This window comes from Vibrio mimicus CAIM 602 (assembly GCF_000338875.1).
Lineage (GTDB): Bacteria > Pseudomonadota > Gammaproteobacteria > Enterobacterales > Vibrionaceae > Vibrio > Vibrio mimicus.
The window spans coordinates 1-57,671 of the sequence record NZ_AOMO01000035.1 but is presented as its reverse complement, the minus strand read 5'-3'; the positions used below and the strand labels follow the sequence as shown (position 1 = coordinate 57,671).

At 45.8% G+C, this 57,671-nt stretch carries 43 protein-coding genes, 2 pseudogenes and 1 riboswitch (1 of these 46 running past the window's edge); of the genes and pseudogenes, 24 read left to right on the top strand and 21 right to left on the bottom strand.

Annotation, left to right across the window (positions count from 1 at the left end):
- From D908_RS07645 to D908_RS07670, 6 genes are all read right to left on the bottom strand, one after another.
- Window positions 1-1,072 carry the start of a pyridoxal phosphate-dependent class III aminotransferase gene (locus D908_RS07645; protein WP_005525127.1) on the bottom strand. The gene continues 1,814 nt to the left of window position 1, outside the view, so only the first 1,072 of its 2,886 coding nucleotides appear in the window; it begins with the start codon at window positions 1,070-1,072; the stop codon falls past the left edge of the window.
- 616 nt (window positions 1,073-1,688) lie between these two features.
- Window positions 1,689-2,840, bottom strand: a complete 1,152-nt coding sequence (gene nhaA, locus D908_RS07650) for a Na+/H+ antiporter NhaA (RefSeq protein WP_005525125.1) — start codon at window positions 2,838-2,840, stop codon at window positions 1,689-1,691.
- A 279-nt stretch (window positions 2,841-3,119) separates the two neighbouring features.
- Entirely contained in the window at window positions 3,120-4,235 is a 1,116-nt protein-coding gene (locus D908_RS07655; RefSeq protein ID WP_005525123.1) for a lipocalin-like domain-containing protein, read from the bottom strand.
- The gene (locus tag D908_RS07660) at window positions 4,235-6,688 is read right to left on the bottom strand and encodes an ABC transporter permease (protein ID WP_005525122.1); all 2,454 of its coding nucleotides are present in this window, start codon (window positions 6,686-6,688) and stop codon (window positions 4,235-4,237) included. The genes D908_RS07655 and D908_RS07660 overlap by 1 nt, the downstream gene beginning before the upstream one ends.
- Window positions 6,669-7,340: an ABC transporter ATP-binding protein gene (locus D908_RS07665; RefSeq protein ID WP_000939699.1), complete on the bottom strand. Its 672-nt coding sequence runs from the start codon at window positions 7,338-7,340 to the stop codon at window positions 6,669-6,671. Before D908_RS07665 ends, D908_RS07660 begins: the two co-directional genes overlap by 20 nt.
- A gap of 125 nt (window positions 7,341-7,465) precedes the next feature.
- On the bottom strand, window positions 7,466-8,842 hold the full coding sequence (locus tag D908_RS07670) for an MATE family efflux transporter (protein ID WP_005525120.1): 1,377 nt from the start codon (window positions 8,840-8,842) through the stop codon (window positions 7,466-7,468).
- A gap of 141 nt (window positions 8,843-8,983) precedes the next feature.
- On the opposite strand from D908_RS07670, the gene D908_RS07675 reads away from it, so the two are divergent.
- Window positions 8,984-10,420 (top strand): DUF2867 domain-containing protein, encoded by a 1,437-nt coding sequence (locus D908_RS07675; protein ID WP_005525118.1) that lies wholly within the window; start codon window positions 8,984-8,986, stop codon window positions 10,418-10,420.
- 34 nt (window positions 10,421-10,454) lie between these two features.
- Here the strand turns inward: D908_RS07675 and D908_RS07680 are convergent, their stop codons facing one another.
- The 3 genes from D908_RS07680 to rsuA all read right to left on the bottom strand — a co-directional run bounded on the left by D908_RS07680 (window position 10,455) and on the right by rsuA (window position 13,203).
- A complete protein-coding gene (locus D908_RS07680; protein WP_005525116.1) occupies window positions 10,455-11,111 on the bottom strand; it encodes a DUF2913 family protein in 657 nt (218 codons plus the stop codon).
- Entirely contained in the window at window positions 11,111-12,316 is a 1,206-nt protein-coding gene (locus D908_RS07685; protein WP_005525114.1) for a Bcr/CflA family multidrug efflux MFS transporter, read from the bottom strand. Before D908_RS07685 ends, D908_RS07680 begins: the two co-directional genes overlap by 1 nt.
- A gap of 191 nt (window positions 12,317-12,507) precedes the next feature.
- Window positions 12,508-13,203 carry a 16S rRNA pseudouridine(516) synthase RsuA gene (gene rsuA, locus D908_RS07690; RefSeq protein WP_005525112.1) on the bottom strand — a complete coding sequence of 232 codons (696 nt, stop codon included), beginning with the start codon at window positions 13,201-13,203 and terminating at the stop codon, window positions 12,508-12,510.
- A gap of 133 nt (window positions 13,204-13,336) precedes the next feature.
- On the opposite strand from rsuA, the pseudogene radD reads away from it, so the two are divergent.
- The 5 genes and pseudogenes from radD (at window position 13,337) to rplY (ending at window position 18,083) form a co-directional block, all read left to right on the top strand.
- Window positions 13,337-15,102 (top strand): annotated as a pseudogene (radD, locus tag D908_RS22955) (DNA repair helicase RadD).
- Between the two features lie 108 nt (window positions 15,103-15,210).
- Window positions 15,211-15,612, top strand: coding sequence for a PepSY domain-containing protein (locus D908_RS07695; protein ID WP_000547806.1), 402 nt, complete (start codon window positions 15,211-15,213; stop codon window positions 15,610-15,612).
- A gap of 11 nt (window positions 15,613-15,623) precedes the next feature.
- Window positions 15,624-16,283 (top strand): response regulator transcription factor, encoded by a 660-nt coding sequence (locus tag D908_RS07700; RefSeq protein ID WP_005525110.1) that lies wholly within the window; start codon window positions 15,624-15,626, stop codon window positions 16,281-16,283.
- Window positions 16,273-17,646: an ATP-binding protein gene (locus tag D908_RS07705; protein WP_005525108.1), complete on the top strand. Its 1,374-nt coding sequence runs from the start codon at window positions 16,273-16,275 to the stop codon at window positions 17,644-17,646. Before D908_RS07700 ends, D908_RS07705 begins: the two co-directional genes overlap by 11 nt.
- Before the next feature lie 158 nt (window positions 17,647-17,804).
- Window positions 17,805-18,083, top strand: coding sequence for a 50S ribosomal protein L25 (rplY, locus tag D908_RS07710; protein WP_000667185.1), 279 nt, complete (start codon window positions 17,805-17,807; stop codon window positions 18,081-18,083).
- Between the two features lie 180 nt (window positions 18,084-18,263).
- On the opposite strand, the gene D908_RS07715 is transcribed toward rplY, so the two are convergent.
- Together D908_RS07715 and D908_RS22950 are read right to left on the bottom strand one after the other, a co-directional pair.
- Window positions 18,264-20,216, bottom strand: coding sequence for a hypothetical protein (locus D908_RS07715; RefSeq protein WP_005525106.1), 1,953 nt, complete (start codon window positions 20,214-20,216; stop codon window positions 18,264-18,266).
- 467 nt (window positions 20,217-20,683) lie between these two features.
- On the bottom strand, window positions 20,684-20,809 hold the full coding sequence (locus D908_RS22950; RefSeq protein WP_265181575.1) for a hypothetical protein: 126 nt from the start codon (window positions 20,807-20,809) through the stop codon (window positions 20,684-20,686).
- 443 nt (window positions 20,810-21,252) lie between these two features.
- Here D908_RS22950 and D908_RS07720 point away from each other — a divergent pair, with 443 nt between their 5' ends.
- Together D908_RS07720 and D908_RS07725 are read left to right on the top strand one after the other, a co-directional pair.
- Window positions 21,253-22,329: an efflux RND transporter periplasmic adaptor subunit gene (locus tag D908_RS07720; protein ID WP_005525104.1), complete on the top strand. Its 1,077-nt coding sequence runs from the start codon at window positions 21,253-21,255 to the stop codon at window positions 22,327-22,329.
- Window positions 22,330-22,379: 50 nt separating this feature from the next.
- Window positions 22,380-25,454 carry an efflux RND transporter permease subunit gene (locus tag D908_RS07725; protein WP_005525102.1) on the top strand — a complete coding sequence of 1,025 codons (3,075 nt, stop codon included), beginning with the start codon at window positions 22,380-22,382 and terminating at the stop codon, window positions 25,452-25,454.
- Between the two features lie 77 nt (window positions 25,455-25,531).
- Here D908_RS07725 and D908_RS07730 read toward each other — a convergent pair whose 3' ends face one another.
- Both D908_RS07730 and D908_RS07735 read right to left on the bottom strand, forming a co-directional pair.
- The gene (locus tag D908_RS07730; RefSeq protein ID WP_005525100.1) at window positions 25,532-25,933 is read right to left on the bottom strand and encodes a ribosome recycling factor family protein; all 402 of its coding nucleotides are present in this window, start codon (window positions 25,931-25,933) and stop codon (window positions 25,532-25,534) included.
- A 74-nt stretch (window positions 25,934-26,007) separates the two neighbouring features.
- Entirely contained in the window at window positions 26,008-26,361 is a 354-nt protein-coding gene (locus tag D908_RS07735) for a YbbD-related protein (protein ID WP_005525098.1), read from the bottom strand.
- 304 nt (window positions 26,362-26,665) lie between these two features.
- Between D908_RS07735 and D908_RS07740 the strand changes: the two genes are divergently transcribed.
- On the top strand, window positions 26,666-28,369 hold the full coding sequence (locus D908_RS07740) for a methyl-accepting chemotaxis protein (protein ID WP_005525096.1): 1,704 nt from the start codon (window positions 26,666-26,668) through the stop codon (window positions 28,367-28,369).
- A 259-nt stretch (window positions 28,370-28,628) separates the two neighbouring features.
- Window positions 28,629-29,816: a DUF3103 domain-containing protein gene (locus D908_RS07745; protein WP_005525094.1), complete on the top strand. Its 1,188-nt coding sequence runs from the start codon at window positions 28,629-28,631 to the stop codon at window positions 29,814-29,816.
- Window positions 29,817-29,910: 94 nt separating this feature from the next.
- Here the strand turns inward: D908_RS07745 and D908_RS07750 are convergent, their stop codons facing one another.
- The gene (locus D908_RS07750) at window positions 29,911-30,519 is read right to left on the bottom strand and encodes an HAD family hydrolase (RefSeq protein ID WP_005525092.1); all 609 of its coding nucleotides are present in this window, start codon (window positions 30,517-30,519) and stop codon (window positions 29,911-29,913) included.
- A gap of 213 nt (window positions 30,520-30,732) precedes the next feature.
- The gene (locus D908_RS07755) at window positions 30,733-30,921 is read right to left on the bottom strand and encodes a hypothetical protein (protein ID WP_005525090.1); all 189 of its coding nucleotides are present in this window, start codon (window positions 30,919-30,921) and stop codon (window positions 30,733-30,735) included.
- A gap of 231 nt (window positions 30,922-31,152) precedes the next feature.
- On the opposite strand from D908_RS07755, the pseudogene D908_RS0119545 reads away from it, so the two are divergent.
- From D908_RS0119545 to D908_RS07765, 3 genes and pseudogenes are all read left to right on the top strand, one after another.
- Window positions 31,153-32,918 (top strand): annotated as a pseudogene (locus D908_RS0119545) (SgrR family transcriptional regulator).
- Window positions 32,919-33,041: 123 nt separating this feature from the next.
- Window positions 33,042-33,785 carry a MipA/OmpV family protein gene (locus D908_RS07760; protein WP_000671517.1) on the top strand — a complete coding sequence of 248 codons (744 nt, stop codon included), beginning with the start codon at window positions 33,042-33,044 and terminating at the stop codon, window positions 33,783-33,785.
- Window positions 33,786-34,009: 224 nt separating this feature from the next.
- The gene (locus tag D908_RS07765; RefSeq protein ID WP_005525088.1) at window positions 34,010-36,430 is read left to right on the top strand and encodes a M9 family metallopeptidase; all 2,421 of its coding nucleotides are present in this window, start codon (window positions 34,010-34,012) and stop codon (window positions 36,428-36,430) included.
- Between the two features lie 32 nt (window positions 36,431-36,462).
- On the opposite strand, the gene D908_RS07770 is transcribed toward D908_RS07765, so the two are convergent.
- The 3 genes from D908_RS07770 to D908_RS07780 are packed head-to-tail and all read right to left on the bottom strand — an operon-like array spanning window position 36,463 to window position 43,485.
- Window positions 36,463-38,124: a response regulator gene (locus tag D908_RS07770; RefSeq protein WP_005525086.1), complete on the bottom strand. Its 1,662-nt coding sequence runs from the start codon at window positions 38,122-38,124 to the stop codon at window positions 36,463-36,465.
- Between the two features lie 11 nt (window positions 38,125-38,135).
- Window positions 38,136-39,887 (bottom strand): EAL domain-containing protein, encoded by a 1,752-nt coding sequence (locus tag D908_RS07775; protein ID WP_032467630.1) that lies wholly within the window; start codon window positions 39,885-39,887, stop codon window positions 38,136-38,138.
- A 13-nt stretch (window positions 39,888-39,900) separates the two neighbouring features.
- Window positions 39,901-43,485, bottom strand: a complete 3,585-nt coding sequence (locus D908_RS07780) for an ATP-binding protein (RefSeq protein ID WP_005525082.1) — start codon at window positions 43,483-43,485, stop codon at window positions 39,901-39,903.
- A 317-nt stretch (window positions 43,486-43,802) separates the two neighbouring features.
- Window positions 43,803-43,971: riboswitch (M-box (ykoK) riboswitch) on the top strand.
- 101 nt (window positions 43,972-44,072) lie between these two features.
- On the opposite strand from D908_RS07780, the gene mgtE reads away from it, so the two are divergent.
- The gene (gene mgtE / locus D908_RS07785) at window positions 44,073-45,425 is read left to right on the top strand and encodes a magnesium transporter (protein ID WP_005525081.1); all 1,353 of its coding nucleotides are present in this window, start codon (window positions 44,073-44,075) and stop codon (window positions 45,423-45,425) included.
- A gap of 87 nt (window positions 45,426-45,512) precedes the next feature.
- On the opposite strand, the gene D908_RS07790 is transcribed toward mgtE, so the two are convergent.
- Window positions 45,513-46,379 carry a DMT family transporter gene (locus D908_RS07790; protein WP_001259711.1) on the bottom strand — a complete coding sequence of 289 codons (867 nt, stop codon included), beginning with the start codon at window positions 46,377-46,379 and terminating at the stop codon, window positions 45,513-45,515.
- A 337-nt stretch (window positions 46,380-46,716) separates the two neighbouring features.
- Between D908_RS07790 and D908_RS07795 the strand changes: the two genes are divergently transcribed.
- The 5 genes from D908_RS07795 (at window position 46,717) to D908_RS07815 (ending at window position 51,506) form a co-directional block, all read left to right on the top strand.
- A complete protein-coding gene (locus D908_RS07795; protein ID WP_000655338.1) occupies window positions 46,717-47,970 on the top strand; it encodes an aromatic amino acid transport family protein in 1,254 nt (417 codons plus the stop codon).
- 178 nt (window positions 47,971-48,148) lie between these two features.
- On the top strand, window positions 48,149-49,096 hold the full coding sequence (locus tag D908_RS07800; RefSeq protein ID WP_032467628.1) for an HlyD family secretion protein: 948 nt from the start codon (window positions 48,149-48,151) through the stop codon (window positions 49,094-49,096).
- A gap of 9 nt (window positions 49,097-49,105) precedes the next feature.
- A complete protein-coding gene (locus D908_RS07805) occupies window positions 49,106-50,032 on the top strand; it encodes an ABC transporter ATP-binding protein (protein WP_005525077.1) in 927 nt (308 codons plus the stop codon).
- Window positions 50,029-51,126, top strand: coding sequence for an ABC transporter permease (locus tag D908_RS07810; RefSeq protein ID WP_005525075.1), 1,098 nt, complete (start codon window positions 50,029-50,031; stop codon window positions 51,124-51,126). Before D908_RS07805 ends, D908_RS07810 begins: the two co-directional genes overlap by 4 nt.
- A 164-nt stretch (window positions 51,127-51,290) precedes the next feature.
- Window positions 51,291-51,506: a hypothetical protein gene (locus D908_RS07815; protein WP_000828211.1), complete on the top strand. Its 216-nt coding sequence runs from the start codon at window positions 51,291-51,293 to the stop codon at window positions 51,504-51,506.
- A gap of 5 nt (window positions 51,507-51,511) precedes the next feature.
- Here D908_RS07815 and D908_RS07820 read toward each other — a convergent pair whose 3' ends face one another.
- On the bottom strand, window positions 51,512-51,778 hold the full coding sequence (locus D908_RS07820; RefSeq protein ID WP_005525071.1) for a DUF1289 domain-containing protein: 267 nt from the start codon (window positions 51,776-51,778) through the stop codon (window positions 51,512-51,514).
- Between the two features lie 145 nt (window positions 51,779-51,923).
- Between D908_RS07820 and D908_RS07825 the strand changes: the two genes are divergently transcribed.
- From D908_RS07825 to D908_RS07845, 5 genes are all read left to right on the top strand, one after another.
- Entirely contained in the window at window positions 51,924-52,367 is a 444-nt protein-coding gene (locus tag D908_RS07825; RefSeq protein ID WP_000778138.1) for an META domain-containing protein, read from the top strand.
- Between the two features lie 180 nt (window positions 52,368-52,547).
- Entirely contained in the window at window positions 52,548-53,696 is a 1,149-nt protein-coding gene (locus tag D908_RS07830) for an ABC transporter substrate-binding protein (protein ID WP_000735566.1), read from the top strand.
- Window positions 53,697-53,708: 12 nt separating this feature from the next.
- Window positions 53,709-55,409, top strand: a complete 1,701-nt coding sequence (locus D908_RS07835; RefSeq protein WP_005525069.1) for an ABC transporter permease — start codon at window positions 53,709-53,711, stop codon at window positions 55,407-55,409.
- Window positions 55,375-56,022 carry an ATP-binding cassette domain-containing protein gene (locus tag D908_RS07840; RefSeq protein WP_005525068.1) on the top strand — a complete coding sequence of 216 codons (648 nt, stop codon included), beginning with the start codon at window positions 55,375-55,377 and terminating at the stop codon, window positions 56,020-56,022. The genes D908_RS07835 and D908_RS07840 overlap by 35 nt, the downstream gene beginning before the upstream one ends.
- Window positions 56,015-56,650: a CDP-alcohol phosphatidyltransferase family protein gene (locus D908_RS07845; protein WP_005525067.1), complete on the top strand. Its 636-nt coding sequence runs from the start codon at window positions 56,015-56,017 to the stop codon at window positions 56,648-56,650. Before D908_RS07840 ends, D908_RS07845 begins: the two co-directional genes overlap by 8 nt.
- Before the next feature lie 81 nt (window positions 56,651-56,731).
- On the opposite strand, the gene D908_RS07850 is transcribed toward D908_RS07845, so the two are convergent.
- Window positions 56,732-57,433 (bottom strand): TIGR01621 family pseudouridine synthase, encoded by a 702-nt coding sequence (locus D908_RS07850; protein WP_005525066.1) that lies wholly within the window; start codon window positions 57,431-57,433, stop codon window positions 56,732-56,734.
- Window positions 57,434-57,671 lie beyond the last annotated feature (238 nt).

The window sequence follows — 57,671 nt, the reverse complement described above, 5'->3', positions numbered from 1 at the left end:
CGAGGTTATCGCGTTGAATGATTTCTAGTGCTTTAGCACCTGATACCATTGCAAGCTGGTTGCCACGGAAAGTACCCGTATGCTCACCTGGACGCCATGTATCGTGCTTCTTATTGATGACCAAAATCGACATAGGTAAACCGCCGCCGATGGCTTTTGATAAGCAAAGAACATCAGGAATAATGCCTGATTCTTCAAAAGCAAAGTTGTGACCTGTTTTGCCCACACCACACTGAATTTCATCGAAAATCAACAGGATGCCGTGGTCGTCACAAATACGGCGCAGTTCGCGCAACCAGAATGCTGGCGCAGGAATAACACCGCCTTCACCTTGTATAGGTTCAACAATGATCGCAGCAGGTTTCATGATCCCTGCTTCATCGTCATTCAGTAGACGTTCAATGTAACGAATGCTGGCTTTTGCACCTTCATCACCACCTAAACCAAACGGACAGCGCAAGCTGTATGGGAAAGGCATAAAGTGAACGTCTGACATCAAGCCAGTACGGCGTGCTTTAGTATTCAGGTTACCCATCATACCCATAGTGCCGTTAGTCATACCGTGGTAGGCACCGCGGAAGGCAAACATGGTGTTACGACCTGTAGTTTGCTTTGCCAGCTTAATTGCCGCTTCAACAGCATCAGCACCTGATGGACCACAGAACTGGATCACACAATCATCACCCAACGCTTTTGGCAAAAAGCCTTTTACTGTTTTGATGAAGTTGGTTTTAGCTTCAGTTGCGATATCCAGCGTTTGGTACGGCAATCCCGAATCCAGTTGTGATTTTAAAGCTTGGTTGATTTCTGGATGGTTATAGCCAAGTACCAAAGTACCTGCACCCGCTAAACAGTCCAAGAAAATCTGCCCACGCGTATCCTCAACTAAACAACCATAAGCTTGCTTAATTGCGATTGGAATACGGCGTGGATATGAACGCACTTCCGATTCATGTGCAGCTTGGTCAAGCAGCACTTGGTCAGGAGTGAGATCGTAAAGACCGTCTAATAACGGCACTTGATTTGAAAACAGAGTTGCGATGTTGTTATCGACTTCAAAGGCTGTACTCATCTTTTTCCCCTTGAGATGATTCGTTTCCGCTTTTCCTATCAATGTTGTGGAAATAGCGAATAGCAAAATTGCCCGTGTTTGCTCATAAGCAAGCCGGAATTTGGGTCATCATTTGGATGACATAGTGCTAAATCAGGTAATCAAGGTTCAGTGATGCTGCTGTCCTGCTGAACAGGGCATAGAGGAAGTACAAAGCTGATTAGTGTGTATAAGTTAAGTGAGTTCAATGTTGGGTTTCCCATGCACATGCTGCTCCGCAGCAAGAGTATCCCGTCTATCGACAAAAGGACTTGCCGATACCTACCCTACGTGATGTCACAATCAGCCTGAATGGTCACCACGCGTGTCCCCCAGAAGCTCAGTCCGAGATTGGCGCGAACCTTATCACAAAAGGAAAGTCAAGAGCAATCGTTTTTAATAATTATTCGTATCATTTACATGGCAAATTTTAACCAAATAGTTATAAGCAAGCCTCGAACTCTCTCAGTTACATTGCGAGCATATAAATAACATCATCAATAACAATGCGGCGATTTTGAATCATTTCTTGCTCACTCAATACGTATAAAAAAAGCCCCCGCTATGCGGAGGCTTATCAATCAATCTGTTATTGAGATTACTGAGTTGATTTCACTGGTAATGAGAGACGCAGCAAGGCATAACCCAGTAGAGCCGCTGTCGTAGAACCCATCAAGATACCTAAACGAGCATAAGTATCATACGCTGCATTCGCTTGGCCAAATGCCAGTGATGAAATGAAGATCGACATTGTAAAACCAATCCCACACAACACAGATACCGCGAAGATATGCTTGAAGTTGATTCCTTCTGGTAACTGAGCTACGCCAAGTTTTACTGCAGCCCAGCTAAAGCTAAAGATACCCAGCGGTTTACCTAAGAACAGCCCTAAAGCAACACCCAATGGCAACATGGAAGTCAAACCATCGATTGAAACACCTTGTAGCGAGATACCCGCATTAGCGAAAGCGAATAACGGTAAAATACCAAACGCAACATAAGGATGCAGAGCATGTTCAAGGTGCTTCAGTGGTGAGTGTTCACCTTTGTTCCCTTTCAGTGGGATAGCGAAACCAATCACTACACCGGCCAATGTCGCATGAACGCCCGATTTCAATACGGCAATCCACAGAATTAAGCCCGCAATCAAATACACACTCAGCTTCGTTACATGCTTAGCATTGAGCATAAATAGCACACCAGTCATGATAAAGCCGACAGTGAGTGCAATGGTTGATAGATCACTGCTGTAGAACAGAGCAATGATCACAACAACCCCGAGGTCATCAATGATCGCCAATGCCAACAAAAACACTTTCAGGCTGACAGGAACGCGTTTACCTAGCAACGCCATGATACCCAGCGCAAAAGCAATATCAGTAGCAGCAGGAATCGCCCAACCTTGAATTGCCGCAGGATCATTAAAGTTGAACATGACATAGATCAGAGCGGGAGCAAGCATGCCACCAACAGCTGCAATGGCTGGGAAAATCGCGGTTTCACGCGATTTCAAGGCACCTTCCAGCAGCTCACGTTTTACTTCCAAACCAATTAGCAGGAAAAACACGGCCATCAAACCGTCATTGATCCAGTGTGAGATCGACATACCAAACACATAGATATGCAGAATAGCTTGATATCCCTCACCCATAGATGAGTTTGCAATGAACATGGCAATTGCCGCAGCAATCACCAACAAAATGCCCCCTGCCGATTCCATTTTAAAAAAGTCACGAATAATGTCAGACATATGCTTGTCCTTAAATAATGTTAATAATTGATTAACAACGAATGACCAAGAGTGTAGCTAGGCTTGGTTCAATGGGAAAATCGATTGTAATGAGTCATTACTTCGGTTTTTCCGAGCTTATCCTTAATTCACTGTAAATTTCGCCTAAATTCAGTATAGACATGGCTCAACTCATGCCAATTAAAAAATGGCAATCCAATGTTTTATCTTCCCCATATAACCAAGAAAGCGCATAAAGCGCTTTCTATAAGTAAAAATCTTGATCACGAGTAACAATAATCAATAACCCGATAATTGCATGAAGCCGGTTTGATTATGACTACCCAGTATTTTGATGCGACCTTCCCAATAGGGGATCAAAAATGCTTGCCATGCATCTCGATCCAAAGGTTCTACCGAAACATTAATTTGGTACTTAGGTATCGCTAATCGCCAACGCAATGGCACTCTCTTACCATTACTCAGTAGTGAAGTAGAAAGCGCCTCGAGCTGAATATCATCATTCGACAGTGCAATATTTGTGCCATTACGATTAAGTAGCATGCCGTAGAAATAATCTGGCGCACCACTATGGCGGAATCGATTCACCGTTAGCCAGCGATCATCATCCAGAGGAATAACAAAGCGATCTGTCCCTGTTTGTTCGTTAGCAACTAACTCACTCCCCCATTCTTTACTCAACCAAGCTCGACCACTCACTCGAAGTGCTGGTTGATCTGGCGCCAAAACTAAGGCACCGTGAACAGCAATATAGGGTTGCTGGTATTGGTAACTGGCCAACGAAAGTACATCATGCCTTACTTGATACCCCAGATCACCAGACAGCACATAGGGGCCAAGAGCTCGCAGTTGTAGATTAAGGGCGAAATGATCAGCACTCAGGTTTAAGTTACCTGGCAGCGGCCCCATGCCCAGAGCACGCCAAGCCCAGTTATCAATCCACATACGAAATGGTTGATCACTAATTCCCGCTTGACCAATCCCACCACGAGCGATTTTCTGGTCACGCAACGCAGTCTTTTTGCCGTTAATAACAATAGAAGAGAAGTAAAGTTGTGGGGTTTGCCATCCAACAGTATTGCGTTCATCCTGAGCTAAACGAAGAAAATTCCATTGGACACTAAATTTGTTGCCTTGTTCATCGTCAAGCCAAGCGTAGAGTTTCCACCATTCCTGCTCAAACTCCGGACGTGAAGTAAAGTCCGCAGGCAATCGAACTGGATTATTCGGCAAAACAGGTTCAAAGACCGCTTGATTAGTGGAATGCGGATTATCATCAGTAGAGAGCAGGCTGCGATATTCTTCTTGCTCGTAGCCAATGAAGCCCACCACAAAAAATAGCGCGCCTAAACAGAGCCAAATCCACTTGCTTGTTCGCTTATTAGGACGGCGCATTACAAAGCCTCTCGCAACGATTTCATCGGTGATTTACGCACTAAGCGAATAACAGGCAAAGCCCCAGCCAGAATCAATGCCACCATAGACCACATAACGGTGTAGATGTACTGCCCGGGAACCAGTTGTAACTGCATGGTCCAGCCAAAAGAGTGTTTGATCACGACATCGATAACCAGTTTGGCTAAAGTTAACCCTAGCGGAAGAGCAATCAGCAGTGAAATAGCGCCAAACACAAACAACTGCATACCACCAATCAAAACCAACTCTTTCCCCGAAACCCCAAGGCAACGCAGTAAAGAGATATGTCGCAGGCGTGACGTTTCCCCAGCTAACGTGGAGAAGAAAATACCGCAAACAGCAATAAATAGAGTGATGTGTCCAAGCGTTCCTGCAATTGAAAAGGTGCGATCGAACACCCGCATTGCGTGGCTGTGAATATTGGTGTTATCAAAAATACGATCCGCATCAAGTCGGAAAATCGTATCTAGTCGTTTTTTTACGCTCTCACCGGTGAGGCCCTCTTTGAGAACCACCGCTAGACCAACGTTGCCTGTGCCCGCAAATACTTTCATCCAATTCTGATGAGACATCATCACTTGGTGATAAGGATTGCCATAATCATAATAAACACCAAACACAGCCCAACCTGAACCCATTGGCTCTGGTAAATCGATCATATCACCCGGACGAATACCCAATTTGAGCGCCATCGACTCACTCACCATCACCCCACGCGCGTGGTGTAAATGATACCAATAGTTTGGCACACCCAGTTTCACAGTGAGTGAATCTAACTCACCATCTGAAGCGCCGGTACTCACGATCTGAACTGGGCCATGTTGCGAAGCGAAATCTTTTTCCCATCGCCACCATACCGCTTCCACCTCAGGTTGCTGCCCTAACCACTGACTCATTCGTGAAGCCATGTTATTACTTGGATAGAGGTAGATATCCGCCGCTAAACGCTGGCTAAGCCAACGATCTGTGGTATCTCGGAAACTACCTACCATGGTTTCCACACCAATATTGGCAGCTAAAGCCACCATGAAAGCCATAGTCGCAACGCCACGATAACTCATACTGGCAGCGGCATCGGCAAAGAACCAACGCACTTTTACCCAACGTAACGTGTAAGAGAAGCTGGTGAACAGTGTCCAAATTATGTACGGTGTAAACAGAGCAACACTGAGTAACATCAGGCCGATAATGGCAAACCCAGATTGCTGGCTTTTCGGTGCTTGATAGATGGCAACTGCAGCTACACACAACGCACAAGCTAGCAGAGCCTGCAGCTTGAATTCTTTGCCTGCAAATCGAACCAGAGACAAACGTGCCGACAAGCGAATTGGTTGCGAACGCAGTAGCCGAACCAAAGGCCAAGCACAGGAAGCCAATGCTGCAAACAGTGCCATCAATAAGCTATAACTGCTCCATGACCAATCCCAGCCAATCGCCAAATCCACATTCGCGTTGTATAGATAGCCCAAACTGCTGGCAACCGATGGAATTAATTGGTTCGCAAGCAGCAAGCCTAATACGTTACCGCATAACCAACTAACGAAGACTAACAGTAACAACTCCACCAACATTGCTTTGGTAAGCTGCCAACCACTCACACCAATTTGTCTCAATGTGCCGACCAAAGGCTGGCGCTGCACCATAGATAGAGACATTGCTTGGTAAAAAATGAAGATGCCGACCAAAAAGGCTAGCATTCCCATCGCGGTCAAATTGAGGTGGAAGGCTTGAGTTAATGATTCCAACTCAGAACGGGTGCTACGAACCAAGGTTAAACCATTCGGTAAACTCTTCTTCAATCGATCCAATTTGGCGGGCGGCATATCTGCACAGGCGATCACGGTTAACCCTGAGCCCTTTTTCAGCATACGCACCAAAGACAAATCCGCCACCACTCGCATACCCGTAACTTGATTATGAGCATCAATGGTGATCGGCCCTAACTTAGAGCCATCCGTCAAAGGAATGTAATCCCCTTCTTGCCAATCCTGTAATTTAGCGAGTTCCTGACTCACCATGACAGGATAAGGAGGATTCATCAGCTGTAGCCCAGTCTGTTGTGCGAGCGTTTTGCCACTATTAAGCGACAACAAAGCCACCGGATCGACACCCTGCAAAATAATATCTAGGCCAGAGGTCGTACTGAAACGGTAATCATCAAACGGAACACATTGCTGAAAACCATCTCGGCGAAGCTGGATATAAAAACCTTGTGGAATTTTATTAGCGATGTGTTTAGAACGGATACGATAAGGTAGAGGATTAGAAAATAGCTTTTCACCATGCTCATAACTTTGTCTTGCATGATGGTTGATGGCTGTCACGCCCACCAATAAGGAAACACCGAGGGTCAGGCCAAGCCAGACCAGAAAAATCTGTAACGGATAGCGACGATAGTGACCCAATAGCGCTTTAACTACGGGCCATAACATGCAGCTGTCCTCCTTGAAGACGAATACAGCCATCCATATGCTGTGCCACTTTTTCACTGTGCGTAACCAAAAGCAGTGCACAATTTAACTGACGAGTCAGTGAGGTCAACAGGCGCATTACCGCTTCTGCATTACGCTCATCAAGGCTACCAGTCGGCTCATCAGCCAGTAGAATTTTCGGTTCCATGTACAGAGCGCGAGCAATCGCGGCTCTTTGTTGCTGTCCACCGGAGACTTCTTCAGGGTATCGGCCAAGCAGAGGCATGAGATCCAATGCCGAAAGAATTTGTCGCCACAGACCTGCGTCTTCAGGAAGCCCTTTGAGCTGACGACAAAAGCGAATGTTGTCAGCAATGTTCAAGGTAGGGAGCAAATTGTATTGCTGGAAAATCTGACCGATGTTATCACGACGAAATGCCGTACGATGATGTTCAGAAGTGTGATGCATGGGGAATCCGGGAAACCAGATTTCACCCGAATCGGCAGTATCAAGGCCAGCGATAAGGTTGAGTAAGGTACTTTTACCCGAGCCGCTTTCGCCCATCAGCGCTAACTGATCGCCTTGGTTTAACGTCAACTCAGCCCCCTGCAACACAGGATGAAACTCATCACCGTCTACATAGCCTTTGCATAGGTCTATCAGTTGTAACATCAAACCACTCATTGCCGAAAATGAAACCGGACACAGAATCTACACCAAAACCCTAAGCGGAGAAAGTATTTTGGCTAGCAGATCACACTATATGCATTAATTTGCATCAATCGAACGATGAATGTCTAATTCTCAATCAAATTCCGCATCCACTTCTTGCTTTTCATTCGGTGCAATGAGCCGAACCACTTCACCAATTCTTCGGTAAGAAACAACAAATAAATCCATTCCGGGTCAACCTTAAGCACCAAAGCGGCAAAAGCGGCCAGCGGAATACCAATACACCACTGTGCCATTACGTCTTGGCCGAGACAGAATTTCACATCTCCCCCAGCACGTAACACACCGACAATCACCGTCATAGGTAATGAGCGCAGCACAATACCTAAACTGAGAATCAGGATGAATTTTTCTGAGAGCTCCCGAGTTTCTGGCGTTAATGCAGTGAAAGCCCCGAGCACAGGGATCTGTACTAAATAAAGGCAGATGGCGACAATCACCCCCACCAACACACTGCACACCGTTACGCCAATTGCTTGGTAATAAACTGCTTGATAGTTTTTTGCACCAAGCTGGTTACCTACTAGCACGGCAGCAGCATTTGACATACCAATCAACAAACTGAGAGAAATAGATTCAACAGGCGTCATCACTGACAAAGCAGCAAGTCCCTGCACACCAGTCTGCCCCATAATCGCGTGATAGGTAAATAGACCCGCAGCCCAGATCAAGAAGTTAAAGGTCGTTGGCAGAGACAAGCGCAGAAAACGGCTGATTTTGGTCCAATCAATCACGGCTTTCACATCTAACCAGCCAAAGGCCATTAAATGTTTTTTGCCATAGAGATAGCTGTATAAACAGGCAACTTCAATCGCACCACTTAATAGTGTTGCAATGGCCGCCCCTTCAATTCCCATGGCAGGGAAACCAAATTTACCAAATATCAAAATCCAGTTGAGTAGAACGTTGGAAACAATGCCGATACCACTAAAGAAAGTGCTGATACCAGGTTTATGCATGGCACGTAGCCCCACGGCCATACTGCTGACACAGGCCACCGCAAACATGGTGAACGACGTGATGATCAAGTATTGACTCCCTAAGGCATTAACTTGCGGTGATTCCGTGGTCAGCGACATAATTTGCTGTGGGAAGAATAAAAACAGCAAAACAGTAAAAAAGGCAAAGAAGTTAGAGACTAACCACGTCAGCGCGGTGCTTTCACGCACACCTTTTCGATCACCTGCGCCCCAATATTGCGCAGTCAGCAATGCACCGCCTGTAGTCACGCCAACCAGCATGATAGTGGTAACAAAAGTGGCGCGCGCCGCCACGCCAACTGCCGCGATTTCCGCTTCTCCTAATTGCCCCAGCATCAAGACATCAACCAACCCTCGGCTGGAAAACATGATATTTTGTATCGTGATCGGCAGCGCGATGGCGATCAAGCGGCGAAAGAAATCCCCTCTCATGTGGGATAAAACTTGAGAGACAACAGACACAATATCACTCCAAAGCGTGTGATACGCCCTACCCTTTTAACATCGAAATTCAAATTGGGTAGGGCATAGCAAGCAGAAAAAACAGCCGTTATTATACTCACGCGTGCATAATCACAACAAACGATTAAAAAGGATGGCCGAATGAAAAAGGTATTAGTGTTAGGTGCATCAGGTTATGTAGGGGCACAACTGCTCCCCCTGCTACTGGATGCGGGATACCACACCACGGCTGCTTCTCGTCATATTGAGACTTTGAATGCGCGTTTGCCTACTCATCCCAACTTAACACTACTCAATCTTGATCTAGCGGATCGCCCCAAAACGCTCTCAACCATCCCAAATTATGACTTGGTGTTTTTCTTAGTGCATGGAATGGCTCATGGTGGTGATTTTGTTAATTACGAGCTTTCATTGGCACAAAACGTGAAAGATGCGCTCGATCTACCGCATAGTCAGGTGCAGCATGTCATTTACTTAAGTTCCTTGCAGCCTGAATCGGGTCACTCGCCACACCTGCAAGCTCGTTACGATACAGGACGAATCTTGCGCCAATCTCACGTACCGATTACCGAACTCAGAGCGGGCGTCATCATTGGTTCTGGCTCTGCTGCTTTCGAAATCATGCGTGATTTTGTGTATAACTTACCCGTGCTGATTACGCCAAAATGGGTCGACTCCAAAGCCAACCCGATTGCATTAGCCAATCTCAACACTTATCTGCTTAAGTTTGCCCTAGAGCAGCCACGTGAACATCAGATGTTTGAACTTGGTGGACCCGATGTATTGAGTTATCGAGAACAATTTCGCATTTTGTGCGAGCTCACCAGCAAGCCGTTTCGCTTGTGGTCGACACGATTTTTAACACCGCGTATGGCATCACGCTGGTTAGGCATGGTGACTTCCGTACCAAGCACAATAGGTCGATCACTTTTGGAAGGATTAACCCATGATTTTATTGCTGACCGCCGAGCGATAGAGGCACGCTATCCACAAGCCTTAATCTCCTATCGTGACGCAGTATCTCAAGCCATTGAAAGCGAAGGCACCTTTGTACGCAGCCAAGTTTGGGGCTTTGATCCCAACGCCATTTTGCGTTGGCAGCCCGGTTTTGGTTATTACCCGAAACAAGCCGGTGCAAGTATTGAAACCGAATTAAGCAGCCAAGATTTATGGAAAGTGATCCGCACTATCGGCCGTCGCGACCAAGGCTACTTTTTTGCTAACGTGCTGTGGAGAACTCGTGAATGGCTCGATCTCTTTTTCGGCGGAGGTAGGCCTATCCGGCGTTATCCGGCAGGGGCTGAACTGGCGATAGGTGATTTTATTGATTCTTGGAAAGTGATTCGCTGCCAACCTAAACAGTTTTTGTCATTGCTGTTTGGCATGAAAGGCCCCGGCTTGGGGCGTTTGGAATTCACCATTGATGATTTAGGTGACAAACGACGCCTCAACGTCACCGCTTGGTGGCATCCACAAGGTTTTCTCGGCCTTTTGTATTGGTATGCGATGATGCCTGCACACCTGTTTATTTTCCGAGGAATGGTGCGAGCAATCATAAAAAAATCCCGTCGAGATTAAGCGACGGGATTGATTTATCTATCAAATCGGCATACTAAGCACGAAAAGAAATCGGAATCTCTGCCAACTGTGTGCCTTGGTTAGCAGGGAAAATCAGGTATTCACCGTGATATTTCACATTCGATTTATAGTCAGTCTGCTTGTGAACCATAAATCCGGCAGCAAAAGCTTTTTCAACAAAGCCGGCATGATGCCCACGCACAAACCAGTTCATTGGTTTTACTAACAGCTCGCCATCGAAACAGGCTTCACACTGCACGGAACACAATGCCAATGAGTTCTGACCATCAGTAAAAATCTGCACTTTTCCAGCATTGACTAACGGCTCAGAGGTTGAAACTTCCCAACCTGCTTGCTCCATCTCATCCAGAAAAGCTTCGATCTGCTTATCGGTAATCGGCGTATGATCTTGCTCAGCAAAGAAATGGGCATAATACGCGGAGATGCGTTGAAACATCGGTAACAGTTGTGATTCTGTCCCTTTTGAGCGCCCAGCTTTCTGCCACTGAGTTAAATTGTCACCCACACAACGATGAAAACGTTGCGCTTTCAGCGCTTTGGTCACCCAGTGCACCAAAAAATGGTTATTCGCCACAGGCGCATTCGCCAGTTTGCCCGCTTTATGCTCGGCCTCTAATTCTGCCAATGCAGTGTTCACCACATTTTGAATTTCTAAATGGTAGTTCGCCATTACGCTTTTCTTCCTAACGTCCAGTAAAAGGCGCCTGATAACACAGAGCAAGCGGCCATCACAAATATCATTGGCCACGTTTCCGTACCTGGCATTGCAGCAACCACTGCACCCACAATCGAGCCGGTACCAAAACGCAGCGTCCCCGCTAATGACGAAGCCGTGCCCGCCATGCGTGGGTATTTACTCAGCAGTAATCCCATAGAGTTACTGCCTATCGTTGAAATTGTGCCAACAAACAGCACCACAAAAAGTACGGTTCCCCACAATCCCCAATTCATTAACCAACTCGTGAATAGACCAATCCCAGCAATCAACTGAATAAATAAGCCAAAGCGCAGCATGTTGTGCGAGCCTACTCGTTTTACAAAACGGCCGTTAATGCTGGTCATGGCGATCATCGCCACGATATTCAGTCCAAACAGGTAACCGAACTCACTCGGGCTGACACCATAAATATCAATGTAGACAAATGCCCCTGCGGTTAAGAAAGCGAACATTCCCGCAAATGAAAAAGCACCCGAGAAAATGAGCCCCATTGCTACGGGGTTTTTGCAAAGATTATAGTAGTTACGAATGGTGCTACGAAAACGCAATGGTTGACGATTCTCAGGGCTCAGCGTTTCTGGAATTTTCCACATCACCATAGCGATCACGAGCGCGGCAAACAGTGCCAGTACCCAGAAAATCGAACGCCAACCGAACCAAATCGCCAAGTGCCCGCCAATCATAGGCGCAACCAAGGGGGCGAGTGTCACCACTAAAGTGACAAACGACATCGCTCGCGCAAAATCTTCGCGATCAAACATATCGCGCACCACGGCTTGGATAACTACCGCGGCAGCAGCACCAGCAAAACCTTGCGCAGCACGAATATAGGTTAAGGCATCAATACCATCCGTAGTGGCACTGACCATCGCTGCGATGCCGAATAAAAAGATACCGCATAACATCACTGGGCGACGGCCATAGCTGTCAGCGAGTGGACCATGTAGCAACTGCCCTATCGCAAAGCCAGCGGTGTATGCCGTCAGGGTAATTTGCACCGCACCCGCATTCACACCAAAATCGCGGGCAATGGTTGGCATGGCAGGTAAATACATGTCGATCGCCAGCGGTGTCAAAGCACCAAGCGCACCGAGCACAATATAAAGCAGTAAACTCATTTGCGGAGCTTGCTGAGTATTCATGGATGGAACAGACATAATTCTCCGTAGAACTAGGTTAATGTGTTGGCGAACGGCACAAGGCTTACGCTAATCAGAGATTTCTCGATGGGGCGTCGATACGCCAGCAACTTGAAACGGCATCTTCAAGTGGAATACCTCTATGGTCTTAAAAAATGCCGCGATTCACTAGTTCTAATTCGGAAACAATCTATTTCCTAAATCCCTGTTTATTTCCAGACTGAGGCAATTTCTTCTTCGGTTAAATAGCGATATTCACCCGGTTCTAAGCTTTCATCCAGCGTGATTTGGCCAATTCGCTCACGATGTAACCCAATGACTTTATTACCCAAAGCCGCAAACATGCGTTTCACTTGGTGGTATTTACCTTCATGAATTGTCAGCAGTACTTCGGTTTCACTCACGATTTCCAGCTGTGCTGGCAAGGTCAACTCACGCTCACCGCGTAATTCGATGCCATTGGTGAATTGCTCAGCGTAATCGGCTTGAATGGGATCTGCCAACCACACGCGGTACGTTTTCTCACACTTATGTTTTGGTGACGTCACACGATGTGACCACTGGCCATCATCGGTAATCAGCAGCAAACCTGTGGTATCCACATCCAAACGCCCTGCAAAATGCAGATCTTGAATGTTCACTTCATCAAGCAAAATAAATGCGGTCTGATTGAAGCCATCTTCATGTGAGCACACCACGCCATCTGGTTTGTGCATCATAATATAGCGCGGACCGTGTGCCGTAATTTCACGCCCTTGCCACTCAACGCGGGAAGTCTCTTTGAGTTTGAATGCGCCACTTTTTTGCACCAAATCATCGACGGTCACTTCACCACTTTTGAGAAGCATAGTAGCTTCTTTGCGCGTCGTACCGAGCGCATCACACAGGAATTTGTCTAAACGCATGCTTACCTCATCTGCTTGAAGTCGGCTATTATACAGACCTGTCACCACAATTACCCAGCGCAATTGCATGTCACGCATCCTAAGCGATGCAAAACACACCAATTGCCCAAACAACTTCGGTAACTCCCATCGGATGTATACGTTACGACCTTATCAAGCCGACTCAGTCAAAGCCGTCGTGCACTATTTTCGCCAGCACTCGACTCCAGCCGTGATTGTGCTCCCCACCGGTGCGGGCAAAAGCTTAGTGATTGCGGAACTCGCCCGCCTTGCACGTGGCCGCGTATTGGTATTGGCGCATGTCAAAGAACTGGTTGAACAAAACCATGCCAAATATGAAGCTATGGCCTGACGGGAGCCATTTTTTCAGCCGGATTAGGCCGCAAAGAAACCGATCAACAAGTCGTGTTTGCCTCAGTGCAATCGGTGGTACGCAACTTAACCGAGTTCCAAAACCAGTTCTCTTTATTGGTGATTGATGAGTGCCATCGTGTACCGGATGACAAAAACAGCAGCTATCAAAAAGTGATCAGCCACTTGTTGGAACTCAATCCGGGGATGAAAGTGTTAGGGTTGACTGCAACCCCCTATCGGCTCGGAATGGGATGGCTCTATCAGTACCACACACGCGGTTTAGTACGCAGCGAAGAGCCCCGTTTTTTCCGCGATTGTATTTTTGAGCTACCGATTCATTATCTGCTCGACGAAGGCTTTCTCACCCCCGCAAAACTGATTGATACGCCCGTGATGAGTTACGACTTTTCACAGCTTAAACCGGCCAATACCGGACGTTACCGCGAATCTGAACTCGATTTAGTGATTGAGCAGTCACAGCGCGCCACACCACAAATCATCGCTCAGATCATTCAGTTTGCTAAAGATCGACAAGGCGTAATGATTTTTGCCGCGACCGTGCGCCACGCCGAAGAGATTTACCGCTTACTGCCCGCCGAGCACTCTGCTTTAGTGATTGGGGATACCCCAACGCCGGAACGTGACCACATCATCCAAGCCTTCAAACAGCAGCAGATAAAGTTTTTGGTCAATGTGTCCGTGCTCACCACGGGGTTTGATGCGCCGCATGTCGATTTGATTGCGATTTTACGCCCCACTGAATCGGTCAGTTTATATCAGCAAATCATTGGCCGAGGGCTGCGCCTTTCCTCAGGTAAAACCGACTGCTTGGTGCTCGACTACGCGGGAAACCAGTACGACTTGTATCAGCCTGAAGTCGGTGACCCAAAGCCAGATTCAGACAGCGAAATCATCACCATTCCCTGCCCCGCTTGCGGTTTCAACAATAATTTTTGGGGCAAACTGGATGCGAACGGCTTCTTACTTGAGCATTATGGTCGCCGCTGCCAAGGTTTTTTCACTGATGAAGAGACGGGCGAGCGTGAACATTGTGGTTATCGATTTCGTGCTAAATACTGTAATGAATGTGGTGCGGATAACGACATCGCTGCGCGCATCTGCCATGAATGCGATGCCACGTTAGTTGACCCTGATAAGAAGCTCAAAGAAGCGCTCAATCTGAAAGATGCCTTGGTATTTGAATGTACCGACATGAGCTTGAAAGTTCATAAAGACGCCAAAGGGAAAAGTCAGCTTCAAGTGACTTACCACGGCCAAGATGCCGTACAAGTACACCAATTTTGGCCGTTGAGTACACCGCGCCAAAAGCAGCAATTTCGCGATCAATTTGTGCGCCCACATTTGGCGGATAAACATCGTCCATTTGAGGCAGCAACGCCGGCTAAAGTGGTGGATCATCAGCACCGTTTTCGGCCGCCATTGTTTGTGATTGCTCGCAAATCTGGCCGCTTTTGGGCAATCCGTGACAAAGTGTTTGCCGATGAGTTTGTTTCTCCAACCGAGAGCAAACCATTACAGCCCTAGAAATAGCGACTAGACCCTGCAAGCCGGAAAGGGTTAAAAATGAATTCACTTTCTGTTCATTTTCATCCGGCTATACTCGGCAACAGATTCAATATTCAGGTATTTACTATGCACATTCTCCGTATGCCGCTGAAGCCGCAAGCGAGTACCCTACTCCTGCTGCTCTTTTTAGGGTTCATTCTTCCCGCTCATGCTGACAACAAAGTTCGAGATTGGGAGCAAGGTTCGTATCGTGAAGGTACGCAGATCGAAATTGATGAAGACCAAGATGACGTTTACCAAGCTGTTCAAAAGGGGCTAATTCGCCCATTTGCTGAACTCTATGCGACTGTCGACCAGCAACTGAATGGGCGCTTGATCAAGGTTGAACTTGATGAAGACGACAGCGAATGGACTTATGAGCTGAAATTGGTGTATGACAACCAAGTGTTTCGTGTGGAATATAATGCTGCCACTCTTGAATTAATGTCGATTCGTGGACGTAACGTCATTCGTGCCATAAAAAAATAACAGAGCAAGACATGAAAATATTAGTTGTTGAAGATGATGTACAGTTGGGCAACCAGATCCTTTCCGCCTTAGATCAAACTGGCTGGGTACCCGAACTCTCACAAGATGGTATTGATGCGTTGTACCGTGCCACCGCGGAAGAGTGGGATGTGATTGTACTCGATCTCGGCCTGCCTAAATTGGATGGTTTGACCGTACTCAAAGGCATTCGAGATGAAAACATCAACACTCCCGTGGTGATTTTGAGTGCACGCGACACTCTGACCCAGCGTGTAGAAGGTTTAAATGCAGGTGCGGATGATTATCTAACTAAACCCTTTGAAATCGTGGAGCTGATCGCCCGTATCCGTGCTCAGCTACGTCGCGCTTCAGGCAACGCCTCCCCTGTCATGCAAGTGGGTGATCTGAGTTTAGATACGCGCACTTCCAAAGTGATGTGGCGTGGGCAAGCAATTAGCCTGACTGCATTGGAATATAAAGTAATCGCTTATTTCATGCATAACCCCGAGAAAGTCATCTCCCGAACTGAACTGGTGGAGCATATCTATAAACAAGATTTCGATCGTGACTCCAACACCATTGAAGTGTTCATTGGACGCATCCGTAAAAAAATCGCTCCTGATGTGATCAAAACTGTGCGCGGCCTTGGGTACCAATTGCATGCCAGCTAAGCCGCACGCCTTACGTCACCTTAGTTTAAAAACCCGCTTGCTGCTTGCGGCCACGTTGTGGCTTAGCGCGATGATCTTGGCGGCGGGCTACCTTATCCCTAATCTCATTCATCAATACTTGATTCAAGATGTGCAGAGTCAGTTGCAACTCTCGATGGATGAGATCACCGCCAATCTTGAAGCGAATCCGCAAGGACAACTCACCCTTTTAACTCGCCTTGCCGACCCGCGTTTTGCTCAGCCATATAGCGGCCTCTATTGGTCAGCAACCCTAGGTAAGCAAACCTTGCGCTCACGTTCGCTGTGGGATCGTTTTTTGATTGAAGAGACTCATGCCCATGACACGGTTTATCGCGGTGCGAATGGTGAATCTTTGATTGTGTTAAAGCGTACCGTTTATTTACCGGAGTTTTCACAACCGATCGCCATTACGATTGGTTTGGATGACGCGCCACTTAAAGCAACGTTACAGCGAGTCAGTAAAGAGTTGTGGATGATTTTAGGTCTGCTGTTTAGCGGAATACTCATTCTGACTGGCGCACAAGTGACATGGTCACTTAGCCCGCTCTCTAAAATGCAGCGTGAACTGGCCGCGTTGCGTAATGGTCAGCAAAACTCCGTGAATGGCGATTACCCAAAAGAAATTTCTCCGCTGGTGAATGACCTCAACGCCTTGCTGTTCCACTACCAAGAATTGCTAGAACGGGCGCGTCATCATGCGGGTAACCTGTCACATGCACTGAAAACGCCGCTCTCCGTACTTAAGAACGAAGTCGCGCAACTGGAAGACTCACAGCTCAAAGACCAACTACAGCCTTCCGTGGAACAAATCCAGCAGCAAATTGACTATCATTTGGGGCGAGCACGTATGGCAGGTTCTGCCAACATTCTTTCGGTCAAAACCGCGCCAAGCCTAAGAGTAGATGCGATTTCGCAAGCGTTTGACAAAGTGTATGCCGAGCGTGAAATCACGCTGGTTAATGAGCTTGATTCTGAATTGGAAGTGGCCGTTGAACCGACTGATTTTGATGAAATGATCGGTAATCTTCTCGAAAACAGCTATAAATGGGCAAACAGCTTAATTCGCGTCCATAGCTACCCAATTGATGAACACTGGGTGCAAATTTGTATTGAAGATGATGGACAAGGCATTCCGGCTGAAAATATCGAGAAAGCATTAAAACGTGGGGTTCGCTTAGATGAAACCACACCCGGTACTGGGCTTGGCCTTAATATTGTGAGTGAAATGGCGCACAGCTATCGTGGTGCTCTGGCTTTGGGTGAAAGTCGTTTGGGTGGTTTAAAAGCAACGCTCACGTTAAAGAAACCGTCACACGATGTAAAAGTAGTCAAATCACGCTAAAAACCGTATAAAACCCGATTTTCAGTTGCTCGAAAACCTAATGAGTGCTAGTATCCGCGCTCGTTTCTGACCCTATTAGTAGGTTTGGAAACTCTACGACACGGACAAGGTCGCATTGTCCTGTCACTCTGTTTTTTACTAATTTGAGAGTAAATACTATGAAATTCGAAGCAGTATTACGTACTGATCTAGGTAAAGGTGCGAGCCGCCGCCTACGTAACACTGGTTACTTCCCAGCGATCGTTTACGGTGGTGAAGCAGCTCCAGTTTCTATCTCACTGAACCACGATGACGTGATGAACCAAATGGACAAGCCTGAGTTTTACGAAGCTATCGTTCTGGTTATCGACGGCCAAGAAGTTAAAGTGAAGCCACAAGACGTTCAACGCCACGCGTACAAGCCAAAAGTTGAGCACATGGACTTCATCCGTATCTAATTCCCTACCAAGGAATTAATCGGATTAAATCCAGCCTTTTGCATATATAAGATCATCGGCATTACCAACCGAGCAATCTAAAAATTCGAAACCCCGATAGCTACCAACTACCGGGGTTTCACCGTTTTACGAGCTAAGAAATTTTTGAACTAGAAATCCATTCAGGCTCATTCCACTCAACTAATATAAGTAAACCGCTCCTGAATCATTCTCTGTACCTGCATCGATTGTTTCTGAGCCATCAATAATCACTCCAGTCGCCTTATTATCTTCTCGATATGCTCCTACCGCGACTAAGTTACCATCGTCGCTCAAAGCCAGTGACTTACCAAAGTAATCGACCATACCTGTATTAGACGCTTTAAGATAAGCGATTTGAGACCAATTGCCTGAACTATCTTTAGTGAAAAGGTACACCGCACCAGCACTTGCCGCTGAGCCTACATCGTTAATTTCTGAGCCATTGATGATAATTCCTTTTGCACTATTACTTTCTCCAGTAGCACCTACTGCCAACGTCTTACCATTGTCACTCACTGAAAGTGATGCACCAAAGCTATCACCCGAACCAGTATTGGAACCTTTGACATAAGCACTTTGTGACCAAACACCAACATTATCTTTAGTAAAAACGTACACCGCACCCGCGTTGTTTATTGTGCTGAGATCTGTGATTTCTGAACCATCAACTACAATGCCTGTAACACTATTATCTTCGAACCATGAACCAACAGTTAAAGTATTGCCATCTTCACTCACTGCAACCGAAGCACCAAAATTGTCATCAGCACCTGTATTTGAAGCTTTAATATATGCACTTTGAGCCCAAGAGCCTGATGAGTCCTTAATGAATACATATACAGCACCAGAATTTGTTGCTGTGCCGAGATCTATAACTTCTGAGCCATTGGTGATGATGCCTTTCGCACCATTATCTTCATTGTAAGCCCCAACGACTAACATTTTGCCATTGTCACTTAGTGCAATCACGCTGCCAAAAAGATCACTCACTCCAGTATTTGAGGCTTTGAAATAAGCGCTCTGAGACCATTCACCAGAATCACTTTGGGTAAATAGATACACGGCACCTGAGTTATTCACTGTGCCAACATCGGTCGCTTCTGAACCATTGGTGATGATACCTTTCACGGCATTATCTTCCGTTGGTGCACCTACCGCCAATGTCTTGCCATCTTTACTGATTGCAACTGAAGAACCAAAAAGATCATTTGCTCCGGTATTCGAGGCTTTGATATAAGCACTTTGTGACCACGTACCTGTATTGCTCTTGGTAAAAACATACACAGCACCTGAGTCTACCGCAGTTCCTGAATCAGAGGCTTCCGAGCCATCGGTAATAATGCCTTTAAAACCATTATCTTCAGCGGATGCACCTACCACTAGAGTTTTACCGTCTTCACTTAGTGCCAGCGAAGTTCCGAAGTTATCCTCCGCCCCAGTATTAGACGCTTTGAGGTATGCACTTTGGGACCATATTCCACGATTATTTCTAGTAAAAACATACACCGCCCCTGAATCAACAGCAGTACTTACATCCGTGATTTCTGAACCATCGCTGATAACTCCTTTTGCACCATTGTCTTCATAATAAGCCCCTACCACGAGCGTCTTATTATCACCACTGAGCGCAAGGGAAACGCCAAAGTTATCATCAGCACCAGTATTAGAAGGCTTAAAATATTCAACCATGTGATTTACGGTATCTAGACCTAAATTCAATTCGGATGAAGCTTTTTCCTCACTCTCTTTATTTGCCAAAATAAAAAAATCTTTACTTAAGGAAGCGACAATATTCTCCACAAGTACAGTTAATGACAAAGCATCCAATACACTACCGAGAGCCTTGCAATTATGCTCTTTTCCAATGTTCAGCTCACATACCGTATACCTTACTCCACTCACATTAGAAGCAGATGTCCAAGTAAAAGTTAATGCTTTAGCGATATCAACTGAACGGCTGACACCTGAAAGATTAAAAGAGGTCAGTACAGGAGAAATCGTTCCACCGTCGTTGCCATTTTCATTGTCGTCAGTTTGTTCATCTCCTCCTTGACCGCAGCCAATGAGCAAGAGACTTAATAATACCATCGTCAAAAGTGTCCATTTAGACATATATGGCCTCCTGAATTAAGAGCATTGATACTCTTTCATTCAAAAAATTGATAACAATAATTTTATGAATACAATTACTATCCCTCAAGTTTATTCATTTATTTAATGGAAATATAAACATATGAAAAAAAACAATTTATGCAAAACCATACGCTACGCATGAGCAATAATGGAAACTTTTGATTTGAACTTTACAGATTTATTTCAATCATGCTGGACTATTTAATTTGAGGAATGATAGATCGTGTAGACAACCTCACACCTAAAAATAATAATCAGGAAGTTAAATAAGCAAAGTAACCTTTGTGGTGAGATAAACACTTCCGTGTTATTTGTTGAACTTTGAATAACATCGTATACTAGTTTTATCTTAAGTCTTTAAACAATACCATTGAATCATTAATATCAGGTGACAGGTAATACCTAACCATATTTCGTAGCCAAACTTTATAATATTAAATATTGATTTACATACCTAATTTTTCTTCACCCAGTGATTCAGATGTTAACTCAAAGGCATTTTTACCTAATACCTTGATAATATGAAGAATGAAATGAGTATCAGACAACGTTTCTAAATTAATATCCAACACAAAAATAATACCTTCTTGCTATTCAATCTTGCTAGCTTCCATTTAACCAAGTTTCGTAGATAAGCCTTTCCTAATTAATATCCTCTACTAACCTCATTCTTGTACAAGTAGCATTCATTCCATTAAGTTTTGTTCTTTTTAATTCCTAGCCGTCAAGGATTAAAAACGACAACGTTATCCATCTAAAAATAAGAAACCTAGAAATTATAATGCGAGGTAAAGCATAGTGTTATGCAACCTCGCCTCCCTCTTAAAGATCATCATTCCTGATAGTCAACCCCGAAGATTGTTAAATTCTCCTTCTTTCCAACGATATTTGGCAGCCGTTAACTATTATCGTCATTTTTACTCTTACATACCCAAGGAATGACATAACACTGACAAAACACGCTCAGATTTGAACAAAAAATGCTCAACACTGCAGTTAACCAAGAGAAACTAAAGTGAGAAAAATCAATTTATTAGCGTTTTATGCAATCTGTCTTTTACTGCCTAGTATCAGTACTTTAGCTGACAATAACCCGCAACAAGAAGAGGTAGTTCGTGTTTCCGTAACGGAAGCAAAACTTAAATCCATCCCTGAAACCATTGATGATGTGGGAAAAGTTTATGCAGTCGATATGGCGGTATTGAGTTTTAATATTGATGAGAAAATCAGCCTTATCCATGTCAAAGATGGCGATGAAGTAAAAAAAGGACAGCTAATTGCCGAATTAAGCAGTGGAATTGCCAAAGCGGATGTGGCCAAAGCCCAAAGTGAGTTTAATCTGGCCAAAAATAAGCTCGGTAGAAGCTTGAATATGATAAAGAGAGAACCGGGATCAATTCCCCCACAAGAAATCTACGAATTAAAAGAGAATGTAAACCTCGCCAAAGCTGAACTCGACCAAAAAGAAGCCATTCTTCAAAACTACCAACTTATCGCCCCTTTTGATGGATATCTGACGGATTTCAAACAGTCAGAGGGCAGTTACATTAAATCTTTTTCCCCACTTGTTTCGCTTTTCAAACTCAACCCAGTCGAAATTTTTTACTCAGTAAGCCAAGAGAATTTGGGCAAGGTAGCGTTAAATCAGAATGTCTCCGTGACAACCAATGCGGTAAAAAACACCACGTTCAATGGTGTTGTTGATTACATTTCACCCGAAGTAAATATGAGTTCAGGACGAGTAGACGTTCATGCTCGAGTTAAAAACCCCGCCTTGAAACTTTCCCCCGGTATGTTTGTGAACGTCAAACATTTCACTAATAACAATCAACCATTCGTTTTAGTGCCGCAAACGGCCATTAATGTGAAGGACAAAGAACGTTATGTGTGGCGACTCAATAAAGATCAAACCGTTTCGCAAAAAACAGTAAAACTCGGCGCCAATTTGAATGACGGTAATGTGGTTATTCAAGAAGGATTACTCGAAAAAGATCAGGTCGTGATCACAGGTAACCAATGGCTCAAAGAGGGCATGAAAGTACAAGTAGAAAAAATGGTTACCCCCTCTTCCGATACTCAGTTAAACGGCTGATTCGTTTGCATTATTGGAGATAGCTCAACACATCCTTAAAGGATTTACCCATGAAATTATCAGAAGTCTGCATCAAGCACCCTGTCATTGCGATGGTTTTCAGTATTGCAGTGGTTTTATTCGGTGCATGGTCATTTCAATCACTCGAAATTAAATATTTTCCGGATCATGAACGGTTAACAGGCAGTGTTAGCACTACTATTGAAGGTGCCAGCGCTGAATTTATGGACAAAAACGTGGCTGAGAAGTTGACGGATGCTGCCGCAATAGTGGGTAGAGTGAAAACCATGTCGACTAAGTGCGTACAGGGCAGTTGTTCTTTAAATATTGTGTTTGAAGATAACGTGACTGACGTTGAATACATCAACTTAATGAACAAACTTCGCAACCGTGTCGAAGCAATACAAGATTTCCCCCCCAGCATGGAAGAGAAACCCAAAATATCAGATAACTCTTCAGATGCCAGCTTTGCCAGTAACATTATCTCTTTTGTGAGCACCGGAGACACGACTCAACAAGAGCTGTTTGACTACATCAGGCAGCAACTTATCCCTCAGTTTCGTCGGTTAGACGGTGTAGGGGCGATTTGGGGGCCATACGGGGGAAGTGCTGGCGCGGTACGTGTTTGGCTACTGCCGGATAGAATGAAAGCACTTCAGGTCAACCCTTCTGATGTCGTTGATGCCATTGAGATGTACAGCACTAATTTCACCGCTGGGAAAATTATTGGCGAGGAACGCAGTTACTCAATCAACGTCAAAAATACGGTTTCAGACGTCAATGACGTCGCTAATCTTGTTATTCGTTCAGAAGAAGGGAGCACGGTCAGGCTCAAAGATGTTGCGGAAGTCGTGATGGGAACAAACTCCGTTGACCCCAGTATTTTGACGGTCAATGACAATCCTGCCATGGCAATACAGATCAAGCCATTACGCAGTGCTAACCCAGTTTCTGTTGCCAAACTGGTAAGACAAAAAGTTGAACAATTACAATCGGCGCTACCCGCAGGCGTTCAAATGACCGTGGTTTATGACCAAGCGGACTTCATTCAATCCTCCATTCAAGAAGGGTTCAATGCCTTGTTTGAAGCGATTGTATTGGTCTCATTGATCATGGTGCTGTTTTTGGGGTCATTACGTTTGGCGTCGATCCCTATCATCACCATCCCTATCTGTGTGATTGGTGTATTTTCGGTAATGTCTTTGCTTGGCTTCAGCATCAATGTGCTGACGATGCTTTCCATCATTCTAGCCATCGGATTGGTGGTTGATGATGCAATCGTAGTTGCTGAAAACTGTTATCGCCGTGTTGAGCAAGGCGAATCACCCTTAGATGCCGCCCTCAAAGGCAGCAAAGAGATCGCGTTTCCGGTCATTGCGATGACGATGACACTCGCCGTGGTTTACACACCCATCGGTTTTATGTCCGGATTGACGGTCGATTTGTTTCGACAATTTGCTTTTACGTTAGCGGCCGCGGTATTGATCTCCGGTTTTGTTGCACTCACGCTCTCTCCTATGATGTGTGCTTATGTCATCAAACCGATAACAGCACCATCCAAATGGTTCTCGTGGCTTGAATCGAAACAACAACGCCTTGCCGAGCTATATCTTGCAGAATTGAACAAGTGGTTTGCACGCAAATGGTGGGTAGTGGGTGGAGTTTCTGCCCTTTTAGTACTCGCTGGTTTGATCTTCTGGTACTCCCCCAATCTACTCTTACCCACCGAAGACACAGGATTTATTGAAGCCAGAGTACAAGCACCGACAGGAGCCAACCGCCAATACAACCTCGATAATGTGGGTGGGCTAAATCGCATCATCAACAATGAAGAGAGTATTGCCCAGAACCTCTCGTACATTGAACAAACACCCTATAACCACATACTACTCAAACCGTGGGGGGAAAGAACAGAAACGGCGGAGGAAATAGCCGCTAAATTTGCTCAGCAATCCCAAGCTGAACTGTCAGCATACAAAGCATCTTACCTTGTCCGAGCCGCGGATGACCTCAATATCGCCGATAACATTAAATTAGAAATTGTGGCTTCAGATAGGAATTTAGAGCAGCTCTATAACACCGCCAGCGAAGTCGCTCACTTATTGAAATCCTATCCCGGCTTAACGAATGTCTTCAATTCGGTGGCTCGTGATGAATTGGGGTATGAACTAAGGATAGACCGCAATGCGATTTTGCTTTCCGGCGTGGACTATAAGGATGTGACGGAAACCATCTCAACCTATTTAAGTTCGGTAAAGCCCGGGGATTTACAAGCCAACGACGGTTTCACCTACCCGATTAAAGTACAAGTAAAACGAGAAAGCCTAGGTGATTTTAAAGTGCTCAACCGCTTAAGCGTGGTATCTGAATCCGGAGAAACTCTACCACTATCCCAGTTTGTGACGATTGAACCTTCAACCATTGATACGTCACTGCAAACTTTCATGGGGCTTGATGCTGCCGAGGTTTCAGCCAACCTAGCACCCGGTTACACCGCCAGTGATGTGAAATCATACATTGATCAACATGTACCAAAACTGCTGGCCAAAAATCAGGATTTCTACTACAACGGCATCATCAAAGAATTAATCGAGTCACAGCAAGGCACACAGACGCTATTTGTTATGGCAATTGTCTTTATTTATCTGATTTTGGCAGCTCAGTTTGAGAGCTTCCGAGATCCCTTACTGATCTTGCTGACCGTTCCGCTCTGTATTGTCGGGGCTTTGATTGCGCTCTGGGTGTTTGGTCAGAGTATCAATATTTATTCAAAAATTGGGCTACTGACTTTGGTTGGCCTAGTAACGAAACACGGTATTTTACTCGTCGAGTTTGCCAACCAACGCCAAAAAGAAGGTATGCCACTCACGGAGGCGATGCTTTCCAGTGCCCGAGCGCGTTTCCGGCCGATTATGATGACAACCATGACCATGATGTTAGGCGCATTGCCATTAGCGCTTGCTTCTGGCCCCGGTTCTGTTGGGCGAGTGAATATAGGCTTAGTGCTGACGGGCGGTTTGCTTTCAGGCACCCTCTTTTCACTTTTCGTCATCCCGGTTGCGTATGTGGCCATGAAATCTAAACGCACACAGCCAACATACGCAGAACAACTAAACCATGAGTGAGTAATTTTCCGTACGGTGACCTTGTCACCCATCAACTCATCGAGCCGACGCGAGCCGAGATCGTTAATCTCAACTGTCTAATCCCAGTTATCTTCGGAAAAACGCGCGGCTCGCGCTTGCACCAAACTGCAATGCGTGGCTGCCATGAGTTCTGCTAATGTTATCGACGGGTTCTGCGCAATTAAGCGCTGTAATTTGCTTTCTAATGGTTCCAATTTATCGCTGTGCTGTCTTAACCCAAGTTCTAATTTTTTGATCAGATAGTCAGCATCACGATGCTCAACGTCTTTGATTTGGATAAGAAAGTCTTGAATAGCCACCACATCCCCCACCAACTGCCAGTTGCGTGAGCGACGAATACGCTTTAATTCACAACCAAAAGGTTGAGCTTGATGCTTCAAACGCTTTACCGTGTCACCACCTATACGATGAATCAAAGAGGGCAACATAATCGTCACTGATTGATCTATTTTTTCCACCTATATGTTCCTGCTATCAACACGACGCCTTTCATTTCCTACAACAGGTTACTGAAATAGCGTCATGTTTGGTGCTACTCAGTGCGAGTCGTGAGTTGATAACGCACTTTACCTTGAGTATCAAGCGTAAACACCCACACACTGTGACCCGATTGAAACCGATATTGGTTGGTAGCTTCAGTCGCTTCAAGGTGTTCAACAAACTGCTCTAAGTCTTGTTCTGCAATAACAAATGATCCTTGTGAACGGTTGTTATCCAAATCATTCTCTAGCTCAATCTGCGTAGTTGAAATCGGCAAAATCGGTGGTAGCCAACCTTTCTCAAATAAGTGATCGGCTTGTGCTTGTTGATAGTCTGCATAATGATTTTTCACAGTATCAGAGCAGCCGACCAATAGGGTCAATAGAATAAGGAAAATGGGTTTCATTGGAACCTCATAGTTTGTAATCAAAATGGGCGTGAAAACACCCTAATACCACAAACAAAGAAAACAAGCATGACGATAGTGTCAAACCCGGCATTCATTCAACGCTTTGCACTGAGCGAAATATCCCACGCGCACTCAATAAAGAGTCCTTTCTGCGCACCCAGATGTTGTATGAATATATGACACCAAAATCATGATCTACCTATCATAACTTTGTGAAAAATCATTCATTAACCCCTGTTGAACCATACTGAACTCAATACAACTCTAATTTATATTTTTCACTATTCTGTCGGGGTAGAAGATGACTTCCAATTCATTAAACAGTGCCCATCGCGAGAGCGCGAAAAGCACAACAAACTCACTGCACAGTGTCGGTTTTCGTTTAAAGCTGATTGTTGTATTGATTGTTGTATCCATCCTTTTCCTTGGGTTTAAAGGCCTAACAGGTATGCAAAACGCCTCGAATTCTATCGAGTCGCTTTATTCAAAAGGCATGCAACACACTATTCGTGCCGGCCGCATTCTCGATGATTTAGGTAGCGCGCGAAGCCAATTATTACTTGCCTTTCAGCATGATCCTTCATCGAAATATGCCCACATGCATGATCACCCAATTGATCGGCACATGGAGGGAATTGAAGCTTCCCTAACGGATCTACACCATATCGTTGATAACGAGATTTTAGCGACAGAGCTGGACGGACAAGAAAAAGCAGTGATCCTTGCGCTAAAAGAAAAGTTGGATCAAGTCACCAAAAACGGCTTTGAACCCGCCCTCACGCAGATTAAGGCGAAGAATTACGATGCAGCCAACTTGATTCTGCTGCAAAAAATCAACCCTCTTTATGGCGATATCAAGCAAGCAGCCGAAGCATTTCTTGATATTCAAATTAAAGAAGGCAAAGCCAACTTTTTGGCCTCAGAGCGTGACATCCGCCAATTTCTTTGGAGTGTAGGCTTACTTGGTGCACTTGCACTTATTGTTACCACGACCTTGGCTTTATTGATTGCTAAACGGGTGAATAATGCCGTGCATCAACTAGCAGACTCGGCCACAAACATTGCTGATGGTGATTTGACTCAGCGAATTCCGGTAACAGGCAGTGATGAGTTTTCAGATATTGCCGAGTACGTGAACCGTATCGTGTCCAGCTTTCAACATGTCATCAGTAATAATCGACATTCAATCTCCGCCCTCGCCACTGCCGCAGAACAGAATGCTTCGGTTGCCATGCAAACCAAGCAAAACATTGTTGAACAGCAGTCGCAGACTCAACAGATTGCCACCGCTATTCACCAATTTACCGCCACGGTACATGAAGTAGCACAAAGCGCGGGGTTAGCGGCGGAAGCTTCCGAAGAAGCAGAACAAGCCGCCGCGCAAGGGCGTAAAGTTGTGAATGAGAACATTGCGATGATTGAGGGGTTATCCAATGACTTGCAACAAATGCTGGAGGCAATGCAATTGCTGGCGAAAGATTCTGAAGACATCGGCAGCGTAGTGGATGTGATTCAAAGCATTTCAGAGCAAACCAACTTGCTTGCGTTGAATGCCGCCATTGAAGCGGCGCGCGCCGGGGAACAAGGCCGCGGTTTTGCAGTGGTTGCCGATGAAGTCAGAACATTGGCGAGCCGCACGCAAGAATCAACCAAGCAAATTTTGCAGACCGTGCAACGTTTGCAGCAGAGCAGCAGAGACTCAACTCAGATGATTGAACAAGGGGTTGATAGTGCTTCGAAAGCAGTCGAAAAAGCGCGTTTAGCGGGCACTGCGCTGTCACAAATCTCAGCTAACGTAGATCGTATCTCAAACATGAACACTCAAATTGCCACAGCTTCTGAGGAACAAAGCGCAGTAACGGAAGAGATCAACAAGAATATTAGTGCGATCAGTGAGATATCGAATCAAACTGCCGTGGGCGCACAGCAAAGTTCTGAAGCCACACTTGAGTTGGCAAGACTGGCCGATAACATGCAACAAGAAGTCGCGCGCTACAAAGCGTAAATTGACTTTATCCGACTAAGGGCGGAATTCCTTCTGCCCTTTCTTCTTTATTTAACAATATCCTCTGAGCCATTCCCCTAGGAACATCTCGCCCTACAGCGTATTTCCCTATTTTCATTATCCTCAACAGAATTTGATCTCAAGCCAGAAAAGATAACTTTGCTGAATATTTCCACTCTGTAATACGCACAAACCGTGGTAGCTTGAACAAAGTAGAGTTAAAGCTCTATTTCATTACAACAATAAAAAGGGTTCATCTATGAATAAACCACTCACCACAGCAGTGTTCCTGACTTTTGCGTTGCTTGGCTGCCAGTCAGAAGATACTCAAACTACGCAACTTAGCCCGCAGGCGAAAGCCGATGCGGTGGTTGCACAAAAACGTCAATTGGCCGAATCCTTCAGCCAGAACTACGCGACCTATGCGCAGACGCTAAAAACGCAAATTACGGCGGATAATCTGAGTGTGTCGATGTCTGACTTGGTTGACGTCGCACCTAGTGCAGAATTCAGCCAGCAACTGCGTTCAGCAGATAAAAGCGTACGTTCTCTGAAAGGCATTGAGCAATATACCGATCAATTGCTGCAACTGCGTTTGGCAGATGCTTCCATGCTGCAAGAATGGAAAGAAGGCCAAAGCCCACTATTTGCCTTTGAACCTAGTGGTAACGATGATACTTGGCAGTACATTGAAGCCTTTGATGTTTACGGGCAAATCCACCAACTGGATGTCTATCAGCTACCTGATGTGCCCGTTTTTGTCGTGGATAACGACAGTGCGATTGAACTGAAAGCTGGTTTACAAGCCATGCGTGCCGAAATGCAACGCCTTGGCCAAGATTCACAACTATCCACTGAAGAAAGCAGCTCTGTTGAAGCTTCCACTCGCACTCTCAGCCGTTCTGCGGACTCCGACACACCTCCACTTTCCACTACGGTGTTAAAGAAAATCCGCCTGCAAGATGATAAAGAGCCTTGGATTTCTGGCCGTGCTGAAATCTATGCCTTGGTTACAGGTGTGGATCCAAACCGAGACAAACCGACGATCGATTTAATTGACATGCCTTATCTGGATTACGATCAGCAAGATTACTTCCCGAATCAAGTTGTCATTCACTGGTCGAGATACCGTTGGGGCGCGGCCGACATCGTTTTGATGGAGCAGGATGACGGCACCGATTACAAAGAGCTGGCCAAGCAATTGGTTAAAGTGGCCGAAGAAGTACTCAAACTGATTCCGAATCCTGAGGTTCAAGGCTACGCCATCATCGCGCAGATCACCGGAAAGATTATTGAAGCCATTCCCGATGGCGTGTTGGTGAACGACGATGACTTTGTCGATGTGTTTTATACCTTGATGCAAGACACACCCTACACGGATCATCCGGGCGCAGGCGGTAATGCAGTGGCAACGTTTGAACCACTGACGATCTATCCGACAAAATAACATTGCTTATAGACACAAAGGGCAGGCTAAAAGCCTGCCCTTTTACTGAAAAATCGCTTACCGCTTGATGGCTATGCTTGGAAAATTTAAGGCGTTAAAAATTCAAGCCCAACTGCAATAACTCCGCTCTTGCTTGCTGTGCATCCACAAACTGAAATGCATGAAAACCCTGCTGACGTGCCCCTTCTACATTGGCGGGCATATCGTCCATAAACACACTTTCTTGTGGATCCAAATGCTGGCTTTCTGCGAGATGTTGGTAAATCGCCGGATCCGGTTTGAGTAAACCGCATTCACTAGACACAACGGCACCAGTGAATTTCGGCCAGAAGTCATACTGAGATTTCAGGTAGGCGACAATTTCATTCACGTTATCGGTCAATGCATAAAGGCGATAGCCTGCTTGGCGTAGATCATCCATCAATTTTTGAGTACCCGCGAGCAGCACTTGCGTATCTTTAATGTGGAAGAAGAGCTGGTCTAACGCATCCATTGGAATGCCCAATTGCTGATGAAACGCCCGTTTCACTTCTGCCTCGGTGTATTTTCCTTTATTTAAATCACGCCAAAACTCACTTTGAAACACGGCCTTCGCTAGCACAGCACTCTGCTCATCTTCCCCAAAAGTCAGCCGAGCAATTTCTTGAGGTGCCCACTTTACAATTACGTTGCCAAGATCAAAGACCACATTACGAATTGCCATCACCAGTTCCCTCTATTCTGATTAGTTGCCAGAGTTTAACCAACTCACCTAGTGATTGTTGACTTAGTGCTCACAAAGTCACTAAACGTAACAAAACCGTGAACTGCACATAACACATTGAGGATATTCAGTAGTGCGCTGATATTGGGAAAGCAGCACTCGAACCCTTGCTTGGGGGGAGCATCAGGAGTCAGGTTACGAGTGCTGCTGGGTTTATTGCGTTGTGGGCTTATTGGATTGATGTTTTCGAGGCTGAGATTTCTCCACTTCGTGTGGTGTTTGAAACAGCAAGTCAAACAAACCAAGTAGTGCCATTCGCTCAATCGTGCTTTTACTTTGTTCAAGCCGCTGCTGATAGTAGGTAGCCATTGGGGCTGGTCCATTGGATTTTTCATCAAACATACCGTGCACTCCGTATTGCTTTCACACCTTCTATTCTCTGCGCGATTACGGAAGTAAAAAACTGAGTGATTCAATTGATTTTGCTCCGCATTAGTCATTTTCCACAGCTCATATCTTCCAAAATCACTCTTTTAAGTAGAAATGAGGAACAAACAAAACGCAGGTTTTCACCATTAATTGAGTGGGTTTTCACTACAATAGCCACAAGGTGAAATGACCATTGAGGTAACCGTGTCTGATCTCAATTTACTGCGTTACTACGCGAGACTAGCGCCCTTGGGTGTTGGTTGTAACATTAAAACGACTTTACCTGAGTTGGCTGAGCTGCTGTTTACTAGCCCGCGCCACGCCAGAAACTTATTGGTCAAACTGCACCAACTGGGCTGGTTAACATGGACGCCGAAGGCGGGGCGTCATCATCGTTCTCTGCTGCAATTGCACATTGAGCTCATGCAACTCAAAGAACAGCTTGCGGCGAAGCGAGTTCAGATCGGTAAATATGAGAAAGCAATGGCGATTTTGGATAACGATGAAATCGCCTTTGCCAAGCTGCTGAAAAAAACCTCTGGGGCGAGTTTGCAAGAAGGCCGCCTACACATTCAACTTACCTATAAGCGCCCGTTTGAACCTTTATTGCCCCACCTTCCCCAGCGTAGCAGTGAGCGGTTTTTGATCCGCCAAATTTACAGTTGCTTGGTCAGTTCAGATTCCAATGGACAGGTTCAACCTGAATTAGCGCATCACTGGCATTATGATCCGCAAACTTGGCAGTGGACTTTCTACCTGCGCCCAGAGTTGACCTTTCATAACGGCGCAGCCATTGATGCAAACACCATTGTCAGCCTATTTGCCAAGCTCTCAAGCCTAGAGACACATCAAGCCGAGTTAGCACATATCACCGATATTAAAGCGCCGACACCATTTAAAGTGGTGTTTAACCTACAACGTCCTGATCCTGGCTTCGCGGGGATGATCTCGGGGGTAAAATACGCCATTCAGCCTGTAAGCCAGCTCAATTACAGCCAATTCCATGGTGGGCAGATCATCCCTGTTGTTGGCTGTGGACCATTTGAAGTGCAAGAACACACAGACAGCAAACTCAAACTGAAAGCCTTTAATCAGTTTTATGGCTGTCGAGCACTGACCGATCGCGTCACTATTTGGCGAGTGGATGAAGAACGTTTAAACACGCCGTTGATTGAAACCAATCAACCCGAAGCCAAAACGGCAAGCTGCCATCATCAAGTTTCGGTGACTGGAATTTCTCACCCTCTTTCATCCTCTCAACATCAGAGCCGAGTTGAAGATGGTTGCTTAATGGTACTGTTTAATCAGCAAGCCCAAGCACCACTCACCCAAGCACAAGCGCACTTGCTGAGTGAGATACTCAATCCCACTTCGATTGAAGAAGACATGAACCAACACGGTATGGCCTTTGGCGTTGAGCAGCCCGCAATTTACTTCCTTTGTGGCGCGCGGTACTTAAATCCCCCGCTCCAAATGTCACACTACCCACAAAACTTACCCTTGCGTTATACAACTACACTGCGTTGCAAATCTGCGCTCAATCCATAGCAAGGCTGCTGGCTAAACAAGGTATTGCCTTAGAGATCCACACTTACACTTACCGCGAACTCAATCAACGTGCCTTGAAAGGTGAATTAGATGAAACCTTAGTACTGACCAACATCAATTTGGATGACAACCGCCACGCCTCCGCTTTTTCCATGTTGTTCAGTAACCCCATCCTGCATGCGTGCGTTTCACCGAGTGATAAAGCGTGGTTAATGGAGCAATTGAATGCTGTTCGTGAACAGGCTCCACTGCAAGAATATCTGCATCAACTCGAACCTATCGCCTCTTTACTGGTAAGCGAATCGTGGCTGGCCCCCTTGTTTCACCATAGGCAAACCCTGCGTTTTCACGGTGTGCTACACGATGTTGAGTTAACGAACTGGGGCTGGCCAGACATTCGCAATGTGTGGTCTACCGATTGATTTCATCACTCAGATCAATTGTTGGGAAAGAAATTGCCTCCTAATGAGTTCTATATCACCAACTATTTGATGTTTTAGCGTCAAGCAGTTGGAACTTAGAAACTTGATAAGGAGACAATAACGATGAAGTTCAACACTCGACTACTGGCACTGCCGCTCTTGGCAGCCATTCCATTTGCTTACTCGGCTGAACAGCCTGACTACTACGATTACGGTTTTATTGGCGGCAGTCTGGTCTATGGGGAATCAGTTTACCGTCAACAAGATGAAAATGCGGGTTTCTCATTAGAGCCAAACCTGTTTTATAACGGCAAATATGGATTTGTGGATGGCTCACTCGCCAACCTCACCCTGTTTCACCCTTGGTTTGGTTTAAGTGGCCAATGGCGTTTTGCTGAAGTTAGCCAAGATTTTGATGAAATCCCTTCAGGTATCGACGAGCGCAAAGGCAACGGTGAACTGGGTATTACCTTTGGTACGGTCGGTGCCAGAATCACTTACCTGCACGATGTGACTGACGTTCATAACGGTTATGAAGTGCAATTGCATTTAAGCCGCAGTTACACCACCGCTCTTCCAAAACTGACGCTAACACCTTATGTGGAAGCCGATTATCGTGATTCAAAGCTTTCACAACACCTTTACTCTGTATCACCCACTGAAGCGACTCGTTCTCGCTTACCCGCTTTTACCGCAAAAAGCACTTGGGTTTATCAAGCAGGGCTGATTGGCATTTATGACCTAGGTGACAACTGGATCAGCATCGCGAAGGTGGAATTGGAACATCATGATTCTGCCAGCCCGATACTCCAAAGAGACCTTGGATGGGCGGTGACTTTAGGCGCTGCCTATACGTTCAACTTCTAAAAATCAACAGATTTGGAAATAACTCTTTATTTATCCAACAGTTAATCAAAGCAAAGAATCTGTTTTTGATTGATTTATCACTGCTTATTTTTCCCACCAGAAAATAGAGCTTATGCTCTATTTTCTGAATTAACCTCATGGTTTTTATGGAGTTAGTTTCACTGAATCAATGATGAGACGTATAACCCACACCTCCAACATATTGATAATAAATAGGTGTTACTGTGTACTCTCAACCATTGTTCCGACGTCATCGCATCGCCATCGCTTGCTTATTGGCTGGTCTTTCTCATACCACTTACGCGCAAGCCGCCTGTGACATTCAAGACTTACAACAAACTCGTGATCTGCCTGCGCAAATTGCGGCTGCCGATCAGTCTTGTTATAGCTCTTGGTTTTATGCGCCAGCGGCGACGTTAGAAACGGTGTACAGCGAAGCCACCTTGTCGCACTTACAAACAGTGCTGGATGCAGAAATTACGCGTTACACTGGCGAGGCAGAACAAGCCCAACGCTTGGAAAACTATGGTGAATTCATCCGCGCGGCTTATTACGTACGCTATAACGCAGAAAGTGAGCCTTACTCTCAAGCATTGAGCCAGCGCTTTGCTCAATCGATCAATCGCTTCTTGCTTCACCCACATGCCTTCGATCAAGGCCGTGAGCAAGTAGCAGCAATGAAAAGCCTCTCTCTGATGGTCGACAATATTAAGCAACTGCCTTTGACCATGGATGCCATGATGTCTGCACTTCGCTTATTCAACCAAGAGACAGCGAAGAACACTCAATGGGTAGACGGTCTCAATAATCTGTTCCGCTCTATGTCCGGCCATGTCGGTAATGCGGAGTTTTATCGCTACTTAGCTGCCAATACTCAGCATATTGATACGTTGCATCAATTCGCGATCGAGAATGAGTGGGCACTAAACACTGACGCTGCATTTTTGGTTTATAACGCACTGCGCGAGACAGGACGTTTGCTCGTAAGCCCAGATGCCGTCACCAAACAGAAAGCATTAAGAGTGATGGAACAAACCCTTGTCCGTTACCCTTTAGGCAGTCAGCACGACAAAATTTGGCTCGCCGCAGTTGATATGATGCGCTACTACGCGCCAGAGGCTTTGCAAGCACAAGGAATTGACTTTGAGGTAGCAAAACAAGAATTAGCAGCACGCATTTTGCCGAATCGCTATGAGTGCCAAGGTCCGGCAATCATCCGCTCACAAGATCTCTCCGATCGACAAGCGGCTCGAGCTTGTGATGTCCTCAATGCAAAAGAAGAGGATTTCCACCAAGTGGTGAACAGCGGTTACGTGCCGGTCGCCGATGACAACAATGAGCGCGTTGAGGTTGCGGTGTTTGCCAACAACGACAGCTACGTCAATTACTCTGCTTTCTTGTTTAACAACACCACGGATAATGGTGGGCAATATTTGGAAGGCAACCCTGCTGAAGCCAATAACCAAGCTCGTTTTGTCGCTTATCGTTATGCCAATGGTGATGATCTTTCAATTCTGAACTTAGAGCATGAGTACACACACTATTTAGATGCACGTTTCAACCAATACGGTACTTTTAGCGACAACTTGGCTCATGGGCATATTGTTTGGTGGCTAGAAGGGTTTGCCGAGTACATGCATTACAAGCAAGGCTATCAAGCCGCGATTGAGCTTATTCCACAAGGCAAAATGAGCCTTTCTGACGTGATGGCCACCACCTACTCGCACGATTCCAACCGTATTTATCGTTGGGGCTACTTAGCGGTGCGCTTTATGATGGAAAAACACCCTCAAGACGTCGAAAGCTTGTTGGTACTGTCTCGCACAGGGCAATTTGCACAATGGGCGCAAACAGTGAAAAACTTAGGTGAACAATACAACGCCGAGTTTGCAGTCTGGCTTGATACACTCAAAGCCGAAACGCCAGAGAACCCAGATCCTTCAGAGCCAGAAACTAAACCTGAAGAGGCAGTGACAGCACTTACAGCCAACCAATCTGTAACACTCTCAGGACAAGCTTATAGTGAGCATTTGTTCTATATCGATGTACCAGAACACAGCCGTGAATTTCAGGTCACGATATCGGGAGATGGCGACGCCGATCTTTACATGAGTCACCAAAAAGTAGCTCATTACTATGATTACCAAGTGACGGAGTTCATTGACGGCAGCAATGAAGCTATTTCATTCAAGCCAGAACAAGATGGTTACATCAAACCGGGACGCTACTACTTAAGCATAGCGGGACGAAGCGCATATTCTGCCGTCACATTGAGCTCTCATCTGGTTACAGAGCAGCCAAGCGTTCAACCAGAACGTAAAGATGATCTCACGCCAGTTGTGTTGGAATCTGGCCAACCGCAAACCCTTTCAGTACATCAACAACGCTATGTCGCGATGTACGTACCAGAAGGTGCCACTGAGGTACAAGTATGGATAACCGCTTCAGCGCAGAACCGTGGCAATATCGACCTGTTTGCAGCCAAAGAGTATTGGCCGACTCGTGAGCAATATGAGCACGCTTCGACTTATGAAGGAAGCAACGAATACCTGAGTATTCCGGTAACTCAAGCGGGTTATGTGCACTTTTATTTAAATGCGCAAAACCTTGGTGACACAATCGAAATGGTCGCTTATTTCAACTGATGCGATACCCTGATTGCCCTCATTGAGGGCAATCAGGCTTCTACCGTCATATCTCGTTCCATTCGGTAGTGAGTGCGGAAAGCCACTACTTTTTTATAAAGTGTTTCATACCGTGCATTCGTCAGTTCCTCTTCACTCATCAGTTGGTGAATGGTGCGATCACAACGTTTCAATAACTGATCCATTTCGGCTTCACTCAGACTCTTTGGCCAATATCGCGACAGAATCGTCACCACCTTCATGCACACGGTGCGCAGTGTCGGGCATTTATCCAAAATCTCCATGTAAATCTCAAGCAGTGAGTCGATTGTCTGCTGTTTATTACACAGTGCATGGTAGCGTTTCTCTAACCATTGCAGTTTGTCTTCATTTGCCTGTTTGAGTGCTTTACCTAACGCAATTTGGCTTTCCAATAGAATTCCAGCTTCTTCATTTAAGAGCGCTTCGTTACACCAACTGATGCATTTCGCGAACTCAGAATCAAACCCCATAACGTTGAGCAGCCAAGTGAAGTGGTAACGATCTTCAAACAACTCAAACGGTTTCGCTCGGTAGATCTTGTTTAAGATCTCCACCGAAACCCCAAACTCGCCCTCTTCCATCGCAAGATGAGCCGCCACCAGCTCTAACTGCGGTAACAACTCTTCATGTTGGCCTTTGTCGTACACCCCTTTAAGGATGGACTTGGCTTCTCGCAACCAAAGCTCACGTTGAGGTGGCTCGGCTTGTCGCGCGGCATACAGCAAAGTACGAATAAAATTGAGGTGCATCTGATGGTTGTTGCGATGAGTTTCTTTGTTGATCTCCACATACAACCGATAACGCTCAAGTGCGGAAGCATTGTCTCCAACAGAAAGACACAAGTTAGCCAGCACCCATTCTCGTTCTGAATGCCCCGGTACAATCTGGTTGGCAATTTGCAGATGGTGAATCGCTTCCGGAATCGAGTTGTTGCTTAAGCTAATGCTTGCCGCTTCTACCCGTGCTCGAACATTGTTAGGCGCACTCGCCAGCAAGTCCTGAATCACTTGCGTTGCTTCAACTTGGCGCCCTGTCTGTTTTAACGCGTTGGCAAGACCGATCTTTGCCCAGTCGAAATCTTTATGCTCTAACGTTTCTAGGTAAACTTCTCGCGCATGGTCAAAACGACGCAACTTCGTTAAAAAATCACCACGGAATTTCTGGATCACAAAATAATAATCCGCGTGGAAAGGTTCAAGCTCATCACACAAGCTCAAACCTAACTCTGCATCACCATCCCGCTCGGCTAGATATAGCGCCTTTAACGCATGTTTGCGTGATATCGCGTTGGTTAATCGCTCTTGTAAGGTCAGAATATTGAATGGCTTGAGTATGTATTCGTCCGGTTTAAGCTCCAAAATAGAATGCACTACATAAGAGGAGTTTTCACCCGTCACCAAGACGAATACGGCTTCTTGCTTGATGAGTTTGTAGTGTTTCAGCTCTTCAAAAACTTGCTTACCATTCAAGCCTTTGCCGAAATTGTAGTCACAAATAAAAATATCAAACTTCTGACGACTGGCCATAAACACGGCCGCTCGCGGGCTTTTACTGCAAGTGACATTCGGCTCTGCAAAACCCAGCTTGAGCAACATGCTGCGCAAGCTCGCGATCACGATTGGAGCATCGTCAATAATTAAAACTTTCAGTTCAGAAAAAGAAGGAATCGCCATGTCTCTGAGTTCTATTTCAATGTGATAAAACGCACCAGTTCCATGGCCGATTTAATCCCTAATTTATTCATAATCCGAGCTTTATAGGTGCTCACCGTTTTCTGGTTGATATCAAGCTGTTGGGCGATTTGTTTGTTGGTTAACCCTTCCATCAGCATGTTTGCCACTATCAATTCTCGCTCAGAAAGTTGTGCCAGTTCACTTTGCTGCATCACACACGATGCCTGCGCACTGTACTGCTCGGCTTGCGTCAAAATCCGGTTCGCAGTTTCCGATAAGGTATTGGCTTTCCAAACGACTGAATGACACTCTTGAGAGTGCAAACTAGGAACTAACCCATCCTGCAACACAATCACCAAACCTTGATAATACGGGGCAAGCAAATCGCGGAAGGCGTCTACACTCATGCCCGATAAGAAACGGCTTTCCACCACCACTAAATTGATCGGCAAATCGCGCAGCTTACGCAACGTTTGTTCAATGTCTTGAGCAACAAAGACTTTGCTGACCTTATTTTCCTTTTGCATCAGCTTTTGTAATGCGTTGGCACTCAGCACTTGGCTATCCGCCATTAAAATTTGCCAGCCATCGTCTGCGCTTTGGCAATCAAGGCACTGACGCCGATTCTTGGTATACAACTCACTTAACTGAACGATCGGCATCGGTTTTGCCGCGTAATATCCCTGACAGGTATCCACTCCGAGATTGCGCAAGTATTGCCAGGTTTCTTCGTTTTCCACACCTTCAACAACGCAATGCAATCCCAAAGATTGCGCCAACAGCAGACACATATTGGTCAATTGCTGATGCTTGTAGTTGGTCGCCAGATCGTGCACAAAGCTGCGATCGATCTTCATCTCGGTGAACGGCAATTTGGCAAGTTGGCCTAGTGACGCGTACCCCGTACCAAAATCATCAATCGACAACCCAACGCCATACATACGTAAACGTGCAAGATTAGCCAGCGAAGTCGTGGTGCCGTTATAAACCTCGTGTTCAGTCATCTCTAAGGTCAACTTACTGGCGGCAAATCCATGCTTGTCACAAATCGCCAGAATCGGATCACAAATTGATTGCTGCAAGTTACATTGACTGATGTTCACGGAAAGCTGTAAATCGGCATCAATACTGGCCAGTGCGGAAACGGCTTTTTCCAGTACGGTTAGAAAAAGTTTCTCATGCAGGCCACATTGCTCAATCAAAGGCAGGAATACAGCGGGACTTAACATACCGTAAGTGGGGTGTTCATAACGCACCAACGCCTCTACCCCAACGATGGCTCCGCTACGAAAATCAAACTGCGGCTGATAGTAGTTAAAAATATGATCGTGAATGAAAGCTTGCTCAACCTCTTCACAGGTCAGCACAATGGGTTGCTTGAACGAGATCTCTGGTCGAGCTTGCTCTTGAAAGCGCTCGATAACCCGCTGTAACTCTTCCATCTGATAAGGCTTGGATAAGCTATCGACGAACGGAAACCCCGCCAAGCTACACATATTGCGAGTCAGCTCGAGAATGGCATCATCCACCGCACTGAGAATAATTACCCCAAGCTTGGGGAAATGTTCTCCCAATTGGGATAACAGACTGATCCCATCCATTTGGGGCATTCGGATATCGCAGAAGATGAGGTCAATCCCCACTTTGTTACACAGTTCTAAAGCGGCAAACCCATTCTCAGCCAAGATGACCTCATCCAGCCCCAAGTGCCTGAGCTTGAGCTTCAGGCTGGTGGCTTGAATTCGATCATCTTCGACAATCAATATTTTCATAATATTATTCACTCTCATGTTCGCTCAGCCAATGCCGAGCCTGCTCAACCACTACGTGTAATCCATTGATGAGTGCTTGTTTGTTTTCGACCGATTTTTGCGGATCTTCCGGTAATTCCACCGCTTTTGCTAAAGCCGCCAATTCGGTCAGATTCAGGGCGCCTGCCGCACCTTTTATGCGATGGCCGATCGCTTTATCGTCCGCATCTGGCTGATTTAATAACTCGATATCGTGGCTAAATGAATCTAGCACCACTTGTGCCATTTCCGCTCTTTCATCGGTATGATAATCATCAAGCCATGAATAAGATTCTTGGGTATCCGAAGTACAGACCGGCAGATAACGACTTAACACACGGTGCAGTAAAGCCAAGCTGTAAGGCTTGTAAATCACTCTGTCCATACCGCACTGTTTTGCCTTCTCCGCTGCAATGCGCGAATCTTCCGCCGTACATCCGAGTACAGGTTTTTCGGCAAATGTCGCCAATCCTTTAACTTGGCGAGTTAGCTCAAAACCATCCATCTTCGGCATGTGGCAATCCGTAATCACCAAATCAAACTGTTCTGGCGATGCCATCAGTTGATTCAAAGCTTCTTGGCCATCACACACTATGGTGGATTGCACCCCAAGCTCATTCAGTTGCTTGCGGATCAACAGTCGGTTAATCGGATCATCATCGGCAACCAATGCATGCCCAACCAATTTGGTCATCACTTTTGGGGCGGGTGTTTTGGTATGTTGAGCTTGTAGGTCGTTTAAACGTTTAAATAAGGCATCGGGATAAATATTCTTTTCGATACACTCCATCATGCCCGGAGCCTCAAGCACAACCACACCTAATGCTTCTGCCCAACCTTTCAACGGCGAAGTCTTTGCCAGCGGTAATTCACACCCTTGAAATTGTGTTAGGGCTTCCCCCACCACAGGTAAAGACACACGCACAGTTGTGCCTTGATCGATTTCACTCTCCACATGGATATGACCGCCCATCAATTCAACGAGATTTGCGACAATCGACATGCCTAGCCCAGTGCCACCAAAGCGACGAGTGATTGAACTGTCGGCTTGCACAAAAGGTTGGAAAATCGAAGCGATTTGCGGCTCAGTCATCCCGCAGCCTGTATCGGTCACCTCAAAGGTGAAATGTTGCTCACTCTGTTCAACGCAAATCCGAATTGAACCTTTTTCAGTAAATTTCAGCGCATTGGAGAGTAAGTTGGTGATGATTTGATTGAGTCGTAAAGCATCCACCTGAACAAGCAATCGAGCGTCAGGTTGCCAATTCACAATAAAGTCTAGCCCTTGCAAATCCGCGGTTGCCTCAAAACTGCGCAACAGCGGGCACAGTTCATCCGCTAAATGGTAGCTTGCCACATCTAGCTGTAACTGCTGTGCTTCAATTTTGGAGAAATCCAAAATATCGTTCACATGCATTTTTAGCCGTTCTGCAGACGTAATCGCGTTGGTCAGTAAAAGCTGGCTCTCGTTAGATTTGATGCGAGAAGCGAGAATCTCCATTAGCCCCAACATCGCCGCAATCGGGGTTCTCAACTCATGACTCACGACTGCTAAGAAATGATTGCGCGCCTCAACCGCTTGCAATGCTTGCGCCGTGGATTGACGCAACGCGCTTTCCGTTTCCTTGAGTTCAGTGATGTCATTAAACAGAGTTAAATAATATTGGCGGCGGTTGATCGGGTGAGCAATACCCCGACGAATAACATGGTAATAATGCTCGCCAATCGCACATGGCCGTGCCGGAATTTGGATCACCACCGAATACTCACTTGTGGATGAATCCGGTAATTGTAGAAAAGAGCAGTCCGGCAGATTATTTAAGCAATCATTGGCATGACACGCACCCATAGCATCACGATAAGCGGCATTGGTTAATACCACATCACCTTCATCGTCCGAGATATAAATCATGCTTGGGATGGCATCGAGCAATTCCGTAAGCCATTGAATTTGTTCCGTCGAAAGCTGAGCAACGTGTTGAGTATTTTTTAATAATCCGCGTAGCCGTGTTACCCACAGGGTAAATAACAAACCTAAGGCCAACAGAATACAAACGGCAATAAGAGCATAAATAATGACTTGCTCTTTGTCATAGCCATATTTCACTGTGACTTTATTGTAGCTCGACTTAATTTCTTCAATTTCTTGTGGAGTAAAAGTCGCCAGCACTTTATGCAGCATATTTTGCAATACAGAAGAGCTTTTACGAACCACCATGGTGACATCTACATTCACGTCATGGGTCTTAGAAAGGTCAGTCAGCTTAAACACGTTCGACTCACCATTAATCAACCATTGGTTAATCAATGACTTGTTCACCAACGCATGGGTTACACTCCCCGTTTTCAGAGCCTGCATCAGCTCATCAACACTACGAAAAACGGGGGCATATTTAATTTTCTCTTGAGAATATAGGTACTGATAGAAGTTGCCTGTTCTATCTAGAATCGCCAATTTCTCGGTTGAATAAGGTAATAGTGTTTCTATATGGCCAAATGAAAGGTAGTCATACACACCAACCGAGAGAAAATCGCGCGAGTCAATATTTGACATGTTATAGGCAGGAATAACATCGACTTCGCCATTGCGTAGCATCTCTTCAACATTGCGCCCATTGGCAGGAACAAATTCAAATTTAAGAATACTTCTTAAACTGATACGTTCTAAAAGATCGTGCACGTAGCCTTTATACTTTTTCTCTTTGTCATCCCAATAGGAAAGAGGAAAAGTATCATCATGCAGTGTGTATTTCACCGCTGTATTATGATTTTCATCTCTTAAGAGTTTCAGGTTTTCTTGATCATTAAGAAAATATACATCCAATGAATTTAATTTATTTTGAGTCAAACCTAACTTATCGGCTTTAATAACTTTATTGACGGCACTTAGCAAAAGGGGCTCATCAGTATTTATTAATACTCGGTTAACTTGAGTACCCAATTTTTCATCAAAAATAACCTGACCACTTGAAATACGATTTTTACTCAGAAAGGCATTCAGTGATACGTAATTGGTGATGGTTGCATCGGCAACACCTTGGCGAATCATTTCTACCGAGCTGCTGTAATTTCTGGCCATAAGAATATTCTTATAACCACGCTCCATGATTAATTCGCAATAAGAAGTTCCTTGAATACATACCCATTTGAGATTTTCAAAAGGTTGTTCTGCCAATTCTTTATCACGCAGCCAAATAACACGCACATTTTCATATAAAGGTTCGGAGAATAAAAACTCCCCTTCACGCTGTTGTGTTTTACCAAAGCCTATCGCCAGATCAGCTTGACCGTATTTGACCCCATCAAGCAAAGCTTCAATCGTGTCATAGCCTTGGTAGCGAATTCCCACTTCCAATTCCGCAGCAATGCCCGAAGCAAAATCGTGCTCAATGCCCATAGGCTGACCATCAAGCCCTCCCCAATACGGCATCCATACCTCTTTCAATACCGCTATGGTTAGCTCTGATTTTTGACGCAAGTAGCTTTTCTCCGTGGCATCCAAATATTGAGCAGCCTGGGCAGAATAAGAAAAAAATAACAGTAATGCGGAAACAAATAGGCGCAATAACAAGATATTAACTCGTGATATGGATTCCAATATTGCGGAAATAATAATCTACTTATGTAGAAACAATCAATCAAAACCCAATGAAATGAAAATATAGTTCAAATTAAAAACAACTCAACAACAAAATAAGGAAATTTCCTACACTAAAATATTCACAAGGAAATCAATCATTGAAAAACAATTCATCTGGCATATTTTCATTATTACTAAAATAACAAATTGACCTATTCTTGACATTCATGACAAAAAACAACATTGCTTATTTAATAATGCCGACATTATAATTCGCGCCGTTCAAATCATGAACACAGTGTGTAATTACAGCATCTCGTTAGGCGAGGCTCCTGTACAAACATAGGCCACTGATCTCACGACATCCAGAGATGCCCAAGATCAGGACAGTTTTCATCGGATTAAGGTGTTAACCCAAGTGGCTTTCGCATTGCGAATACGTTGTACAGTGCTGAAGCTGGGACTCGGGGATGAAGCCTTTTCATACCATTTCCTTTTCGCTCGTCCAATTACTGCTGTTTTCTTGCATCAAAGTTCAATCAATTCAGGTCTGTCCTGAGTCACATGAGGTATATGTGATGAATGTAATGAAAACAACTCACTCTTTTGTTGCCACTGCGCAACTCAAACAACTGAATGAATTTGCTCGTAAACTCGCGCACTCTTCGCATCGGGATAAGTGGGCAGAAAAGCTCTTAAAGCTCACAGAGCAAGAAATTCATTTCGTTTTGGAACATTTGACTGGTGAACAACTCACGGAGCTGATCACCCTACTGCCTGCAAACCGAGCAGGTTTATTGCTGCATGTAATGGATAAAACGGAACTCAATACGGGCTTGGCTCACGCGAATCCGCGGGTTATCGAAAAAGCACTGCGCACCTTACCGGAAGAAGCATTGCATCAAGTATTGAACAATATGTTCGATCAAAATGCACAACTTTACCGTGAGCGTTTGCGTTGGGACGAAGAAAGTGTTGCTGCACACATGCACTCACATCGGCTGCCACTTTTGGAATCACAAACCGTGGTGGAAGCCAAAGAGGTGCTCTATGAAGCTTGGGGCGATCCTCAAGCGCGCCATCGGCTGTATGTGGTTAACCAACACGGGCTCCTGCTTGGAGCGATTACTCCGAAAGCCCTGTTAATGGCACATTCGGCTCAATCATTAACCGAGCTGATTGAGCCTCAATGCCTCACTTTAGAGGCCGATCTCGATCAGGAACAGGCGGCGCGTTTGCTGCTTGAACACAATCTGTCAGTGCTGCCCGTTGTGCATCAACAGAAGCTAGTGGGTTTCTTTCATTTGGAAGAGGCCGTCAGCATCTTAGAGCAAGAAACAACGGAAGATGCGGAGATGCAAGGGGGTTCAATGCCTCTTGATGCGAGCTACTTGCAGACGTCACCGTGGCAACTGTGGAAAAAACGCATTGTTTGGCTGCTCGTACTGTTTGTCGCCGAAGCCTACACTGGCACAGTATTGCGTTCATTTGAGGAACAGTTGGAAGCGGCGATCGCCCTCGCCTTTTTCATTCCGCTACTGATTGGTACCGGCGGCAATAGTGGCACTCAAATCACCACCACCATAGTGCGTGCCATGGCAGTGGGCGAAGTCAGTTTACGTAATATTGGCACTGTCTTGCGTAAAGAACTTTCCACCAGCACGCTGGTCGCACTGGCGATGGCCATCGCTGCATGGATCCGCGCGTGGACGCTCGGGGTCGGGCCTGAAATTGGCTTGGTGGTGATGCTGACGATTCTGGCGATAGTACTATGGAGTGCGTTAGTGTCATCGGTGATCCCAATGGTGCTGCGTCGCCTGAATGTTGACCCGGCCGTAGTGTCTGCTCCATTTATCGCAACTTTGGTCGATGGAACAGGGCTGATCATCTACTTTGAAATCGCCAAGCTGATATTGCCCGAATTGGCTTAATGCTTATTAACTTGGTTTAAAAAGAAAAACCGCCAGCGTGATGTTGGCGGTTTTTAAGTCTTCCTTTCTACAGCAACCCACGAAGGGTTAGCGCAAGCGCAACAGGCTCACTCGATACAAGAGCAACGAGGCCAATAGAAACGCACAACCTAACATCTTGTTAAATGGCATTGTTTCGTCGTAAATCACCACACTCAACACCAAAGTCCATACCGGTTCTAGTAGCATCAACAATGCCGCATTGGTTGGATTTGCACTCTTTTGCCCCATGGTTTGCATTAAGTATCGCAAGCTTGTGGCGAGTAACACACTCAGAGCAAACCACTTCCAAGTCACTGGGCTGATGGTGCTTGGCCAACTTTCGGTTAACCAAGATAACGCTATGCCCAAACACCCCGCGGTGAACAACTGCAATGTGGTCAGCAACATGGGAGGAAGTTGGCTGGAGAATCGACTATTGAAGTTAAAGTGCATCGCCAAACAGCAAGAAGCGGCTAAAAACCACAATTGATTCGCGGCAAATTGCCACGTTCCATTCCATGCCAATAAGAACAAGCCAATCACCGCCACAGGCAGTGAAAGCCAGAATGCGCGTATCGGTCGCTGTCCAAAAATCGGCCACGCCAACAACGGCACAAACAGCATGGAAAGGCTCATGATAAACGCGCCTTCACCTAAGGTATCGCTGATGGAAATCGCGTGAATCCAGCAAAACAGAGAAGCCGCCAGTAGAAACCCGACCCCCATGGATTGCAAACACGCCTGACGCGATGCTTGTTTCAGTGCACCTAAACAAAATGGGAGTAAGCAAAGTGATGCCGCGATAAAACGCAAGCCAATAAAACCAAAAGGAGGAAGTTCTTGAATCGCTTGTTTTGAGAAAACCCATCCCCCTGCTGCCAGCAGGGTAGTTAAAACAAGTAACAGCTCAGCGGGAAAACGTAATGTACGCATTAATTATGTTGAACAATGTGATAGTTATGATGGCTGATTCTGCGCGAAATCCGTTCTACATACCAGTATCGATTCTTTACTCAGCATATCTTTGCTTATGTTTGTTCAAAAATAGACCAAACAATCAAACTTACTAAAAAACATAAAATTTCAGAACTTAGTTCCGGTTTTAATTTCAAATTAAAGAATAATAATCTAAGTTTTTCAAATTTTCATAGTTTGCAACGCAAGCGCAAACGCTCATTCACAGTGATTATGACCAGCATCGCAAAATGATCATAACCACTAATAGGAGTAGGATTCGCCGCATTATTATTTTTAGATAAGTGAGATTTCAGTGAAAGACTCTCAGGAAGTAACCCATTTTAGTGCTGCCCGTTCCGCTAATTGGACCCAACATGACACTTATTGGCTGCTGAGCTTATTTGGCACTGCGGTTGGTGCCGGTATTTTATTTTTGCCAATTAACATAGGTTTAGGCGGTTTTTGGCCATTGGTGCTAATGGCTGTATTAGCCTTTCCAATGACCTATCTTTCGCATCGCGGACTCGCACGCTTTGTGCTTTCATCACGCCGCCCAAATGCCGATTTTACCGATGTGGTAGAAGAACATTTCGGTCAAGGTGCTGGCCGCTTAATCTCCCTGCTCTACTTTCTGTCCATTTTTCCGATTCTGCTTATCTATGGCGTGGGGTTGACCAATACCGTTGATAGCTTTTTGGTTAATCAAGCGGAATTGATGTCACCACCACGCGCGCTGCTCTCTGGAGTTTTAGTGTTTGGGCTTATCGCGATCATGCTCAGTGGCGAAAAAATCATGCTGCGCGCATTTGCGGTGATGGTTTACCCGTTAGCGGCGATTCTGGCATTACTTTCTCTTTATTTGATCCCTTACTGGTCAATGCCTTCTTTTGATTTCCCGCAAACCGCCGATTTCTTGCACACCGTTTGGCTTGCCATTCCTGTTGTGGTGTTTTCTTTCAGCCATGCGGCCGCGATTTCAAGCTTTGCGAATATCCAACGCCGTCACTACGGTGAGCAAGCAGATCAAAAATCTGAGCAGATTTTACGCCGCACTAGCGTGGTGTTAATTCTGTTTGTGCTTCTGTTTGTTTTCTCTTGTGTGCTGGCTCTCTCGCCAGAAGCACTACAAGAAGCTAAAGCACAAAACGTTTCGGTGCTCACCTACCTTGCCAACGTGACCGATAATCCATTTATCGCCACACTGGGCCCATTGGTTGCCTTCATTGCGATCACGTCATCTTTCTTAGGCCACTTCCTTGGCGCACGAGAAAGCTTGTCTGGCCTGCTGACTAAAAACTTAGGTGTTTCCTTGCGTGGTGCAGAGCGCATTACCATTGCCTTCTTGTTTGTCACCATCTGGATTGCCGCCATTATTAACCCAAGCATCTTGGGTATGATGGAAGCACTTTCAGGCCCAGTGATTGCAATGATTCTGTTTATTATGCCGATGATTGCTGTATTCAAAGTGCCTTCGCTTCGTGTACACCAAAAACGTGTGAGCACCTTCTTTGTTTTGCTTGTCGGCCTACTCGCCGTCTCCGCTCTGCTTTACAGCCTACTCGGTTAATCCCCGTTCCAACTGGCTCCCAATTGGGAGCCAAATTCCACATTGCCGTGTTTCTGATGAATAAATCCGGTTCAGCCCATCACAGAGTTGGCCGATAATCAGTGCAAGAATCCTTTATCGCAACATACACTTAACAGATTGTCTAAGTCGGTTGGCGAGTAAAATGGCGGTGGAAACCATGACGAAATCCCTCTCAATTGCAGCTCTTCTCACTTTATTGCTGAGTGCCTGTACCCCAGATGCCCCACCTCAAGCTTTGGGCACATTAGAACGTGACCGCATTACCTTCAGTGCAACCAGCAATGAAATCATTCGTGAGCTCCCGATTGCTGAAGGTGACCCTGTCAAAATGGGCGATGTTTTAGTCAAACTCGATACCCAGATCCAATCGGCACTCCTTCATCAAGCCGTGGCGCAACAAGCGAAAGCACAAGCATCGCTCAGCAAACTCACCAACGGCGAACGGCCAGAAGATATCGCTGTCGCGCAGGCTCGTGTTTTCAAAGCTGATGCACTCTATAAAGAAGCAGAAACCACGTTGCGTCGCAAAACAGAACTGGTGGAGAAGCGTCTTATCAGTCAATCCGAGGCAGACTCTGCGCTCTCAGCACGGGATTCAGCGCGTGCTGAACTGGCTTCAGCCCGCGAAGAGTTCAGTAAATTGACGGCTGGCGCACGAGTTGAAGATATCGAACAAGCCAAAGCCGAACTTGCTGCGGCTCAAGCCAATGTGGGATTGCAACAGCAAAAGCTGAATGATTTGACCATAGTAGCCACGCGTGACGGTGTGCTTGATAGTTTGCCTTACCACCTTGGCGAACGTGTCGCCACCAACGCAGTCGTCGCTATCGTCCAAGCGGATCGCTCACCTTACGCACGTGTTTATGTACCCGAAACTCACAGAGCCGGATTTGCCGTAGGCCAAACCGTGGATGTTCACGTAGATGGTGTCGAAATCACTTATCAAGGCAAAGTTCGCTGGATTGCCAGTGAACCTTCATTCACTCCTTATTACGCACTAACCGAAAAAGAACGCTCACGCCTTATGTATCTTGCGGAAGTGGATTTACCAGAAAGCGCCATGCATCTGCCCGCAGGCTTGCCTGCACAAGTTGATTTACCGTAAGGAGCCACAATGAGCGATTACGCGATTCTCGCTGAAAATGTGGTTAAGCAATTTGGCCACTTTAAGGCAATAGAAAACATCAACCTGAAAGTAGAGCGTGGCAGCATCTACGGATTTTTAGGCCCCAATGGCTGTGGAAAATCCACCACAATTCGGGTGCTAACTGGCCTGTTGCAGCCCACAGCCGGTCAAGTGAGTGTACTCGGGCTGTCTATTCCCAAACAATCTGAACTGTTGCGTTTGAAAATTGGTTATATGACCCAGAAATTTTCCCTATATGACGATCTCACCGTACAGGAGAATTTGCAGTTTATTGGTCAGATTTTCGGTATGAACCGTAAGACGCTCCAGCAACGCACACAAGCACAACTCAAAACCTACGGGTTGGATGAACGCCGAAAGCAACGGGTTTCAGGCATGAGTGGCGGCCAAAAGCAGCGCTTGGCATTAGCTGCTGCGACAATGCACAACCCTGAACTGCTCTTTCTTGATGAGCCCACCTCCGCTGTGGATCCGGAAAACCGCCGCGAATTTTGGGAACAACTGTTTGATCTTTCTTCGCAAGGCACCACCATTCTCGTCACCACGCACTATATGGATGAAGCAGAACGCTGCCACCGCTTAGCGATTATGGAATCGGGCGAGATTCGCGCCGATGACGAGCCAGAAAAATTGATGCAGCAAATGGGCGTTAATGTTGTTGAGATCAAAGCGCCTGCGCTACGCAATTTAAAAGAACATCTGCTCGGTTTTCCGCAAGTTCGCTCCGCGGCACAGCTCGGTATTCGTTTACGCGTACTGATTTATCGTGAGGTGAATGACCCGATTCTTTGGCTACGCAGTACTTTTCCGAGCTTGGCAACCGCAGAGCTAACACTGGCGCGCCCAAGTTTGGAAGATGTGTTTGTCACGGTAACGGGTAAGGGGCGTCAATGAACAGTCTATTTCGAATTAAAGCGGTGCTGGTCAAAGAGTTTCGTCAGTTATCACGCGATCGCATCACCTTCGGTATGGTGGTGATGATCCCGCTCATACAACTGCTGCTGTTTGGTTTTGCAATCAATACCGATGTGCGCAACATTCCCATCGGCATTGTCGACCAAAGTCATTCCACCTTCGGAAGGCTCTTGGTGGAATCGGTTAAAGTCACTCAAGTCGTCACTGTAAAGCAGCAATATTTCACAGTTGGTGAAGCGGAAAAAGCGATTGAAAGTGGCGACATTCGTGCAGCTTTGATATTGCCTAAAGATCTTGTTTTACGCACACAACAACAGCGTGAACTCGGACAATGGTTAATTGATGGTTCAGATACCATGATCGCCGGTGCGCTGTCGGGGCTGAAAAATATGGCACTCACCGATTTTACTGTGCTTAATGCTCAACCTATTACCCCTACGTTTGAAATTACGTTGCTCTACAACCCAAGCCGCCGGTCTGCGGTCAACATTGTTCCCGGTCTGCTTGGGGTTATCTTGACCATGACCATGATCCTATTTACCAGTGCTGCGATTGTGCGCGAACGGGAACGTGGCAATTTAGAACTGTTGATCACGACACCAGTGCATTCAATCGAGTTGATGATAGGCAAAATCGTACCTTACATTTTTGTCGGGCTGATCCAAGTCGCCATCATCCTCGGCTTAGGTCATTTCATTTTTGCCGTCCCCATTAATGGCGCGCTCAGTCAGATCTTGTTTGGCACTTTACTCTTCATTTCTGCCAGCTTAACCCTAGGTTTGGTTATCTCAACCATCGCCAATACCCAATTACAAGCAATGCAGATGACGGTGTTTATTCTGCTCCCTTCCATTTTGCTTTCTGGCTTTATGTTTCCTTATGAAGGAATGCCTGTCGTGGCGCAGTGGATTTCCGAAGTACTGCCAGCCACTCACTTTATGCGTTTGATTCGTGGAATTGTCTTACGCGGGGCAGACTTAGGCGATTTATGGCGCGATACGTTCTGGTTAGCCCTGTTTACTCTGTTTGGATTGCTCGTTGCTTCAATGCGCTTTAAAAAATCTCTCGATTAGCACTCAACTGGGGCAAACACATCCATAGCACAGAGCAATATGAAGGAGATAGAAAAATAAAGCGCGAGAATGGGATTAGAAAATGTACGGCAAATGACCATTGACGATAGTGTGACTGAGTTCTAACTTTTTAACTCAGTCGCTCGAAAATTGGAGGTTTGCCAATGAAACGTAACAGTAAGAGTTATCGTCTGAAATTGATTAAAGAAGCCGCAACCCGCAAACAACAAGTGGAAAGCTGCAATGACCCGATGGCTCGTTATATTTATGAAATGATGTCCCAAGTAAAAGATCCTAAATCCAACGAGCCGCGCAAATTTGCGGGTAACCACTTTGATGATCAAGTAGGAGGTTGGGTCAGTGATTTATGGACTGATTAGCCCGCTTAAAACAGATCTTGCTGAGCGTCAGTTGCTGCGTTTCCACTCTCGCTCAGATTTTCCGTTTTGCCTTGACCACGCGCCTCCGCCTGTTTACGACGATATCGTTGTCGGCACAGTTTGATCACATGCAGTTTCTGAGCCGGTGTCATACTCAGCCAGTTAAAACGTTCTTCACGCTTACGCAGGCAACCTGTGCAATAGCCTTTCTCATCGACACTGCATACCCCAATGCAGGGGCTGACAATATTGAAAAACTCCAGTTGCTCCATAGGGAAATCACATCCTTTTTACTGACTTCTCGGTGGTTTGTAAGGCGACTAGGTTCAAAGTTTCATATAAACCATGACCTTAAACTGACAAAAACAGTGTTTTATTCACTATACTGTGCGGGTTTCCACATTAGGAGTGAATATTATGAAGCTTAGTTCAAAATCATTACTTGCCGCAATTACCCTACCTGTATTGATGACCGCTTGTGCAAGCAATGGTGATGATGTGCAAATTACTGCTCAAGATCTTCAACACCACAATTGGCAGCTAACGCAAATTGATGGCAAAGATGTGGTGAAAGGCGAACACAATGAAGCACCACGTTTAGAAATTGGTGAGCAAATGATGGCCAGCGGTAACGCAGGTTGTAACAACTTCTTTGGTAAAGCTGAACTCAAAGATAACCAATTCCGCATTGAAAAAATGGGCATGACCATGAAAATGTGTATTGGTGATGTGATGGATACAGAGCAAGCCGTGTCACAAACCTTGACCGACTGGAGCAACATCACTCTCACTAAAGATACATTGACTCTGAAAAACGATGTACACACGTTGACTTATACTCTGCGTGACTGGGTAAAATAACCCTCTCTGTTTCGTAGTTCATGTCTAACGGCAGCTAATTTAGCTGCCGTTTTTGTTTATCAATTCTATAGATAAGGGCAAAGCAAACCGAGCATTTTGCTTTTTTTCCTTCATAATGAAAGACAAGCATCGTTTATCCGGTCTAGAGACACAATAAAGTCAAATTATTAAGGACAATCCATGAAAAAATTGCTGACTTTCCTCTCTGCGTGCGCCCTTTCATTTACCGTTTCTGCGCAGTCATGGGAAGAGATCACTGAAAAAGCCCGCGGACAAACCGTTTATTTTCATGCTTGGGGTGGCAGCCAAGAGATTAACAGCTATTTACGTTGGTCTGCTGATCTACTCAAATCTCGTTACGGAGTCACGCTACAGCATGTAAAAGTGACAGACATTGCGGAAACTACGACTCGTTTAATCGCCGAGAAAGCGGCAGGAAAAAATGATCACGGCAGCGTCGACTTAGTCTGGATCAACGGTGAAAATTTTAAATCGATGAAAAGTAATGGCTTACTCTACGGGCCATTTGTTGAAAACTTACCGAACTGGCAAATTGTCGATACAAGTCTGCCTGTAGATAGCGATTTTTCTGAGCCAACCGAAGGTTTGGAAGCACCTTGGGGCGTCGGGCAGTTAGTCTTCATCCATGATAAGCAGTTGTTGAATAACCCACCGACTTCGTTTGCTGAACTGCTGAGTTACGCTAAAGCGTTTCCAAATCGAATCAGTTACCCTCAGCCTCCTGAATTTCATGGCACTAGCTTCTTAAAAGCAGCCTTGATTGAGCTGACTCAATACTCACCTGCGCTCAACAAAGCTGTTGATCCAACAACGTTTGATCAAATCACTCAACCACTGTGGCAATATTTGGATGAACTGCATACCGTGGCTTGGCGTAAAGGCAAACAGTTCCCATCGGGTTCTTCACAAATGATGCAGTTGCTTGATGATGGACAGCTGGATCTCGCCATCACCTTCAACCCCAATGCAGTATTTTCAGCCCAAGCGACAGGTAAATTAGCTCCAACTGCACAAAGCTATGCAATGAAAAATGGTGCTTTAACCAACATCCACTTCTTAGCCATTCCATGGAATGCCAACGCCAAAGAAGGTGCCTTGGTTGCCATTAACTTCCTACTCAGTGGTGAAGCGCAATCACGCAAGGGTGATTTATCAATTTGGGGTGACCCTTCTGTCCTTAAAACACAAAACCTAACTGGCAGCGCAAAAAACACCATGCTGTTTCCTGCTATCGCGGAACCTCATCCAAGCTGGCAGGGTGCATTGGAAGCTGAGTGGCAAAAACGTTACGGCAACAGCCTAAAATAACGGTTGTTAATGATGCTTAGGTTTGCCTATTGGAGTTTAATCCTGCTGTGTATTGCACCAATCTTACCCGGATTGGTTGGCGTGCTGATATCCGCCTTAGGTTATCTGCCCGCACTTGGGCATCATCAACCCTCTTGGCTCGGCTTTAGCCAAGTATGGCAGTGGCAAGGTGTGGAATATGCCTTGCTGCTTTCCGTTAGTTCCACTCTCATTAGTACTTATCTGGCACTTCTGATCAGCTTTGCTATTTTGCAACGCTTTTGGTTTCACCCTCGTTGGAAACGCATCGAAAACAGCTTATCCATGCTGATTGCGCTGCCTCATGTGGCCTTTGCGATTGGTTTTGCTTTTCTTTTCTCTTCGACAGGATGGCTCGCCCGCTTACTCCACAGTCTGTTTGAGTATCGAGATCCCTCCCAAGATGCCGCTTGGTTAGTGCATGACCCGTATGCCATTGGCCTAACCTTGGGACTAGCATTCAAAGAAGTGCCTTTTATTCTGCTGATCAGTTTGCCTATCTTGCAGCAGTTTAATTTGCCGAAGATGCAGATGCTCAGTGCTTCTTTAGGTTACTCAGAGCAGCAGATGTGGTGGAAAATCATCTTCCCGCAATGGCTACGTAAAATCCGTTTTACTCTGTTTGCAGTGGCGGCCTATGCAATTTCTGTCGTTGATTTCAGCTTGGTGCTTGGGCCAACCACGCCACCTACGTTTTCTGTATTGGTATGGCAGTGGTTTAATGAACCCGACCTGAGTTTATTGCCAAGAGCTGCCTCCGGCGCTGTAGTTTTATTGCTGTTAGCCAGCATTATTTTATTGGTCATTCGCATTTTTGAATGGCTCATTACCCAAGGTTGCCGGAATTGGCAGTCTTCAGGACGCCATTCCCCGCCTCTGCCCCATAAAACGTTGCTCGGCCTTTTGTTCGTTATTTCTGTATCGATCATTCCGCTGACCCTAGTGTGGAGTGTGACTCAGCGTTGGCGTTTTCCCGACCTTTTTCCTAGTCAATGGACAGTGCAGTTTTGGGGGGATGAATGGCCAAATGTGTTGGTAAATATTGAAACCAGTGTGCTGCTTGCCCTTTGCTCTGGCACTTTAGCCCTGCTGTTTGCGGTTATTGCTCAAGAATATCGCTTGCAAACTAAGCGAGCGATTCCCGTCTACTTCATCGCTTTGCCTATGTTACTGCCGCAACTTTCTTTGCTGTTTGGTATTCAAGTTTTGACCTTGATGATTGCATCACAAGCCTATGCGTTATGGGTTGTTTGGGCGCACACTTTTTTTGCGTTTCCTTTAGTCTATCTCGCACTTAGTGGCCCTTGGCAAAGCTACAACCCTAACTACTCTAAAGTGGCACGCAGTTTAGGCAAAAACGAATGGCAGATTTTCTGGAGAGTAAAACTCCCTTTATTATTTCCTGCCCTGCTGTATGCGTGGGCGGTGGGGATCAGTGTCAGTCTTGCGCAATATCTTCCAACCTTAATGTTGGGCAGTGGCCGTTTAACCACCATCACGACTGAGGCGGTCGCTCTTTCCAGCGGTTATGATCGTCGTGTCACTGCGATTTACGCCATCTGCCAAGCTATATTGCCTTTTGTATTCTTTTCGTTTGCCCTTTTACTCGGACGTGTGCAAGTACACCGCTATCGAGTAGCCCAATTTAAAGTGGTATTTCATGGTCTTTTCTCTCGAAAACCTCGTCATCCGTAGACAAGACGATAGCTGCCTGCTGGCAGATTTTAACCTGACCATCGCTGAGGGTGAGATTGTCAGCTTGATGGGCCCAAGTGGTTGTGGAAAATCAACCCTACTCAGTGTTATTGCAGGTCATTTGGCAACGGATTTTACCTACCAAGGCTCCATTCAGCTCGGGGATAGCGTGCTTAACACAGTGCCAGCTCATCAGCGCCAAGTCGGTATGCTGTTTCAGGATGATTTACTCTTTCCACACCTGAATGTGTGGGAGAATCTCGCCTTCGCCCTTCCTAATCGAGTTAAAGGTGAGCAACGTAAGCAGAACGCACTTGCAGCCCTGAAGAAAATCGCGCTTTTAGACCTAGCTTGCTCGTTCCCCGAACAAATTTCTGGTGGGCAAAGAGCGCGGATTAGCTTGATGCGTATGCTGCTCGCCGAACCCAAACTGGTTTTGCTTGATGAACCCTTCAGTAAATTAGATAAAGCTCTGCGCAGCCAATTTCGTGATTGGGTTTTCAACCAGCTCACAAGCGCGGGCATACCGACTTTAATGGTGACTCATGATCATGATGATGTTCCAGCCGGTAGCCGAGTGATCGAATGGCCAAGTGAGGTGAACAATGCTTGATCGATACGCGATTAAGGCAATCCGTTGGCCTATCTCTCAGGCAGCAAACGTGTTGGACAACGCAGGAATTAGGGCAAATCAAGTGACTTTGTTCGGTTTCCTGTTTGGGGTTTTAGCATTGCCCGCTCTCGCGATGGAGCAATATTTACTCGCACTGACATTGATAACAGTGAATCGAATTTGTGATGGATTAGATGGCGCACTCGCACGTCGTCAAGGGCTTACAGATTCAGGCGGATTTCTCGATATCAGCCTCGATTTTCTGTTTTATTCCTTGGTGCCGTTTGGCTTCGTACTTGCCAACCCAGAAAGCAACGCGGTTGCGGGAGCATTTCTCATTTTTGCTTTCATTGGCACTGGCAGCAGTTTTCTCGCCTTCGCAGTCATGGCAAGCAAGCGCAGTATTGCCAACCCGGTATATCACCACAAATCTTTGTACTACATGAGTGGCCTGACTGAAGGTACTGAAACCATTGGATGCTTTGTGCTGATGTGTTTACTGCCCAATTACTTTTCAACAATCGCTTGGGTATTTGGTGCAGCCTGCTGGTTTACTACGGCGACACGTATCTATTACGGTTTTCAAACGCTGCATCAAGCCGAGCAGAGTGAAGTAAGCCAACAATAAGTACACTGCACACTTTCCCTCATCCCTTGATGAATTGGTGATGAGGGGATTTCCTTTAGGCTCACCCTACCCGATTTGCTATTAAGAACGGATGTTAACCACAGGCCAAGGTAAATCCCATGGTGTAAGCCAACTGTCGATTCCTTGGCTCACCACTTCTTCCTGCCATTTTGTGCCCAACTGCGGGAACTGGCGCGGATCACACAACCACTGATAAAGCGTATCTTGATAGGAGAAACGCAAAGCGAAAGCATGCAGATAACCGCGATCGGACTCATCAGCCGCATTGTAGATAGGATCGCCCACGATTGCCGATCCAATCGATTTTAGTGCCACCCGAATTTGGTGAGTTTTTCCAGTGTGTGGTTTACACAAAAACAGACGCTCACCCGGTGCTGCAGTCGTTGAGATAAACTGAGTCACCGCCGGATTATGTTGTGAATTCACCAATTTCCATGATGAACGGCGTGAACGTTCCATATCACCACAGACCAAACCCTGTTTTTTCTTTGGCTTTTTACTGCCAATCGCGAGATAGAATTTCTCTACCGTACGCTTAGCAAAACCTTGTGATAGCTCACTCGCCGCCGCCGCATTGCGTGCCAACAATAATATGCCCGAAGTCATCTTATCTAAGCGATGGACTAAATAGAGCTGGCTATCACCACTTTGTGCTGCGACTTCTTGTAACAGCATCGTATCACCATCATCTTTGTGTACTGACACATTAGGATGTTTGTTGATAAGCAGGAAATCAGGATGGGTAAACAGAATATCAAACATAAATACGCCTCACTTTGCGGCGTGATTATACTCAAAACCCTCTACGCCTAAAGAAAAAGCGGCTCGAAAGCCGCTTTTATATAGAAAGTTCGTTATCTGTGGTTTCGATTAGGCGAAAAACACCATCAACATCAGTACTGGGCAAACTAGGCGTACATACCAAGGCCAAATTTTCCAGAACAGGCTGTTTTCCACTTCTGGGCAACCTTGTTTCAGCTCCGATAGGATCTGGTTACGA

Bases quoted from the DNA above. Each gene is read 5' to 3' on its own strand.
- D908_RS07760 (WP_000671517.1), top strand. From the start codon at position 33,042: ATGAAGTTCAACACTCGACTACTGGCACTGCCGCTCTTGGCAGCCATT.
- D908_RS07835 (WP_005525069.1), top strand. From the start codon at position 53,709: ATGCTTAGGTTTGCCTATTGGAGTTTAATCCTGCTGTGTATTGCACCA.
- nhaA (WP_005525125.1), bottom strand. From the start codon at position 2,840: ATGTCTGACATTATTCGTGACTTTTTTAAAATGGAATCGGCAGGGGGC.
- D908_RS07790 (WP_001259711.1), bottom strand. From the start codon at position 46,379: ATGCGTACATTACGTTTTCCCGCTGAGCTGTTACTTGTTTTAACTACC.
- D908_RS07735 (WP_005525098.1), bottom strand. From the start codon at position 26,361: ATGAAACCCATTTTCCTTATTCTATTGACCCTATTGGTCGGCTGCTCT.
- D908_RS07655 (WP_005525123.1), bottom strand. From the start codon at position 4,235: ATGCGCCGTCCTAATAAGCGAACAAGCAAGTGGATTTGGCTCTGTTTA.
- D908_RS07845 (WP_005525067.1), top strand. From the start codon at position 56,015: ATGCTTGATCGATACGCGATTAAGGCAATCCGTTGGCCTATCTCTCAG.
- D908_RS07755 (WP_005525090.1), bottom strand. From the start codon at position 30,921: ATGTTTGATGAAAAATCCAATGGACCAGCCCCAATGGCTACCTACTAT.
- D908_RS07740 (WP_005525096.1), top strand. From the start codon at position 26,666: ATGACTTCCAATTCATTAAACAGTGCCCATCGCGAGAGCGCGAAAAGC.
- D908_RS07825 (WP_000778138.1), top strand. From the start codon at position 51,924: ATGAAGCTTAGTTCAAAATCATTACTTGCCGCAATTACCCTACCTGTA.
- D908_RS07840 (WP_005525068.1), top strand. From the start codon at position 55,375: ATGGTCTTTTCTCTCGAAAACCTCGTCATCCGTAGACAAGACGATAGC.
- D908_RS07800 (WP_032467628.1), top strand. From the start codon at position 48,149: ATGACGAAATCCCTCTCAATTGCAGCTCTTCTCACTTTATTGCTGAGT.
- D908_RS07660 (WP_005525122.1), bottom strand. From the start codon at position 6,688: ATGTTATGGCCCGTAGTTAAAGCGCTATTGGGTCACTATCGTCGCTAT.
- D908_RS07725 (WP_005525102.1), top strand. From the start codon at position 22,380: ATGAAATTATCAGAAGTCTGCATCAAGCACCCTGTCATTGCGATGGTT.
- D908_RS07805 (WP_005525077.1), top strand. From the start codon at position 49,106: ATGAGCGATTACGCGATTCTCGCTGAAAATGTGGTTAAGCAATTTGGC.
- D908_RS07700 (WP_005525110.1), top strand. From the start codon at position 15,624: ATGAAAATATTAGTTGTTGAAGATGATGTACAGTTGGGCAACCAGATC.
- D908_RS07705 (WP_005525108.1), top strand. From the start codon at position 16,273: ATGCCAGCTAAGCCGCACGCCTTACGTCACCTTAGTTTAAAAACCCGC.
- D908_RS07745 (WP_005525094.1), top strand. From the start codon at position 28,629: ATGAATAAACCACTCACCACAGCAGTGTTCCTGACTTTTGCGTTGCTT.
- D908_RS07810 (WP_005525075.1), top strand. From the start codon at position 50,029: ATGAACAGTCTATTTCGAATTAAAGCGGTGCTGGTCAAAGAGTTTCGT.
- D908_RS07715 (WP_005525106.1), bottom strand. From the start codon at position 20,216: ATGTCTAAATGGACACTTTTGACGATGGTATTATTAAGTCTCTTGCTC.
- D908_RS07850 (WP_005525066.1), bottom strand. From the start codon at position 57,433: ATGTTTGATATTCTGTTTACCCATCCTGATTTCCTGCTTATCAACAAA.
- D908_RS07695 (WP_000547806.1), top strand. From the start codon at position 15,211: ATGCACATTCTCCGTATGCCGCTGAAGCCGCAAGCGAGTACCCTACTC.
- D908_RS07815 (WP_000828211.1), top strand. From the start codon at position 51,291: ATGAAACGTAACAGTAAGAGTTATCGTCTGAAATTGATTAAAGAAGCC.
- D908_RS07820 (WP_005525071.1), bottom strand. From the start codon at position 51,778: ATGGAGCAACTGGAGTTTTTCAATATTGTCAGCCCCTGCATTGGGGTA.
- D908_RS07770 (WP_005525086.1), bottom strand. From the start codon at position 38,124: ATGGCGATTCCTTCTTTTTCTGAACTGAAAGTTTTAATTATTGACGAT.
- D908_RS07675 (WP_005525118.1), top strand. From the start codon at position 8,984: ATGAAAAAGGTATTAGTGTTAGGTGCATCAGGTTATGTAGGGGCACAA.
- D908_RS07830 (WP_000735566.1), top strand. From the start codon at position 52,548: ATGAAAAAATTGCTGACTTTCCTCTCTGCGTGCGCCCTTTCATTTACC.
- rsuA (WP_005525112.1), bottom strand. From the start codon at position 13,203: ATGCGTTTAGACAAATTCCTGTGTGATGCGCTCGGTACGACGCGCAAA.
- D908_RS07680 (WP_005525116.1), bottom strand. From the start codon at position 11,111: ATGGCGAACTACCATTTAGAAATTCAAAATGTGGTGAACACTGCATTG.
- D908_RS07750 (WP_005525092.1), bottom strand. From the start codon at position 30,519: ATGGCAATTCGTAATGTGGTCTTTGATCTTGGCAACGTAATTGTAAAG.
- mgtE (WP_005525081.1), top strand. From the start codon at position 44,073: ATGAATGTAATGAAAACAACTCACTCTTTTGTTGCCACTGCGCAACTC.
- D908_RS07685 (WP_005525114.1), bottom strand. From the start codon at position 12,316: ATGTCTGTTCCATCCATGAATACTCAGCAAGCTCCGCAAATGAGTTTA.
- D908_RS07665 (WP_000939699.1), bottom strand. From the start codon at position 7,340: ATGTTACAACTGATAGACCTATGCAAAGGCTATGTAGACGGTGATGAG.
- rplY (WP_000667185.1), top strand. From the start codon at position 17,805: ATGAAATTCGAAGCAGTATTACGTACTGATCTAGGTAAAGGTGCGAGC.